Below are 51,649 nucleotides of genomic sequence, written 5' to 3'. Positions count from 1 at the left end.
GAAGTTAACACCGGCTTGAGAAAGTTAACAGACCCTATGGGTAATTTCGCAACAGCTTCTTAGCGCAAACGCGGCACGCGGCCGCCCTGTCGGGCGGCCACGTAACTGCGGTAGGTCTCCAAAGTGATGTTCTGCACGGCGGCGACGCTCTCGGGCGTCGGGTACACCCGCACGCGCTCGCGCCCGTGGCGGCGCTTGCCGTAGTGCTCGAACGCGGTCTTGGTGCTGCGATGGCCGACCGTGGCCGAGATCAGCAGCGGCGTCTCGAAGGTCAGCTTGGCATCGGCAATGAACTGATGCCGGAACGAATACATGGTGACGCTCGATTCCACCTTGCGCGTGCCCGCCACCGCCATCATGCGGCAGGTCTCCAGCTCGTGCTTGAGCGCGAGCTTGGTTTTTTCGGCGGCCTCCCGATCCTCGGCCGCGCAGGCGGCCAAGGCGCGCGCGATCAGGGCACGCTCGTCCTCGCTCAGCTCGTCAATGAAGAGCTCGCGCGTCGGCCCATTGGCGCGGCCGTTCGAGTGCTTGGCATTGGTCACGCGCAGCACCGTCCGTCCGGTGTCCGCATGCGTGGCAATAGTGGAGAACGCCCATTCGATCGGGCGCAAGCCCACCAGCAGGGTGGAACTGAGCACGTCCATGAGCGCTTGCGCATGCCGGTACCCGTCTTGGATGCGGCGCATGATCACATGGCGGATCTCGGCCCACTCCTGTTCGGGCACGTGTTTGCGCTTGCGCCCGGCCGTGTTCGCGCTGTGGCGGGACAGCCCACCCGAGCCGTGGTTGCGCAGCTGCTCCAGCGCTTCGTGGTGTCCCGGGTGATGAGTCTCGATCACGTAGAGCGCGGCCGATTTCTGAAAGCGCCATGTGGCCATGCTCATGGCGGGGCGCCGCAGGACCAGATCGGCGACGATCTCCGACGGGGTCGGGTCCTCGATGCCTTGCTCGCGGGCGAGCCGTTCCGCGTGGCGCCGGAAAAAGCGCTCATAGCTGGCCACGGTGCTGGCGCTGCGAGTCGGTAGCGAAGGGGAGAACTGGGGCGCGCTGTGCATGGAGGAATCGGTCCAGTGGATCGGTGACCCGGCAGGCGTATACGTGGTGCCGCTTTAAACCGGTTTACGTGCACGCATTGGGTCGATGGGTCGCCCAATTTTCCACATTCGATACCGCAATTGCAATATCGGGGCCGGTATCTTGCTGGTGCGTGAACTCGTGCTGTTGTTTTGGTATCTCCCCCCGTTATAGTCAGTCCGCAACGCAGGGCGTAAACGCCCTGCGCACGCTGTCTATAACGGGGGTGCGTAAACGCACCGCGCACGATACCCCGGAGACGTGGACGTTCACGCGCAACGGCCCCAACCGGCCCCACGACCCCCAACCCACGCGATCGCGACCGCGCCCCGTCAGTGGCGCCACAAAACAATGTATTTCAATGTTAACGAATTCATTTAATCGCACGCCATCCACGGGAATGCCTTGATTTCTCGTCGTCTTTTAAAGGCCGTGCGGCGCACCACGTGAATTTCGGGGTGAGATGGCGTGAATTTCAATGTCAAGGAATTCACGGTAATTCGGCAGAAAGGGCGTTCCCGCTGCGGCCGTGGTGGGGGACGGTTTACTGTCGCGAGCCCTGCCGGGCGGCCCGTTGGCCGCGCTGTCGTAAACAGGGGGAGGGGGCGCGTTAACGTGAGGTTTGCGCTCGGTGCGGGCGGCATTCAAGCTACCATGGAGCAATGGCCAGACCGAGGGTCATGTCAACCGGCTCAAGCTCCTCAAACGCCAGATGTATGGCCGCGCGAATATCGAGCTTCTTCGGCTGCGGGTGTTGAATCCGAACAAATTGACCGGCCTGCTTGTACTGCTGGACCCGCTAGTCCGGTCGCTATCGCAGGCGCGTGAGCTCGTGCGGCCAGGACGAGGCTGGCGGGCTCGCCCACGTTAGCCATTAAGAAGAATGGTGGTAGTCGGGCGGGAAAGACGACGGCAAGGTCCTCCACGCGAGTTTGTCGTCGTCACACAAATTGCTTCCGTGCAGCACATCCTCTCGTCACGGTAGATCTGCTGCCGGTGCCGCATTTCGTCAGCCTGACCAAACGCGAGGCCGATCTGGCAATAACCATAGAGCGGCCTGACCGCGGTCCCTATGTCTGCACAAAGCTCTGCGACTATCAGTTGAGGCTCTATGGCTCGCGCGAATACTTGGCGAGCCATCCAGCCATTACGAGCAAGGCAGACCTGTCCGATCACGCCTTTGTTAGCTGCGTGGACGACCTCGCGTTCAGTAGTGAACTGCTTTATCTGGAGCGCACTGTGCCAGGTGCCACTGCCGGGCTGCGTTCCACGAGCGTGATTGCACAATACTTCGCCGCGTTGCAGGGCGGTGGGCTGGCGATCCTCCCATGTTTCATCGCTGCGCAGCAGCCGGCACTGATACCTGTGTTGCCCGATGAGGTGGCGGTGACCCGCTGCTTCTGGTTGTACTGTCGCGAAGATCTGCGCAAGCTGCGTCGCATCCAGGTATTGTGGGACTACCTGCAGGCAGCTGCCGAGGCAAAACGTGCACTGCTGGCCGGGGAGCATGGGAAGTCAGGTTTATCACGGAGATATGAGAGTCGCCGGTACTTTCGCATGCTGGCAACGGTGGCCGTGAATCCCGCTGTCCCGGCGCAGACGCTGCCGCAGCTGATTGCCTACGCCCATGCCCATCCCGGCGCCTTCCAGCAGGACCTGCAGGCGGCGCGCGGGTTTGCGCAGGGTTTGAAGGCCCAGGTGAGGGCGCAGGGCCGGAGCCCGGCGCACTGCCTCCGGGCCTGATGCCCATCATCGGGCGCAGGAGGCGGAAGCGCACGAAAAGCTGGCGCAATTGCAGTCATTTACCGACCAGTCCAATGCGCTGGCCGTCCTGAGCGAACAGCTGGCGATCGACGTATCAGGCTATGACATCGACCAGCCACTGCCGTCGCTGGCGCCGCAGCAGGTGTGCACAGCCGCAGCGTTCTGCTGCGGCAGCTTCCCGCCACGCGCGGGCTGACGCTGCGCCAGCTCTATCACCTCGTGGCCAGCGCCCGCGGCCACCAGATTGTGGTCGGGACCGCGGCGCAGGTTGCGGACCACATGATCGAATGGGTGGCAGCGGGCTCCGCCGACGGGTTCAACATCATGCCGGCGTATTTTCCCGGTGGCTTCGACGACTTCACACGGGAGGTGGTGCCGTTACTGCAGGAGTGGGGCGCCTTCCGGCGCGAGTACGAGGCCGGCACATTGCGCGGCAACCTCGGCTTGCCGGTGCCACGCGAGGGTCGCTGAAACGCGCGTAAGCTTGCCGGTAAATGTGCATAGTATGAAGCCATCTTCAGGCCGCCGCCTCCGTTCGGGTGCGACCGCCCCGGGGCGATTAGGGCCTGCGGAATCGGTCTGGGCTAATCGACGTCGCGCCGTTACGGCGCAGTTGGGCCGCACACTGGCCAGCGCGCAGCGAGCCCGCGAACAGCCAGTTTGATCGGCTGGATCCTCAACGTAGCGCCCGAGTTCCGCCTAGCGTTTGAGACTGTAGTCGATAGCTCGCGCGATGGCCGAATCGTCCGGCACCTGCCGCCTTTGTTCTGCAAGCCAGAAATGGGCGCTGTCACGTTGACGAGGTCGCGTAAGATGAGGCGATGAAGAAGAACTCGCTCTACCATGGCCATCGCTTCCCGGCGGCCGTCATCAGCATGGCCGTGCGCTGGTACTTTCGCTTCCAGCTGAGTCTGCGCGACATCGAGGAGCTGCTGTTCGAGCGCGGCGTGGTCGTGAGCTACGAATCGATCCGCCGCTGGTGCGACAAATTCGGCGCGGGCTTCGCCCATCAGGTCAAGGCCGCGCGGCGCAAGCCGGGCAGTATTTGGCATCTGGACGAGATGTATGTGAGCTTGCGCGGCGAGCCCTGGCTGTTGTGGCGCGCTGTTGACGAGCATGGGGCCGAACTCGATATCCTGCTGCAGAAGCGGCGCGACAAGGCCGCGGCCAAGCGTTTCTTCCAGCGGGTGCTGCGTTCCTGCCCGGCCCCGCGCAAGATCGTCACCGACCAGTTGCGCAGCTACCCGGCGGCCAAGGCCGAGTTGCCCGCGCTGGCCAACACGAAGCACGTGTTCGTCAAGGCTAGCGCCCGCGTGAACAATCGGGCCGAGAACAGTCACCAGCCCACCCGCGAACGGGAGCGGCGCATGCGCGGGTTCCGCGGCCCCAAAAGCACTCAGGCCTTCCTCTCAAGCTTCGGGCCGATCCGTCAGCACTTCGCCCTCAAGCGGCACCTGCTGCGCGCCTGCCTCTATCGCAAACACCTCGCAGCCCGATTCTCGGCCTGGCGTGAATTCACCGAAGTCGCCCAAAATCCGTCTGCTGCGTGAGGCAGCGAGCCGCTCTTACTCCCCTTGCGAACAAACTCCGCCAACGTGACAGTGCCGCTCGCGATGCGATGGGTAAAGTCAAGCTTAGAGCCATCGCTGATCGCGGCTACTTCAGTGCGCAAGAGATCAAAGCGTGCGCCGATACTGGCATCGCTGCCATCTTGCCTAAGCCCACGACATCCAGCGCGAAGGCGGGAGGTCGGTTTGATAGGGCGGACTTCATCTACATTGCCCGAGACGACGAGTATCAATGTCCCGCTGGTGAACGCGCGATATACCGCTTCACCAGAGAAGAACATGGACTGCGGCTACGCCGCTATTGGAGCAGTGCTTGTCCTCAGTGCGCCATGAGATCGCAGTGCACGCCAAGTCCCTACCGGCGCATCTCCAGATGGGAGCATGAGGAAGTGCTGGAGGCCGTCCAGCGCCGGCTCGATAAGACGCCGGATGCAATGACGGTTCGCAGGCGAACGGTCGAGCATGTCTTCGGAACCTTCAAACATTGGATGGGCTACACGCACTTCCTGACGCGCACGCTACCCAATGTAGGTACTGAAATGAGCCTGCATGTTCTGGCGTACAACCTCAAGCGCGTGCTCAGAATTCTAGGATTCTCGAAAACAATGAAGGCGATGCGCCTGGTGGGTGCGTAAGCACCCAATTACGCCCAAAAAAATGGGCTGAAGATCGCCCTCAGGGGCCATTAGCACTATTCGCACCCGTTTCGACGTCATCCCACGACCGGATTAGCCAAGGCAGGCTACGCCCCGGAGGGGGCGCGCATTGGTGCGATTCGAGAGACGTTTCCACACGGCCTCGGAGCAGATCGGTCGCTTGAATGACCGCATGATCGTGAGAGCGAACGGCCGAGAATGGCCGGGAAGAGACCGATTGCCCAGGCTCTCGGAGAACTCCGTGGCGACGGGCTGTAGCCGACCGCAGATTCAACCGGTCGAATGACCCGCTGCAGAGCGCGACCGTCTCTGGCCGATAAAAGCAGCCGCCGGGAAGACTCCGGCGGTCAAACCAACAATGACGCCCGCCGCGAGAGCGGGGCGGGGGGGCGTCAGACACCTGAGCCAGGTGTCGCAAAACCATGCATGATCAGGCGGCGACGGCTTCGTGCTGCTCGGCCACGCACAGCGATCCACCGACGGCGCCGAGCAACATGTCCCGCGCGGCATCGAGGCGATCGGTGGAGCCGGACATTCGCGCCGTGATGATGCCGTTCTGGATCGCGCCATACAGCACCTTCGCCAGCACCTGCGGCGGCATCGGATACGACTGGCCACGTTCAATCTGGACACGGTGCAACAGGCTCGCGATCCAGTCTTCATTCATCTGGAAATGCGCCTGCAACAGTGTGCGGATCGTGTCGGGCAGCACCATCACTTCCGCTGATAACATGCCGGCCAGGCAGATCTGGTTCAGTTCGATGCCGTTGCGCAGCGGATTGACATAGCGCCGCGCCTGTTCGGCCAGCGGAAGGCTGGTATCGATGGCAGCGAGGCGAGCCTGTCCGCGTTCGCGGTAAAGGCGCACTACCTCCAGCACCAGATCGTCCTTCGCCGGGAAGTAGTAGTGAATGCTTGAGGTCTTCACGCCCACCAGTTCCGCCAGGTCCCGATAGCTGAACCCGTTGTAACCGCGTTGCCGGATCAGCACGGAGGCGTGCTCAAGCAATTGGTCGCGTACGGTATGCGTTTTCATGAGAACTGTCTTCGGCTTGGTTGCCGGAGACCCTCCGTTTCGTCGCTTGTCCGCTGAATTGGTTGAATCCGTTCAGATGGACAGCGACTGCGCAACAAGCGAAAGCACTGCTCCGCTAGTCATGCAGAGCACCACCCAGCCGCCCAGGATCAGGGCACTGTCACGCAAATTCATGCTGAAACTCCAGGGAGTCAGGTCGGGTAGGGGCCCGGGATTGCGTTTCGGGCGGCTACCCTCGATTGGACTCAAGCGTTGGCGCCGTCGGTGTACGGGTCAAACGTGCCGATCTTGGCGCCGTCCAGGTACGGGTCAACCTTGCGGGCCGGGCTGGCCGACACGCCGGCGCGGTCCAGGCTGGCAACGATGCGAGCGCCGTCGGTGTACGGGTCGAACGTGCCAATCTTGGCGCCGTCCGTGAACGGGTCGGCCTTGCCGACGCGGGCACCTTCGCTGAACGTGTCGACCTTGCCTTGGCGTGCGCCATCGGTGAAGGCGCTGCGCTGGTCTTGTACGCGATAGCTGTAGCCGTAGACTTCGCCGGCCTTCTGGGCGGCCGGGGCGGCCTGGACCGCACCGGCGACGAAAGCGGTTGCGAGGGCGGCGGCGGTGAGGATGGTCTTGGCGTTCATGGTGCTCTCCTTGGTGGGCCGGGCGATCTCGGTTTGTGAGATGGTTCGCTGGTCCGTGTCTGTGCTGCGAATCAGAGGTCTTCTTCTATGTCACTATCTACTACTAGATAGATGATCGAGCTAAAAAAAAGACCGCTACCGGTACTGACAAACAATCTTGTAAGGCCTGGACCGGCTGCGTTGCTGTTGGCTTCGTGCATCGCGTCGTTCCATGCGCTCAATACTATCTACTACTAGATAGATAAGCAAGGACTTTTCGTAGAGATACGACCTACAGGCTTGAGGTTTTAGTCTAATCGTGCGGATCGATTGATCTAAGTTATTGAGTAATAAAAGAAAAATGGCACTTTAGCTCTGAGGGGGCGCCAACCCCATTGTTCTCCCGTCAGGTGACGATCCAGGGGCTTTTCCATTGAGAAAGCGATCTCACCGACACCTTCGACACCCCAAGTGACGGCCACCGCTCCAAGCACACTGAATGGGGGAAACTGGCCGGTCTCGGTCAAATGCCTCCCGTGAAACTGCGACTTTCTATGACCGACCCAAATCGGTCTTTCGAGGTGTCGTGGGGAACATGCTCGAATACTGTATATCCATACAGTTAACTCAGGCTTTCAAGATGTCGCTGCACGCGCCATATACTGTATATACGTACAGTACTAGAAAGAGGCGCCTCATGCTCCCCGAGCCCGTCAACTGCCCGATTTGCTCAGCCGCCGCAGAGCGCATACGCGCCGCTCCCCGTGGCTATCGCTACACATGTCCAAGCTGCGGCACCTTTTGCATCAGCAATGGCGCGCTGGGCTGCCAGCAGGACATCCCACCCTCGGCACGCGATGACGTGCGCCGACTACGGTCATATGGTCATACACCGCAGATAGAAGTCTCCCGCGATGGTGTCCGCATCGTCCCCGTGCGAGGCTGACCATGGGAAACAGCAAGAATGCCGCCCGCTGTCACGGGCCTTCGGAAACCAGGAACGCTGACGCAGGCAATGGGATCCTGGTCCAGATCCGCGGTGACGACGTCTCGGATGTCATGGGTCTGCTGCCCAAGCCCACGTCGGAAGGCCAGCAACAGGAAGTCGTGACAGAGGTAGAGGAATTCGGACAGGTCCGCTTCTTCGCGCGCGTCAAAAAGGTCCGCCACCACAAGCACTCGTATCTCTACTGGGTAGTCTATTGGGCGGAAACCATCCGGCAACCATGACTGTTACGACCATCTTCCTGGAGGCTCACTACTTCGGCGAGGATCGCGAAGATCTGCAGCTTTCGTGCGAGGCGGTTGCTGCCACAAGCAACTTTCTCATCATCGCCGGTGTCCAGGCGCGGCACCTATACGCGCTGACATGGCGACCGGACCACGTCTCCTACTGGAATAACGGTGAGCTGCTGCGGCTTGCAGTCGGGCAGTGGGTTGCGCTGGACGAAAGAACGCTCCGGTTCACGCTTCGATAGGCTCTCGTCGGACTACCCAGTACACTCGACGGAAGAAGAGGAGGAGAAGGGCATGTGCACCAACTACGCCCCAGTCCAGCACCAGCTTCTGCGCGACGTGTTTGGAGTCGTGCCGCCGGCGACTGAGTGGAAGCCTGAGACTTGGCCGGACTATACCGCGCCGATCGTGCGTGCCGACAACAGCGACCGCCGGGAATGCGTGTTGGCGAATTTTGGCTTTATCCCCCGTGTGCGTATACCGGAGGGCGTCCGCCCGTTCGACACCATGAACGCTAGGTCAGAGACGGTCGGCGAGAAACGCAGCTTCAGCGGGCCGTGGAAGAATGGACAGCTCTGCCTGGTACCGGCCACAGCCATCTATGAGCCCAACTACGAGCACGGACTTAAGTCGGTGCGGTACCGCATCTGGCTCCCCGGCGAGCGGGCCTTCGGTATTGCTGGCCTGTGGCGGGACTGGCCGGACGGAACCTTCTCGTTCACGATGCTAACAGTCAACGCGGACAAACACCCAGTCATGAGGCGGATGCATGCGCCGAATAAGGAAAAGCGGTCGGTCGTGATTGTGCCGCCCTCCCAATGGAGCGACTGGCTTGATTGTCGAGATCCGGAGGTGGCCAGGAGCTTCTTGACCCTCCCGCCTGCTGAATCCATGGCTGCGGAGCCAGCACCATTGCAGCCGCGCGCGAGGAAGGTCGTAGGGTCCACGGATTCCCCGGCCCCACCCGCGGGAAAAACGAAGGTCGCATAGCGACCCACTACGGTCACAGGACCATGCGTTTCGCCAACGGCAGTTTTCTGGGCGAAGCAGTCGTCTGAATGGCACGGTCGGGGCGACATCGCACGTCGCTTCCTGGGCCGGTCTCTGCCCACATGTTGCGCACCTGCGCTTCCTCGAACATCTCTTTCACCACTGCTGCTGGCAACGGCCGCGCTACGCTACAGAACGGCCGTCCGAAGATTGCGCAGTCTTATCCCCGAACCAACCGCATGTACGCCGTCCGCGCGGAGAACTGGAAACCTGTGGGGGGGAGAGTCCACGGGCGGCGTAATTCAATTTTCGGGCTGACGTTCGCTCTCGGCGTCATTGTGGGCAAAACCCTTCTGCGCTGTCTCCCCGATCTTCCTAGATCTCCGCTCGACATCTGCTTTGGCAGCATTGAGTACGTCCTTCACCGCAGACCCCTCCTGCGCCATCGCGCGCACCGCCCCTCACAGGGGCGGCATTGTCCAAGTTTGCCGAACCTTGTGTACAACCCATGACGGCTGCCCAACCGGTATCTGCCGTCTTAAGCTGTTGCACAGGAGCGGCAATGCGCTGTTTCTACATGCCCATTTCAAACTAGAGAGCACAATGCTAGTGCTCAAGGGATTTCATCACCGGACCCTCGGCGTGTATGGCTGCCGCGTTGGTGACCATGTGCACGCTGTCCTGGTGCTATCCTGAGCAGGCTTGAGCGATGCGAGCCAACTGTCCCGTTCTGCCCGAGCCACTGCGAACATCGATAGGAACTAGCGCGTGCCCAATATCGCGAGAGATCAAGCGAGCGCCAACCATCTGAACAAGATTGTTGGTACGGCAATCGTTCTGGCAATTCTGTACTTCGCTCGCGACGTGCTGATTCCAGTCACGTTGGCCTTTATCCTCAGCATCTTCATCCAACCCCTCGTTCGCGGACTCCGCCGCATCGGCCTTGGCCAAGTAAGTTCAGTTGCCCTCGCTGCGCTGGTACTCGCAGTGGGTCTATCCTTCAGTGGCTTGATCATCGGCACGCAGCTCATTCGCCTAGGGAGCAGCTTGCCGCAGTATGAAGACACGATACGCAGCAAGCTCCGGACGCTTGACGAGGTTACCCTCGGCAAGTTGAGCGCGATCACGGATCAGGCCGGCCGCGTGGTCGGCAAGCTCGGGAGCGACACACGACAAGGTAGGACACCCGCGCAGGGTTTGCCGCAGCCAGAGACGAATAATGTTACCCCGCCTATCCCGGTCGAGGTCCATCAACCTGAACCCCGCCCGATAGAGCTCCTCACGCGAATCGTGAATTCAATAGCACGCCCGCTTGGGACGGCCGGCGTGGTGTTTGTTGTGCTGATCTTCCTGTTGCTCGAACATGAGGCGCTTCGGGACCGGTTTATCCGGCTGGTGGGCGGCAGCAATCTGCGTGCTACGACAGCATTCGTCAACGACGCAGGCGAGCGCATCTCCCGCTTTTTCGTCTCGCAATTTCTTGTCAACATCGCAGTGGGTGTAATGATCTGGGTGGGGCTTGCCATCGCCGGCTTGCCCCAGGCGCCGTTGTGGGGAGCGATGGCCGGACTCCTCCGCTTTGTGCCTTACGTCGGGATCTGGATCGCAGCTTTCTTCGCTGTATTGCTGGCCACGGCCATCACGCCGGGCTGGACGTTGGCGCTCATCACACTCGCCCTGTTTTTTGCCATCGAGCTCCTTGTTTCCCAACTCCTTGAACCTCAACTGTATGGTCACGCCACGGGACTGTCACCGCTCTCGGTGGTGATTGCGGCCATCTTTTGGAGTTGGATCTGGGGGGCGGTCGGATTGGTCCTCTCAACGCCACTGACTTTGTGTCTGGTCGTGGCGGGACGCTATATCCGGGCCCTCAGCTTTCTCGAGATCCTGTTGGGAGAAGTCCGCGCCCTTACCCTGGCGGAGAATTTCTATCAGCGTGCCCTCTCGGGCGACGCACAGGAAATCTTGGCCAGCGCGAGGCGATTTCTTCGGAGCAAGCCCCTCAGCGCCTACTGTGACACCGTCCTGATGCCGGCCTTGCATTTGGCCCATGCTGATTTCTCGCAAAGGGAGATTACCCGCACCGAACAACTCAAGGTGAATAGCGCAATCGCCTCGGTGATGGTCAGCCTCGAAAGCAAACGAAGCTGGTGGCGGCCCATTCCCCGAATCTCGGTTCTGGAGGGCACCACGGTCGCGCGGCGGCTGCGAGAGCAGCGAGAACGACAGATGGGGAGATGGCAGGGTCCCCTAGATGTGCCGGCGGGCACAGTCGTACTAGGCATCGGTGCGGGGTCGCTCATTGACGAGCTGGCCGCGGAAGTGCTGGTGCGTGTCCTGCGCGCACAGCATCTTGACGGGCGTCATCTCTCGCTTGAGGATCTGAGGTCGGGGCCTCCAGTGCCCGAGAGTAAGCCCGAGGCGGTCGCGGTGGTTTGTCTGGTCAGCGTGGTCTCAGAACTGACGCAAGACGAGCCGCTGGCCGCTGCGATCGCAGGAATCCGCCGGCGCTTTCCCCATGCAAAGGTTCTTGTGCTGTGCGCGTCGAATCCATTCGATCTGCATGAGAAGAGCCACGCTGTGGTAGCTGAAGCTGATTTTACGGTGCACTCATTTGCCGAAACCACAGAGAGCTGTACCAATCTGCTTCAGGGGCAGGTGTCGGCGACACCCAAACAGAATTAATTGACCTGACCGCCCGATTGTGACCGCGCGGGTTCGACCAGGAAACGAGGCCCAACAGGCGACGACGCCCACCCGTTGAATAATGCGAACCCGAAGCAGGAAACTGAAAATCGATGACAAATTTGTCGTCAACCTGCCAGTCGTTGGTTGGAATCCCCCTCCTAGACCCCGTTCCACGGCGGGACATTTGCCCGCCGGGCAATCGTCAGGACGCCATGAAGCATGCACACCGATTCATCGCCGCGACAGTACTGGCCACAGTGCTGGGTACCGTCGCACAGCTTGCGTCAGCGGTCGCGGATCCTTCCGCAATCGCTGATGACGCGGGCAACGTCGACCAGGTCCACCGCCAGCGCGATCCCTTTACCGATGGCGCCGACAACAACGCGCGCGATCCCTACCTGGATGGCGCACACCTGCCGGCGCAACAAGCCTGACCTGCGGGCTTATTCCGACGCTGGGCGATGCGGGAAGTCCAGACGGAAGCTGGTCATCCCGCCCGGTGTCGATTCGGCCTGCACGGTCCCGCGGTGGAGATCCATGATTGTCTTCACGATCGCCAGGCCGATGCCGGAGGATTCCCCTGAGTTGTCGGCAGGCCGGGTGTTGGGGCGAAGACTGCCATGACCTTGGCGGCTTTTGCCTCCTTCGTCTCGCCGGAGCTAAGGCCGGCAAGACTGGCGTGTGAGGCCAGTCTTGCGGATCACGCGACGCAACATCATGGCGGCGCTGATTTGAACAAATTGTCATAATGACGATAACTACACCATGACAAGAAGGCTACCTCATCGAAGACCGAGGCGGAGCGACAGGAAGTTCACCCGAACGAACATTCAGGTGTCGAAAGTCCGCTGCCGCACGTGGACCACCGCCAGCGCGTCGGCGCCGAACGTCGCGAGCGAATGCGTTGGAGGCTTCTGAACAGTGCACTGAAGCTGGTAGCGAGCAAGGGCCACGCCGCCATGTCGGTCGATGACGTGATCCGGGAGGCGGGTGTGTCACGCGGGACGTTTTACAAGTACTTCGCGTCTCCGGATGTCCTTATCCGGGAATTGGCCACTGAAATTGCTAGCCAAATCGTCCGCACTGATGGCATTTCGGCACCGATCGAGGACCGCATCTGAGAATGACTGCCGCGCCGCTGCTATGACCGACTGGCTCGGGCGTTATGCCGATAGCAGCACCCACTCAAGGGCAACCGCGCATTCCTTGACGTAGCGCAAGGTGGTTCGGCCCGCGTGTGCCAGTCTTTTTCGAGTGCTGTCACGGAGCCCAGTTTGAACAGCACGCGGACAGCGCAAGGAGCCGGGGAAAGGTCATGAGGACTTAGCGATGAAACGGTTGCTATTCGTATGCAAGCGCCTCGTACAGAGCAGAGAAACCACAAGGAGGTAAGGGTGGCGATCCTCTCGGCGATGGAGACCGTGAATCCGAAGGTCCCGTCCACCATCGAAGCTGCGGCGCTGTGCAAGATGGTTGAACGTCACCAGATCACTGGTGCGATCGTCGACGGCCCGCTGGCCCTCGACAACGCCATCAACCTGGAGGCCGCCCGCATCAAGAAGATCGATTCGCCGGTTGCGGGCCGCGCCAACGTGCTGCTGGTGCCCGACCTTGAAGCAGGAGGCAACATGCTCGCCAAGAGCCTGTCCTTTCTCGCCGGTGCTGATGCGGCCGGCATCATGCTCGGCGCGCGGGTACCGATCATCCTCACCAGCAGGGCGGACTCCGTGTCGACCCGGCTGGCATCCTGCGCGGTTGCCGCGCTGGTGGCAAAGGCCCGCCGCGAGTCGGGCAAGGCACTGGGGTGATGCCATGGCCGATGTGATACTGGTACTCAATGCAGGCTCGTCGAGCATCAAGTTCAGCGCCTTCGGTGCCCACGGCGACGAGCCGGATCTTTTGCTGCGCGGCAGTATCGAGGGCATCTACACGTCGCCAGCCTTTCGTGCCGCCAACGCGTCGGGCGCGGAGGTGGAGACGAAGCACTGGGGCGACGGCACGGAACTGGGACATGGCGGCGCCATCGCCTTTCTTGCGGAGTTCCTGCGCGCGCACGGCGAGGGTCACCATCTGGTCGCAGTGGGGCACCGGGTGGTGCACGGAGGCGTACAGTTCACGCAGGCGGTGAAGGCCACTCCCGAGGTCGTCGCTGCGCTGGACGCCCTGAGCCCCCTGGCCCCTTTGCACCAGCCGCACAACCTCAAGCCGATCCGGATTCTCGCGCAGCAACGCCCGGAGCTCCCGCAAATCGTCTGTTTCGACACGGCGTTTCACTGCGGCCAGCCGGAAGCGGCGCAGGCTTTCGCGCTACCTGCCTCGATCACGCAGCGCGGCGTGCGGCGCTACGGCTTTCACGGGCTTTCCTACGAGTACATTGCCAGCGTCCTGCCGGCTGTCGACGCTACCGCCGCCGCGGGTCGCACCGTGGTTGCGCATCTGGGCAATGGCAGCAGCATGTGCGCGCTCGTGGCCGGGCGGAGCGTTGCCAGCACAATGGGATTCACCGCGGTGGACGGGCTGCCCATGGGCACACGCTGCGGCAACCTGGATCCCGGTGTCATCCTGTACATGATGGATGAGCTCGGCATGGATGCGCGCGCAGTCGAAGACCTCATCTACCGCAAGTCCGGGCTGCTCGGCGTATCCGGCATTTCCAGCGACATGCGCACGCTGCTCGCCAGCCAGGATCCTCGCGCCCGCTTCGCCGTGGAGCTCTATACCTACCGGATCGGGCGTGAGCTTGGCTCGCTGGCGGCAGCGGCACAAGGGCTGGATGCGCTCGTATTTACCGCCGGCGTCGGCGAGCATGCCGCGCCGATTCGCGAGCAGGTTTGCCGGCAGGCGGACTGGCTTGGCATTGTGCTTGATGCCGGGGCGAACGCCAGGGGCGAGCCGAGAATCAGCACGCCATCGAGCAAGGTGCCAGTGTGGGTCATCCCGACGAACGAGGAACTGATGATCGCAAGGCACACCAGGTCGGTGATCGGAACGGAGGCGCTATGAAGATCATCTCACTCGAAGGTGCGGTCGCCTTGATCCCTGACGGCGCAACGGTCATGGTCGGCGGCTTCATGGGCGTCGGCACGCCGGAGCGTCTGATGAATGAACTCTTGCGCCAGGGCAAGCGGGACCTCACGGTGATCGCCAACGATACCGCGGTGCCAGGCAGGGGCATAGGCAAGCTGGTTGCGGCGGGCGTCTTGCGCAAGGCGATCGTCAGTCACATCGGCCTCAATCCGGAAACCCAGCGCCAGATGATCGTGGGGGCGCTGGAGGTCGACCTGGTGCCGCAGGGGACCCTGATCGAACGCATACGCGCGGCCGGTTGCGGGCTGGGCGGCATCCTGACGCAGACCGGCGTCGGGACGCTGGTCGAGGCAGGCAAGCGCAAGCTGGAGGTGGAGGGCATCGAGTATCTGCTGGAGACACCGCTGCGCGCCGACTTTGCGCTGGTGGAGGCATTCCTGTCGGACTACCAGGGCAATCTGGTGTATGCGCTGACCGCGCGCAATTTCAACCCAGTCATCGCCATGGCGGCCGCGACGGTCATCGTGGATGCAGCCCACATCGTGCCGATCGGCATGATTCCGCCCGACCATGTGATGACGCCATCGGTCCTGGTGGATTACCTCATCGCGCATCAATGACGCCGGCAGGCGCAGGAACAGGAAAAGCCATGGACGCACAAACGGTGATAGCCAGGCGCGTGGCGCAAGAACTGCGCGACGGCATGTTGGTCAACCTCGGCGTAGGCATCCCCACGCTGGTGGCCAACTATGTGCCGCAAGGCATGCACATCTTTTTCCAGTCCGAGAACGGCCTGATTGGCACCGGCCCAATCCCGGAGGCCGGCATGGCCGAAGGCTTCCTGACCGACGCGGCGGGCCAACCGGTCACCGCGTTGCCCGGGGCCTGTACGTTCGACAGCGCCATGTCCTTTGGCCTGATCCGCGGGCATCACCTCGACATGACGGTGCTGGGCGCACTGGAGGTCGATGAGGCCGGGCACCTTGCAAACTGGACCATTCCCGGCAAGCTTGTGCCGGGAATGGGCGGGGCCATGGACCTGGTGGCTGGCGCCAGGCGCGTTGTGGTAGCCATGCAGCATTGCGCAAAGGGCAAGTCCAAGCTGGTCAGCCAATGCACTTTGCCGCTGACCGGGCTGCGGCCAGTGGACCTTGTCGTTACCGAACTGGCAGTGATTTCATTCGCCACGGGCAAGGCGGTGTTAATGGAGACGGCGCCCGGCGTGTCGGTCGAGCAGGTACAAGAGGCGACTCAGGCCAGGCTTGTGGTGCCCGCGCGGGTGCCGGAGATGTTCTTCGATGGAGCAGCAATATGACAGCGGAAACACTGTGGCCGACCCTGCCGCTGGTCTCGCGCGGGGCCGCTTGCTGAGCCTCCGTTTCGCCCTCGCGCCCGTCGGCGAGGTAGAAGGCGAACAGGTTCGCTCGGAACGACCCGGATCGCTGGCTTGCTGAGGCACCGCGCAAAGAGGGGTCCCGGTGGCCCACATGGCACGAGTGGCTGCGCGCGCACTCCGGCGCTCCGGCCAAGCCACCGCTCATGGGCTTGCCAGCAGAACGGCCTCTCGACGACACGCCGGGGCGCTACGTCCTGGAAAAGTGAGCGCTACGCGAACGCATTAACTACTGGAGATTCAGTCATGACCGATACCCCCATACCGGCCGATCCGCACAAGGCGATCGATCCGCTGGCCACCGTCTGGGACCCGAACTCGCGCGTCGGCGACATGCTGAAAGGCAAGCGCGGCCTCGTGATCGGAGTCGCAAACGCCGATAGCATCGCGTACGGCTGTGCCGTCAAGCTGCGCGCATTCGGCGCGGACGTCGCGCTGACCTACCTGAACGACAAGGCCAAGCAGTACGTCGCGCCGCTCGCCGACCAGATCGACGCTTCGCTGCTGCTGCCGCTCGACGTCACCCAGCCCGGGCAGATGCAGTCGGTGTTCGACCGCATCCGGGCCGACTGGGGGCGGCTCGATTTCGTCATCCACTCGATTGCGTTCGCGCCGCGCGCCGACCTGCACGGCCGCGTCGTCGACTGCTCGCAGGCCGGATTCCTGCAGGCAATGCAGGTGTCCTGCCATTCCTTCCTTGAGATGGCGCGGCTCGCCGAGCCGCTGATGACTCAGGGCGGCACGCTCATCACCATGAGCTATTACGGCGCGGACAAGGTGGTGAACAACTACAACATGATGGGCCCGGTGAAGGCGGCGCTCGAGGCCTCGGTGCGCTATATGGCGAAGGAGCTCGGCGCGCAGGGCATCCGCGTATTCGCCGTTTCGCCCGGCCCGCTGCGCACCCGCGCTGCAAGCGGCATCGCTCAATTCGACGAGCTGATCGACATGGCGGTCACACGCTCCCCGGGCCAGCGCCTGGTCGACATCGCCGAGGTCGGCCGGGTGGTTGCCTTCCTCGCCGGCCCCGCTTCCTCCGGCATGACGGGCGACGTGGTCTACATCGACGCCGGCCTGCACAACATGGCTTGACCGCGGCGGCGCCGTGCTGACCCACGCAGTTCCGAATGAGGCTGCGCAGCAGGGTTACGACTTGGCGTCGGATGCCACCAGGATGTGCGTGGTGCCGCGACGCGCGGGAATGAACTGACGCGTTTTCGATACAAATGGTGCCGGGGCGAACCGTTTGCCGGCACCCAGGAAAGGAAGACCTGATGAGCAATACAGCCAGACAACTCTCCCAGAGCTACGACATCTCCGCGAAGGTCGCGCAGGTACTGCAGACGCGCACGAAGCTTGCGCTGGAGCGCTTCGGCGAGCGGGTACAGAAGGCCTGTGCGGGGCAACCCGCCGGGCTGATGGCGAGCCCCATGATGCCGTGGCAGATGTGGGCGGGCGGTGCGCAATACGCGGTGGATTTCGGCCAGCGCTCCATCCTGCTCTGGGACACGCTGCGCCAGCGCGGCAACAACTTCATCGAGCACGAGCAGCAAGGCTTGCCGCCGGTGCTGCACTTCGACTACGAGACGATCATGGACGGGCGTTCGCTGGAGCGTCCGGTCAACTACGCGCTGGTGCGCATCGTTCCGCCCGAGGGCACGACGGTCGATCCCGGGCGCCGCCCCTACGTGATCATCGACCCGCGTGGCGGCCACGGACCGGGCATAGGCGGATTCAAAGACGATTCCCAGGTCGGCGTGGCGTTGCGCGCAGGCCATCCGGTGTACTTCGTGATGTTCTTCCCCAATCCCGAACCGGGACAGACGCTGCTGGACGTGTGCAATGCCGAGCGCGAGTTCGTGCACCGAGTGCGCTCGCTGCACCCCGACGCCGAGAAGCCCGCGATCATCGGCAACTGTCAGGCCGGCTGGGCGGCGATGATGCTGGCCGCCTCCGACCCCGACGACATCGGTCCGGTGGTGATCGTCGGCGCGCCGATGTCCTACTGGGGCGGCGCCTGGCGCGAGGGCGAGGGCGACAATCCGATGCGCTATGCAGGGGGACTGCTCGGCGGCACCTGGCTCGCCTCCCTCACCTCCGACCTCGGCGCCGGCAAATTCGACGGCGCCTGGCTGGTGCAGAACTTCGAGAACCTCAACCCTGCGAACACCTTCTGGGACAAGTACTACCGGGTGTTCGCCAACGCCGACACCGAGCCGGCACGCTTCCTCGAGTTCGAACGCTGGTGGGGCGGCTATTACCTCTTGAACGGCGGGGAGATCGAATGGATCACGCGGAACCTCTTCGTCGGCAACAAGCTGTGGTCTGGCACGGTGAAAGCCGGCCCGCGCGGCGCGCTCGACCTGCGCGAGGTCAGGGCGCCCATCGTGCTGTTCGCCTCGCTGGGAGACAACATCACGCCGCCGCAACAGGCCTTCAACTGGGTCGCCGACGTCTATGGCAGCACGGACGAGATCAAGGCCAACGGGCAGGTGATCGTCGGTCTGATGCACGAGGAAGTCGGCCACCTCGGCATCTTCGTTTCCGGCCAGGTGGCGAGGAAGGAATACACCCAGATCGTCTCGGTTCTGAAGTCCATCGAAGCGCTGCCGCCCGGCCTGTACGGAATGCGGATCGCGGAGCAGAAGGACGCCGGCGGCAAGCCGGCGTACGAGGTGAGCTTCGAGGAACTGCGTCTGGAGGACGTCGCCGCTCGCCTGAATCGGTTCGAGCGCGCCGATGAACGGCCCTTCGAGGCGGTGAGCGTCGTCTCGGAATTCAACCAGTACGCGTACGAGCTCTTCGGGCGGCCATGGGTCAAGGCGCTAGCAAACGAGTACACCGCCAAGCTGGGGCGCATCTTCCACCCGTTGCGCCTGCAACGCTGGGCGATCTCCGACCTTAACCCCTGGCTGTGGTGGCTGGGGCCGGCCGCCCAGGCCGTGAAGGCCCAGCGCCAGGCGCCGGGGGCCGAGCATCCGGCGCGAGGGATCGAGGAGATGATGTCCGAGCTATCCAGCGCGTCGCTCGACTGCCACCGCGCCCTGCGCGATGCGCTGAGCGAGGCTGCCTTTTTCCTGATCTACGGCAACCTGTTCGCCTTCTACCTCGCCGACGGGCGCGCGGGCGAAACGGAGGCGCAGCAAGCGGCCCCGCGCGAGCTCCCCTTCGTCAAGGAAGCGCTGGCTTCGATCGGGAGCGGCGGCTACGCGGAAGCACTCGCGCGGGTCGCCGTGCTGCTGGCGCGCAAGGGCGAGGCGCTCCCGCTCTCCCGCGTGCAACTCGCGCAGGAGTTGATCGAAGACTATCGCGAGCTGCTGCCGGATCTGCCGCGCGACCAGGTGCGGCGCATCGGCGGCGAGCAGGAAATCATCGCGCGCTACGAGCCGGAAAAAGCAATCGAGACGCTGCCGCTACTGCTGGTCGAGCATGAGGACCGGGATCGGCTACTCACGCTGCTAGAGCGCGTGCTCGCCGACGAGCGGGTGCAGGGCATCCAGCCCACGGCCGCGCAGACGGCGATGCTCGCGCGCATCCGCGGCGTGCTCGGCGAGGCGGGCAGCAGCGGGGCCCTGCGCGCGGTTGGTCGGTGACGGAGCGGTAATCGAACGAAATGCCGGAAGGGTAGACGTCTATGCGAATCGTGATTCAAAACCTGCCCCACGACGTGTCGGAAGACGGAGTCCGTGAGGCCTGAGTGCATACGCACCGGTCGAGAAAATCACACTCATCGTGGAAGGCGACATGCCGACCGCGGTCATCGAGATGGAGATGACGCGCGCGTAGGCCACGGCGCTGGCCCTGAGAATCAGCGGGCATATCTATCACGGCCAGCGCCTGCAAGCCTGGTGCCGCGGTGGACCGGTTAGCGGTGGCACTCTCGAACGGACCCGGCGTTCAGCGGGGCCCACCGCTGAACGCCGGGTGACGAAACCATGGATTCCTGATGCTGGTGGCCGAGCGCGATCACATCGCTGTCACCGATCCGGCGCTAAACGCCTACCAACAGGCATTGGAGGCCGAGCGACTGGTCTTGTAGAAGGGCGGGCATTTCGACCCATACCTGTCAGAGCTGGCAACCGCTTCGCGGGAGGCGGCGTCAACATCATGGCGTAGCGCGCCCCGGCAGCAACTGAGGAGAGTGAATCATCTCCTTGCTATTACTGGAGAATATCGAGAGCGGCACGACCGATGACGAGATCAAGGCATTCCTGGTCAAGTACGGCCTCCCACCGTTCGACGAAATCGAGCATGTTCCGGGGGACGGGTCACGGCCAGCCGTGACGCTGACCTTCTATTCCCTCGATCCGGATGCATTGCGCAAGCTTCAGCCGCGCATCCACAACATGTTCTGGAAAGGCCACAACCTCAGCGCGCTTGTCATGGCGGAGCGCTATAGCTGACCTCGCAGAGCAGGGCGACGCGTGTGAAGGGAGCAGTTGCATGAGTATTCTGAACTGGCTGCGGCGGCGTGAGGCCGGGGCGCACCCGCATGACGAGCAAGAGATCGCCGGGTTGACGGAGCGCGTGCTCGGGTTCAGCCCGCGTCTGCGGCTGGTGCCGCGCTACCAGCAACGGCTCGGCCCCGCGGTCGGCATGGCGCTCGATTATGTGCAGGGCCTCGTAGCCGGCTTGCCGGCGCCGCGGGAAGCCAGCGCGGCAACGTGGGGAACCGATCCCTATATTCATGCTTTTTTTGGCACGGCGCATGACGTGGAGCTCGCCTTCAGCCGCTCATCGGACCTACGCGAGTTTTTCGATGCGTCCACTGGCGCGGACCACGCCTACGCCGTGCTGGGCATGAGGATGACGGAGCGCCGTACGTTAGGCATGACCCTCGAAGAAGATTTGATGCGTGCCGAGGTGCCGCAGACCACGGTCAGCTTCAGTGACCATGAGGTCCGGATTTGCGGCTCGACCGATGCGACGCTGCGCGAGGAGATCGCCCGGCGAATGCTGGATCAGATGGCCCTCCAGAGCCTTGCCAATATTGCTGCCGACACATCGCGGCGCGATGTGCTGGAGCGGGAGCATGGACTGCTGAAGGCGCGCTTGCGCCTGCTGGAACGGCAGAGCACCGGTTTGCGTTCGGTGATGGGGGGCGACGAGCAAGCGGACGCCGGGGAACGGGCCCGGCTGCGCGAGCAGATCGAACAGAACGACAGGGAACTGGGCGAACTGGGCGACAAGTCCGGCGCGCTTGACCGCCAGTTGGAAGGCATGGCGGCGGTGTTCAAGGATGCAAGGTCGTGCTTCTCCATTGAAAGCCGGCGCAGGCGGCTAAGCTTGATGAATGTGCTTTTGCCGGAGGGCAGCACCGTGCCCGGGCATGAACTGGAGTTGCTGACGGCGCGTGTTCCCGGCGATCCGCCGCTGGTCCGGACGTTCGCGCTGGTGCGCTTCGCACGCGCAGCGATGTTGTCGCGCATGAGCCTGCTCGACGAGGCCGAGCGCTTGCTGTAGCGGGGAGCGGGAGAAGGTGGGTGTTTCTGGTGTGTTGAGGTCTCCAAACATGCCTGGGGAATGAATTCGAATCATTTGCGGAAATCCTGCCATTCCTGCGCAGGGTGCATAACGCTCAACGATAGACGTCTACCCCGGGCGAGGGGCCGCCGCACGGCCTTGGCCGCCCGAGCTTCACAGTGCCAGTCTCATGATCTGCGTCAAGGTTTTGGGCTACAGAATGAGTAACGTGATTTTAGGCTGACAGGTAACCGCGGTCGCAGTGCCAGTCGCAATCGTCTGCATAAGAGACCTGGCGTGGTGGACCGGCTGGCGCTGGGTCTGTGCCGCGAACCCGAATCACGCCGGCTTTCCATTACGCCAGTCGCAAGACCAACTCTGCTGGCCCCCGCGCGCAATGCTGCCAACATCTACCATTTTTCACACGACGAGGCGTCCACCGCGCCCTGGTGAAGTACCGGCTCGTTGCAGCGCGGTCGCGTTGACCGTGTCGCTGGCGGTTGTTCTGGCTGGTTGCGCAACACCGGTGATGCAACCCTCGATCGAGGTTCCCGGAAGGTTCGCGGCCAGGTCGGCATCTGTGGAGGAGCCCGAGGCCGCCTGGTGGGATAGCTATGGCGATCCGGTGCTGTCCGATCTGGTTCGTCGCGCGGCGCACGAAAACCGGGACATCCGGATAGCGGCGGAACGCGTGCGCGCCGCGCGAGCCGGAGAAACGATCAGCCGGTCGTCGCTCTTGCCGACCGTGATCGTTGGCGCCAACGGCTTCAATCACACGACGACTTACGATACTGCCCTGAAAAATTTCGTGCCTGAAGCGGCCAATACGCGGGCGGGACAGGTCGGTATCGCCGCCTCGTGGGAAGTCGACCTGTTCGGCCGCCTGCGGGCAGGTGCGAAGGCGGCTGCAGCCGATGCGGCCGCAGTCGAGAATACCGCGCGCGGCGTGCGCCTTCTCGTGTTGACTGACGTTGCAACAAACTACTTTACGCTCGTCGGGGCGTTGCGCCAACTGGAGACCGTGCGCGCGATCTCGGCTGCGCAAGATGAGACGCTGCGCCTGGTGACCGCCCGTGAACGGGTCGGGCTCGCAACGCCGTTCGATGTCGAGCGCGTGAAAACAGAAGCATCCAAAACGCACGCGGCGATACCGCCGCTCGAGACACTTGCTGCGATCTCGCGCCATCACATTGCGGTGCTCGTGGGAGACCAGGCTTTCAACGCCGCGAGCATCGCGCCATCGGGCGTCGAAGCCATCGTCCCGCCCGCGCATCCGGGGCAACCGGCCGCCCTGTTGCAGCGCAGACCGGACCTGCTCGTCGCAAGCGCGCAACTCGATGCGGCCAACGCGCGCAGGCAACAGGCGATGGCGGAATGGTTTCCGCGGCTCATTCTCGGCGCAGTGTTCGGCCGTGAGTCGATTGACCTCAACGGCATTGCGCTCGGTCCTGCGCGATTCAGCAACGTAGCGGGCCTCATTGCAATGCCGATCTTCACTGCGGGGCGGACGCGCGCGATCAACGACATCGCCGAAAGCGGTCAGAAGGAAGCGGTGCTCCACTATGAGGACGCGATCGTGCGATCGCTCGAAGACGTCGAGAACGCGCTGGTCGCGCTCGATGACGAGCGCCAACGGGCGCAACTGCTGCACGACGCCGCGTCGACGGCGGAAGCGGCGCTGGGCCGCGCGCAATCCCTCTACGACCGCGGCCAGATCGATCTGCTGCCGCTGCTCGATGCTCAGCGGACACGGTTGGCCGTCCGTGCGATCGCCAACGACAGCAGCACGCAATTGCTGCTCGCCAGCGTCCAGCTCTACAAGGCGCTCGGTGGAGGCTGGGAGGTTTTCGAGCCCGCGGCCACGCCTGATGTCACGCCGGTTTCGGGCAATTCATTAAGTATGGATCGAGACAAGGGGCCATCGTGAAAACCTCCATACGCGCGCTGTTCGCGGTGTTGCCGAGTGCCGCGATGCTGGTCGCATGCGGATCGAAGCCCGCCCCCGAGGCGCTTCGAGCGGTCCGCACTGCCGAGATCCGCTATGACGATAGCGCGGTGACGGACCGTTACGTTGGCACGGTGCAGTCGCGCCATGAAGTCAACGAGGCGTTCCGTGTCGGCGGCAAGATCGTCAAGCGCAAGGTCGACGTCGGTCAGAAGGTTCGCGAGGGCGATGTACTGGCAGTGCTTGACGACACCGACTATCAGCTTGCCGAGGAAGCGGCGCGGCAGCAGCTCACCGCGGCCGTGTCACAGGCGAGGTTCGCCGAGTCCGATCGGCAGCGGCTCAACTCGCTCAAAACTGACGGCTCCGTCAGCGTCTCCGACGACGAGAAGGCGCAGACCGGTGCGCAGACAACCTCGGCGACGGCAGAAGCCGAGCGGAAGAAACTCGAGCTCGCACGCAACCGGCTGAAGTACACGGTGCTGCGCGCGTCGCAGAGTGGCGTCGTCACCGCCGTGCGTTTCGAGGTGGGAGAAGTTGTCGCCGAAGGACAGCCGATGGTATCGATCGCGAACGAGGGCGAGCCAGAAATAGTCGCCGATCTGCCGGAAGATCGTCTCGCAACGTTTAGGGCGGCGCGATACAAGGCGTGGCTCGCTAGCGCGCCCGAGCAAAGCTTCGAGGTCGAGTTGCGCGAACTCTCGCCACAGGCCGCGGCACAAACCCGGACATACCGCGCCCGCCTGAAGCCGGCAGTACCCAGGCTGCTGCCGCTCGGCGCGACCGCTACGCTGCTGGTCGAACGTTCGGCTGGCGAAGCCCCGGCAGCAGTGATCCCTGCCTCGGCCATCACGCAGAACAAGGGCCAGCCCGCCGTCTGGGTGGTTCGTCGCGAGGGTTCCGGGTCGGTGGGCACCGTCGATCTGATCCGCGTTTCGGTGCACGGCTATCGCAATGACGATGTGCTCGTTTCCGGACTGCCCGCTGGCGAGCTAGTCGTTACTGCGGGAGTGCAGAAGATGGCCCCGGGCCTGAAGGTCGCGCTTGCAGGCGCGGCGGGCGCCTCGCAAACCGGGCATGCTGTGCCATGAAGCCGTTCAATCTCACCGAATGGGCGCTGAGCCACCGCGCCATCGTGCTGTTCCTGATCCTCGTGGTCGGCATTGGCGGTTCGCTCAGCTTCGCAAAGCTCGGCCAGCTCGAGGATCCGAATTTCTCGGTACCGTCGATGACGGCGTTCGTGATCTGGCCGGGCGCCACTGCGCAACAGGTCCAGGACGAGGTGCTCAACCGCATGGAGAAGAAGTTCGAACAGCTCGATCATTTCGAGAAAGTCGTGACCTATGCGCGCCAAGGCTACGGCGGCATGACGATCACCGTGAAGGGCGGCACGTCCCATGCAGAGCAGCGCGACGCCTGGTACCAGGCGCGTAAGAAGTTCACCGACATCAAGCTCGAGCTCCCTGACGGCGTCATCGGCCCGATCTTCAACGACGAATACGGCGACGTGACCGGCCTGCTCTATGCCGTCAAAGGAGATGGCATCAGTCAGTGGGAGCTATCCGACGTATCGGAAAATATCAAGCGGCAGCTACTCAAGGTGCCGATGGTGAAAAAGATCGACATCTATGGCAAGCAGGCCAAGAAGATTTACGTCGAATTCTCGAACCAGCGGCTCGCCGCGCTCGGGATTACGCCGCTGCAGATCGCTGAAAGCCTCAGGAGCCAAGACAGCCTATTGGCCAGCGGACAGGTCGACACACACGGCGATCGCGTGCTCGTACGCGTGAGCGGCCAGTTCAACAACCTGGACGACATCCGCAAGGTTCCGATTGCCGCCGGCGGGCGGTTGCTCAAGCTCGGCGACTTCACATCGATCACACGCGGATACGAGGATCCTCCCATTTACACGGTGCGCCATAACGGGCAGCAGGTGCTGATGCTCGGCATCACGATGACCGACGACGGCAACATTGTTGACCTCGGCAAAGCGATCGAGCAGGCAGTCGCAAAAGTCCAGCTCGAGCTGCCCTATGGCGTTGAACTCGAGCGGGTGGCCGATCAGCCGACCGTCGTCAGCGAATCGATCTGGGAGTTCGAGCGCTCGCTGCTGGAAGCGCTGACCATCGTGCTCGCGGTCTGCCTCATCAGTCTCGGCTGGCGCACGGGAATCGTGGTCGGCATTTCAGTGCCGATCGTGCTCGGCGTCGTTGCCCTGGTCATGCGTGCAATGGGCTGGAATCTCGAGCGCGTCTCGCTCGGGTCCCTGATCATTGCCCTCGGTCTGCTGGTGGATGACGGCATCATCGCGGTCGAGATGATGGTTGTGAAAATGGAGGAAGGGTGGGACCGCGTGAAAGCGGCCGCCTACTCGTACACGGCGACTGCGATGCCGCGGCTGACTGGCGCGCTCATTACGGCTGCCGCCTTCATGCCGATCGGTTTCTCCCAGTCGACCACCGGCGAGTACGCGGGCGGAATTTTCTGGATCGTCGGCACCGCGGTGCTGTTCTCGTGGGTTGTGTCGGGGATCATCACGCCGTATCTGGCCGTCAATATGCTGCCGAAGGACCTCGGAAAGGAGCACCAAGGCGGCGACCCGTATGACACGCCTTTCTACCGCAAGCTGCGGACATGGATCGACCTGGCTCTCGTGCGACGCTGGTGGGTCATCGGGGCGACATTGACCGCGCTCGCCGCTGCGGTTGCCGTGAGCAGGTTCGTACCACAGCAGTTCTTCCCGAGCAGCGCGCGACCCGAGCTGATCGTTGAGCTGCGACTGAAGGAAGGCGCGTCGTTCGCCGCGACTACCCAGCAGGTGAAGAAAATGGAGGCGGTGCTCAAGAAGGACCAGGACGTGCGTTTCTTCACGGCCTATACGGGGGCGGGTCAGCCACGCTTCTATCTCGCCCTCAATCCCGAACTGCCGAACCCGGGCTACGCTGTCTTCGTCGTGATGACGAAAGACACGAAGGCTCGTGAGCGCGTGCGCTCGCGCCTGATGGAAACCGTCAATGAGGAATTCCCGCAAGCGTGGGTTCGAGTCACCCGCCTCGAACTCGGCCCGCCGGTCGGGTTCCCGGTACAGTTCCGCGTCGTCGGCTCCGACACGCAGAAGGTGCGCGAAATCGCCCGCGAGGTCGAAAGAGTGGTGGCGTCGAGCCCCAAAGTGCGCGACGTCCAGCTCGACTGGAACGACCCGGTTCGCACGCTAAAGTTCGACCTCGACCAGGACAAGGCGCGCGCGCTCGGGCTGGCTCCGGCCGATGTCACCTTCGTGACCCAAACATTCACGAACGGCGCGACGCTGTCCCACTTGCGCGAGGGGGAGGATCTGATTGAAATAGTCGCCCGTGCGGTGCCTTCCGAGCGGCTCGATCTCGGAGCGCTGAAGGACGTGAGCCTTTATACCCGCGTGGGAACGGTGGTCCCGCTGGCGCAGGTCGCTCGCGTGCGGTACGAAGTTGAAGAGCCGGTGCTCTGGCGCCGCAACCGCGACATGGCGATCACCGTGCGCGCGGACGTGAAGGATGGTGAGCAGGGCGTGTCAGTGACCCAGGAAATCCGGCCGCTCCTGAAGGATATCGAGGTGAAGCTGCCCTTCGGTTACCGCATCGACGTCGGCGGCGCGGTCGAGGAAAGCGACAAGGCCAATCGCGCGCTGATGGCGGTATTTCCCGTGATGCTGGTCACCATCCTGACGATCCTGATTCTGCAGCTTCAGAGCTTCTCGCGCATGACGATGGTCTTCCTCACCGCCCCGCTGGGGCTCATCGGCGTCGTCGCGGCGCTGCTCATTTTCCAGGCGCCGCTCGGGTTCGTTGCCATTCTTGGCGTTACCGCGTTGAGCGGGATGATCATGCGAAACTCAGTGATTCTTGTCGACCAGGTGCAGGCGGAGATCGCGCAAGGGCGGGACACCTGGACGGCGGTCGTCGATGCCGCCGTGCATCGCACGCGTCCGGTGGCGCTGACGGCAGCGGCCACGGTCCTCGCCATGATTCCGCTGATCCGAAGCATATTTTGGGCGCCTATGGCCATCGCCATCATGGGCGGCCTTACCGTTGCGACCTTGCTGACCATTTTCTTCATGCCGGCTCTGTATGCGGCGTGGTTCAAGGTTCGACGCACGACCGAAGCGCAAGCGCGAAATTCGTCGTCCTCCAACCCTTCCTGAACGGTGGTCGCGCGAACGGAAGACACGATGCCCAAATCGCACGCGCCGCTGTCGACACGTTCAAGTCCCCTCTGCTGCGGCTGCGGCATTGCGGTCTGGAATGCTGAACGAGCAGCCGGCCGGCTCGCTCGACGCATAGCTACCCAAGTGGCCCCTGGCGATCGGGTGATCGCCGCGCCTGCCATGCCGCCACCACGCGATCGAGGTTGAAGTACATCCGGCTGCGCCCCAGAGCGTCGCCGAGCGGCGAGCGCTGCACCATCGCCAGTACGCCCGGGTTGAGACCAACGAGCCAGAGCTCGATGTCCTGCTTGCGCAGTTCCTGCTCGGCTTCCGTCAGCATCTTCAACGCGGTGTACTCGAGATCGGACACGGCGCGCAAATGGAGCGCGACGATTTGCGGCTGATATTGGTTGATCAGCGTGCGAATCTTATGCCCGACGCTTTCGGCGTTCGCAAAGAATATTGGACCCTCCGGCCGCAACAACAGGAGGCCGGCAAAAGCTTCGTCGTCGGGGTGCTCAGCGGACAAAGGGCGAAACACGTTCGTACCCGGCTTGCGGCGCAAGACATGCACCGGTGGATCGGATGTATGGTAAGCAAGCGCCAGAAGTGAGACGACAATGGCGGTCAGTATGCCCGGCAGCGTTCCAAACAGCACAACGCCGAAGACCGCAATCACGGCCCAGAGAAACTCCGTGCGCCGCACAGCGGCAATCGCGCGAAATTCCGAGGGCTCGATCAGTCCGATCGAATAGACGATGACAACTGCCGCCATTGTGGCTTGCGGCATGAGTCCAATGAAAGGCCCAAGGAACAGCATCGTGCCTAGCGTGACGGCGGCGGTGACCAGCTCGGAAAGCTGGCTGCGGGCACCGACGAGCCGGTTGACGGCTGTCTGTGTCGTTCCTCCGCCGGCCGGCATCGAGCCCAACAGCGCGCCGCCCACATTAGCCAGCCCGATCGCCAGCAACTCCCGGCTGGCATTTGGCACGGGTTCCTCGCGCTCAACGAACGCTCGCCCCGATGCGACGGTTTCGGTAAAGCTCATCAAAGCAATGCCCGCAGCAGACGGCCCGAGCGATGCGAGAAGAGAAAGGTTCGGGATGGCGACGGAAGGCAAGCCTGGCGGCACATGGCCTACAATGTCGACCCCGTGAGATTGCAGGTGGAGCAGGCTTACGGCGCCGATCCCGCCCGCCACCGCTAACAGAGGGGCGGGAGCTCGTGGAAAGAAATGTTCGATTGCCACCAGAACACCTGCTGTCATCACTCCCACAGCGACCGTCGCTGCGCTTGCATGTGGAATACCCGTGACGATCGCCAGCATGTTGTGGAAAAACGGCCCTTTTGGGAAGTGAATGCCGAGCAGCTTCGGCAACTGATCCAGCACGATCACAACAGCGAGACCAGCCTTGAACCCCGTCAACACTGGATCGGAGATGAAGCGGGCAACGAAGCCCAACCGCAGGAGCCCTGCGAGCGTGAGGATGGCACCGACCATCAATGTCAACGTTGCAGAGGCGCTTAGCAGGTCTGCCGGGCCCGCGCCCGGGACCGCCCGGACCAGTGCCGCTGCGGTGAGGATCGCGATCGTTGCGGTGGTGCTCACGCTGAGCGGGCGCGATGTGCCGAGGAAGGCGTAGATCACCATCGGGACGAAGGCCGTGTAAAGCCCGACTTGCACGGGCAGCCCAGCGACAGTCGCGTAGGCCATGGCTTTCGGAAGGACGACCGCCGCAGCAGAGACACCGGCGACGATATCGGGCTTGATCCACGTCTTCCGATAGTCGCGGATCCATTCGGGCAGCGGAACGCGAAAACCAACGGTGGAACGTCTTGATGACTCTTGTCCCATGGTCACCGGGCTTCATTTGCGTTGCGTCTCGTGGTGGGCATCGATCTGCACGACCATGGCGCGCGCGACAATGTCGTTCTGGTCGATCACGGTCGACGCGCCTGCCCTTTGCAGCAACATCCTGCGCAAATCGCTCTCGCCTGATACCACGATCTTGAGGTCCGGATTGAGTGTGTGCGCCACCAGCGTGATTTCCAGATTGCTGTTGGGATCGGAACCCGTCAGGAAGAGCGCATGGGCGGTATCCAGTCTGGCACGTTCGAGTACGTCGTCGAACGAATTCTGATCGCCGAGCATGACCATGTATCCGAGTCGGGACGCCTTATCGGCCTGCTTCGCGTCGGAATCGAGAACTAGCACGGTCGATCCCGCATCTCGGAGGCGGGCGGCGACCATCTGGCCAACCGCGCCAAACGGGCAAACCGCGACATGGTTGCCCAGCGTTTCCAGCGTCCGTTCCATGACCTTGTTCTCCCAAATAACCATCACGTCGTCGCCCGACAGCATCCCCGTTAGCTGGCGCAACGCGTAGCCCGCAACCACCATCGTGACGATAATGGCGACCAGCATGAAAACCTTCTGGTCCGCATTGAAGTCCGAGAAGTCGCCAAGTGTCGAGATGAGGTTGATCGCATCCCAAAACGCCGTGAACGTCTTGGTTCTTACCGGTGCATCCGTGTGGTCGAGCAGCGCAATCCCAAGCGTCGATCCCAGCAGCACCAGAAACAACAGCCCGATCGCAAGATGCGTACGGCGGCGCCATTCCTTGATTCGCAAACCACCCAGCCGTGGTTCCTCGATCCGGTACATTCTGATTTTCCTCTTGCGAGATCGGACCACGTAACAGACGTTCAATAATCCTTATTGCCTGCCAGTTGCAATGCGCCTTCAGAACTTCTCGGGCACATACCGGAAATGGTGATCCGATTCGCGATACCCTTCTGCTTTCTGTCGTGGGGGCAACGAAACCTTCTTGCGCGGCAAATCCTCGTACGGAATCTTGCTGAGCAGATGACTGATAACGTTGAGTCGAGTGCTCTTTTTGTTATCAGCGTTTGCGACATACCATGGCGAGTACTCTGTGTCGGTCATGGTGAACATTGCATCTCGCGCTCGTGAGTAGTCGTACCAGCGGCGATAGGATTCGAGATCCATTGGCGAAAGTTTCCAGATTTTGCGCTCGTCGTGAATCCGGGCTTCCAGCCTGCGCGTCTGCTCTTCAGGGCCGATTTCCAGCCAGTACTTGATGAGGATAAGCCCAGAGTCTATGAAGGCACGCTCCACCATCGGTGTGGCCAACATGAACATCTGCACATCCGCCTCCGTACAGAAGCCCATGACCCGTTCGACACCTGCCCGACCGTACCAACTTCGATCAAACACGACGACTTCGCCGGCAGCCGGCAGGTGATAAAGATAGCGTTGGAAGTACATCTGTGTTTTTTCGCGATCTGTCGGCGCTGGTAGCGCGACGACCCGGAAAACGCGCGGATTCACACGCTCGGTAAGCGCTTTGATCACGCCGCCCTTGCCGGCGCCATCACGCCCTTCGAACACGATACAAATCTTCGCACCGGTCCGCACTACCCATTCCTGTAGCTTGACCAGTTCAATGTGAAGCAAAGCCAACTGCTTCTCGTATGCCTTCTTGCTTGGCTTGTTGCCTGCTTTCGCACCGTTCGCCTTCACCTCATTCCGGGACCCGGTCATTGCATTATCTCCTCGGCAACAGATTCATGGCATTCAGGAAGGCGGGTTTCGGCCACCCAGGCGATGCACTCTTGTGGCTGCACCGACCAGAAACTGACGCCTCGTCCCGTTAGCCAAAGACACTCGAAAGGCGTTTGCAGTCCCCTTCGAAAACTGCGTTTCCACCGCCGAAGCGTCCGGGCCCAACAAGGCGGAGCCGTTCCAGCTACGGGTCGAGCCATCTCCGCTCCTTCGGGTGAATCGGGCGTGCCATCGCAACGGTCATGCTAAAAGATTGGGCTAACCGGACCCGGCGATATTGATGCAGATCAACCGTGCCCTTCTGAGTCTGTGCGCAAGAGATGAACCGTCTTCCTGGTCGCCCGATCAGCCTCTTCGCTCGACGAGGTTGGTCGTATCGAGATGATGCGGAAGCTGAACGCGCTTGACTTCGAAGATTGGCGATCGCCCCTGGTTGACCGTTGTCGGCGTAGCGGCGGTCGTGGCACCGATCACACACTCCCTTTGGGGGCAGGCCGGCAGTGCAAGCAGCGCGAGCTAGGCTCAGCAGGCTGCGGCCCAGTTGGCCGTTACTGTCGGCGTTGCATGGTTGTCTGCCTCATTTTGCGCGTGTCTTGCCCGCCGACAGGCGTCCTGTCGGCCACGTACTTGTACGGGTAGGCTCCGCGTAGCCTTCCGGTTTCTGCCGCTTGTGCAGGGACACATGCTCGGGGCAGGCCCTGGTAAGGGACCCTGCCGATCAGGTCGCTGATCAGTTTGAGGCCTGCCCGCTCCTCGTCGTCGGACCTGATCACATACAATGGCGCAATGGCGGTGGTGTCTTACGCGCATTCACCAGCGTCGGTCCTCAGCTCACGCATGACCGGATGTTCTTCACCCTGGGCCTGGAAGCCGCCAGATTTCAGGAGAACCATGTTGGAGACCGTTGACGGACAACGGCCGCTGTATCCAAGCAAGAGGGAATCATGACACACCTGCTTTTGTCGAATCTCGAACCCGGCACCACGGACGACGAAGTCCGCGCGTTCATCCACAAGTATGGGCTTCCGCCCTGCGATGCCATTGAGCGGGTCCCCGGAGATGGTACGCACCCGTCCGTCGTGCTGGATTTCAATGATTTGGATCCGGAGGCGCTGCACAAGTACGCCGAGCGCATCCACCACATGCTCTGGAAGAGCCGCGAACTGACCGCACAGGTCTTGACCGAACGCTTCCTCTGATCCCCGCCGTTAGCCGGTGAAGCAGCGTTCATGAGGGCAAATTGAACAGCCGCTTTTCCTCAGAGCGAACCGACGTTGAATGTCCGAGAGAAGGTGGAGGGGAAGGTCCGCTCGTGGCCGATCTCTGCCCTAGTCGGGCCTGGAGGGAACATGGCCCATCGGCCCCAGCAGCTTGCTAGTGACAAATTTACTTCGCGGCCCGCAAACGCTTATCCAGCAAGGGGATGGCGCAGAATCGACTGCGATCGCCTGAACGTGTTGACAGATTTACTGTCGCAACGGTGACACACTTATCTCGGTCTACGAGAAGGCAGTACCCGATCCCGACGTTCACTTGCCAACTATTAGCGACATATGTAACGTACCACGGTCGCTGGGCAGTCGCCCCGGACCCGATGCAGCGATTGCTATCCGTTCTGCGGTCACGCTGACAAATGTCGATATTGGTTACCGAGGCGGCAACTATGCTTGATCTATTAGGCAGCCCGCGACAACGAAGATTAGCCATGACCATCGGGACTACTGTGTGCGATCCGCCGCCGGACGCGCGGACGCTTTACCCTGCCACCGAGCTTTATGCGCGGATTGATTCCATCGACCTGACCGCCAAGATTGCCTGGGCCAACTGGTCTCCTGATACTGAACTCGCCCGTCGTCTGGAGTGTCCGGTACTAGGGCTCAATCCCCGGGAATACCACTTTTTCGTCGTGCCGCCCGAGGCTAACATCCACGGTCCGAGCCTGGTACGCGCTATACCGAAGTAGCGAGTGGTGCTCCTTGGTCGGTCTGGCGTCAATTCCCTGGCTGTCCCGGTGTCTCGGCCAACACCCGACGTGTCGACCAAGGGGGAGATGTGCGTCGATTGGTAATGTCTTTTTGTTGTAACAAAACAAATACGCCCTAAAGGGAAGCCTCAACTCTAGTGGCACGGATACCGAGAACAAGTCCGGCCTGGGCGCTTCCCCGTTGGGCGCAAGCATTGTCGCGGGGTTTCGAAGCCATCCTAATTGAGGAGGGCTTCTTATTTTGGTGTGGGACTTTTGCGAAATGGGACTCGTGGCGCCTGTGAATCCTCGGCCCCGCTGTAGTCATTCAGACGGCAACATTCGAATGCCACAAAAGGCACGTCTGTCATCGTAATTTGATGTGCCCATCGTAGGCTGAATGCACAGGGCGAGGGCCATTTGCCACTGGCGAATGACAAATTTTTGACGAAATTTGCTCGCGCCCTGTCTCGCATGGAATATGGCGAGTTCTACGCCTGTCCCTCCGGGGCCTCGACGGCACTTCCCTTGTGGGGCTTCAGACGCTGCTATAGTGGCTATATTGCATTGCAACATAGCCAACGCCTGTGCTTCCATGTCGTTTTTGCGATGCCATGTTCGGACAACCGAGACATCGGCCTCCTCATCCCAACCTCGTTCGATGTCCGGTACAAGCGACGCAAGGTGCCACCCGGAGCCTGTTCCGGTATGTCTGTCAGGATTGCGGTTGCACGATTGCGCTGGTCTCCGACGAAGACGGCGGCTTAGACAAATGGCTTCCTGCGGAACGCCTACCGTCTTGAGGTCGTTTCAGCGACAACTGCCCGTCACCGAGCAGGCGGATGAGCGCGTCGATCTTTAGCTGGGCTTGCTCAAGTGCTTCTCGTTGGCTGATGACTGCCGATCCTGCGCGGAACACGGCCTGACGGGCGCCACACAAAAGGTGGTGTCTCACGCGGACAAAGCCCTGGTACTTACCTCCAGAGACGGGTTCCGCGAACGCAAGGAAGTCGTGATAGGCCAGCCGCCGTAGGGGCAGCTCAGAAGATCCGGGCGACTCGGTCATTGGAACTTCACCGGCGCGGCAACTGCCAGGAATTGTCGGTACGCATACTCAATATCTGCGTCCGCATCGGCTTGCGCTTCCAACTCCGTACTCCGACACCTCTCACACTTGAATTGCCAGGGGCCGGCATCGGTCTCGATAACCAGCACGCCTCGATATCGCCCGCTGGCCAGGGTTTCTGCCGTGGAATAGATCGACGCAGCCCCCCGCACAAATGTCGTCATGTCGAGCCTCGCTCGCCGTCGCTGTCATGCTATTGTAATCATTACCACGGCTACCGCAACGGCCTAGTTTGAGGCATGTTTGACATGGCTGGAGCCGCTCTTGATCTGGGGCCTGCTCCGAATCAAGAGGAAGGCGCGCAGAAGGGGGACTCGGACTTATCCCGAACCCATTGGGCGGGTTGCGCGCAGCCGCTGGCATTGCCCGGGGGGCCGCGACTCGGCGCAACCAACGTAGCACCAGGGGATTCGACACCTATGTCCAAGACGGTCAAGAGGCGGTACCTGAAGGCGCTCAACCGGCGTCTGAAGAAGGAGTCGGCAGGTAAGTTCGATACGGTCTTTGTCTTCGATCCACCCGGTGCGAAGCCGAAGGATGCCACGGGCGTGACGGTAAGCGGCCCCACCAATGACCAGATCCTCGCCGTCATGAGCGCGGTGCAGGCTCGCGTCTTCGCAAAGTTCGAGCGCTCCGCAAAGCACGGTTAAATGGAACGCGAACTAAAGCTCGAACTGCTGCAAGACCAGGTCGAGCGGCTGATCGGCTTGCCCCTGGTGTCCTCCTGCTGCGTGGAACCGCCGCACCAGGACAGACTGGTGAGCACATACTTTGATACGCCGGACCTTGCCTTTCGACGGGCTCAAGTGTCCCTGCGTGTGCGCCAGGCGGGAGCGCACTATGTGCAGACGCTGAAGACGTGCGGCACGCAGCGCGGAGCATTCTACGAGCGGGAAGAGTATGAGTCCGCCATTTCCAATAGCACGCCGGATCTTGCTGCACTGCGAAACAAGGTGCCCGAGGGGACGCCGCTTGGCCTGCTGCTGAGCGAAAGCGGCCTGGCTGAGCGTCTGAAGCCGACCTTCGTCACGGATGTCGAGCGTACGGTCATGCTGTTGCGTTTGCCACAGGGCGACGAGGTCGAGATGGCTGTCGACCGCGGGGTGGTCCGGACGGACACGGCCACAGTGCCAATCCGCGAAGTCGAGTTGGAGATCCAGGCCGGCGAGCCAGCCCATCTCTTCGCGTTTGCCCTGGAACTGCTCGACGCGATACCTATGCGGCTGAGTCGTGCCAGCAAAGGTGACCACGGTTACGCGTTGGTGGCCGATGAGCCTGATGCGGGGGTTCGGGCCGGGCCCCTCAGGCTCACCGACAGTGATTCGGCAGAGGCCGCATTCCTGCACATTGCCTGGAACTGCCTGGCGCAGATTTCGGGGAACGAACGCAGCGTGGTTGATGGCACCAACCCGGAAGGCGTGCACCAGATGCGCGTCGGCTTGCGCCGGCTGCGCTCTGCGCTTGACAGCTTCCGGCCGCTGCTTGCCTGCCCGCCGGCACTTCAGGCGGAGCTCAAGTGGATTGCCGATGAACTGGGGCCGGCGCGCGACTGGGAGGTCCTCGCCGACACCACCTTGGGCGACGCTTTCGATGGCGCGCCGCAGGACGTGGGCGCGAATGCGGTCGTGGCGGCAGCAAAGGCGGTCGCAGCCGAGAGCCGGCAACGCGCCGCCCAAGCCGTAATATCCGAGCGCTACACACGCATGATTCTGACGCTGGGCCACTGGTTGGGCAGCAAGGCTTGGCGGGATAGTGCCAGCGAGGGACAGCGTGCCAAATTAGCCGGCCCGGTCAAAGACTTTGCCCTGACGACATTGTGCAAGCGACAACGCCGGCTGCGCAAGCGTGGGCGAGGTATGGCCAAGCTTGACGAGCAGCAACGCCACCGTGCGCGCATCGCAGCCAAGAAACTCCGCTATGCGACCGAGTTTTTTGAATCCTTGCTCCCCACGAATAAGGTGCGCTCCTATCGTGAGCGACTGTCGCGCCTGCAGGATGACCTAGGATGGCGCAATGATATGGCAGTGGCAGAGTTGCTGCTATGCCGTCTGGGCGCCGAGCAACAGCACTTGGCCATTGGCTGCGCCTATGCGCGGGGCAATATCACACGGCGGGTAAGCGCTGATAAGGCGGCGCTGCGACGTCTTTGGAAGCGATTCCAAACGGCAAGCCTGCCCGCGTAGTGCAGGCGGGCCATTTCAAGAGCGCCGGAAATTCGTTTTCGTCTTTTATCAAGAAGTATCCGCAGAGCCCGTACCTGCCGCTGGCGCAGCACTGGCTCGGCAACTCGCTCTACGCGCAGCGCGACTATAAGGGGCACCCCTTTCAAGGTGATCATTCGACACGTCCAGCCTTGACGACACGGGCGGTAGAAACATGCCGTCGCGCCACGCATCCGGCAACATGCCCCTTCTTCTTGGGCGCCTTCGGTCCCCGCGCATGTTTGCGCATCGCGCGGGGATCAACGTGCGTCGCGATCTTGAGCAACTCGCGGCTGAGTTGGGTTGTGGTGAGATGGTCATAGCCTTCCCATATCTCGGGCGGTACCGCGATCATCATGCCGGCATACGTTGCCCGAATTTCGCTGGCGAGGTAATACGGTGAGAGCTCGATGTCGCCGGTATCCAGTTCATGCTGGATTCTCACGGCAGTCCCAATCACGCTCAGTACGTTATACGCGAGCGCCGTCACGCCAAAGGCCAAGAGCGCTGCGCGCGGTTGGCTCAGCGAACGAATCTCGCTGTTGAGCACCGAGTCGAGTCGCTGAAATAGATTCTCAATGCTCCAGCGCTTCCGGTATAGCTGGGCGACAGCCTCGGCCGTCAGGTGGGCGGCCGGAACATTGGTCAGCAGGCGGATGACGGTGTCACCGTCCTCGGTGGCACGATCCAGACGCAACTCAATGCGCCGCAGCGGCAGCGGCGTGTTCGATTCATCCAGGATGCTGACGGCCTGTTCGTACACGAGACCGGTCTCGACCCGCCCCATTTCGCGTGCCGGCGCCAACTCGCTGGGGTTCGGATTGCGGCCGTGCTCCCGCACGAGGAGGGCGCTACCGCGGCGCTGCCAGCCGGCAAGGATCGTCCGGGTGCTGAAGTTGCGATCGGCGATCCACAATTCGCCAGGTTGGGCCGATTCGAGCAGGGTTTCCATGATGGCGCGCTCCGCCGCATGCGCATCTTCACAGGGCACCAGATCGACGATCATCGCCATATCCGGGTCATAAACCACCAACGACTGCCCTGGCAAGGCCGCGCCCCGAAACCCACGCAATGGTTTCAAGCGCTTTTCGCTCGCCAGCAAATGGCTGCCATCCACGATGCGCAGGCAATAGCCGTCCACCGAACGTGGCTGCTTGCGCAACATCGGTTGCACGACCGCCCCAAGCCGCCGCGCACTGCCTTGTACCAGGGCACGAACCAGTCCCGGTTCGGTCCGGCTGATCTTGTCGTACAGCGCGGTGATGGAAGCCGGCAGCGCTGGACTGGCCTTGGCTGCCGCATGCACCGAGGGACGCAGGCCCACGGCCACCAGCGACATGATTTCCACTGTCGTCGAGAAGAGTAGCTCCCGCGTGTACTGCGCTTCTCGCACAACTCATCGATCCACGCCGAATCGAGGGCGCGTTGCAACCCCAGGCGCGCCATCACGCTGATCGGGCTGTGTTCGATAAAGCGTTCCACCACTGCGTCCAGTACCACGCCACTGACTCCGTCTTCGGTTCGACGACACGGAGCTTGCCCTATTCTTCATCACCTTGAAAGGGGTGGCTCTTAGAACAGCCTTACAGGCGGATCTTGTCGCGCCCCTTCAGGCCCAGCATCTCGCGTGCCTCCGCCGGCGTGGCAATCTCGAAACCGAGGCGCAGCAGCACGTCGCGGATCAGTTCGACCTGCTCCGCGTTCGACGTGGCGAGCCGGCCCGGACCGATCGACAGCGAGTCTTCCAGGCCTACCCGCACATTGCCGCCCATCAGCGCCGCCTGCGTGATCAGGGAAAGCTGGTGTTTGCCCGCGCCGAGCACCGACCATTGGTAGGAATCGCCAAATAGCTTGTCGGCGATGCGCTTCATATGCACGAGGTTCTCGGGGTCGGGACCGATGCCGCCGAGAATGCCCATTACGAACTGCAGAAAGATCGGCCCCTTGACCAGTCCGCGATCGACGAAGTGCTTCAGGTTGTACAGGTGGCCGACGTCGTAGCACTCGAACTCGAAGCGCGTGCCGTGCCCCCGACCCAGCCGCTCGAACACTTCCTCGATATCCGCGAACGTGTTGCGGAAGATCGAGCGGCGCGAGCCTTCGATGAAGTCGCGTTCCCAATCATGCTTGAATTCCTTCATCTTTTCGAGGATCGGGAAGATGCCGAAGTTCATCGAGCCCATGTTGCACGAGGCCATTTCCGCCGAGACGTCGAGCGCGCCGGCGAGGCGCTCGTCCAGCGTCATGTTGACCGCGCCGCCGGTGGTGATGTTGATGACGGCGTCGGTCGCCTCGTGGATGCGCGGCAGGAACCGGCGGTAGGTGGCCGCGTCGAAGGCGGGCCGGCCGTCTTCGGCATGGCGTGCGTGCAGGTGCAGGATCGCGGCGCCGGCCTTCGCGGCGGCAATGGCCTCGCGCGCTATGTCGTCGGGCGTGGCGGGGAGATACGGCGACATACTCGGCGTGTGGATCGAGCCCGTCACCGCGCAGGTAATGATGACTTTGCGTGCCATGGTGCTTGTTCTCCGTGTTTCCGTGTATGAGTCAGGCCGGTTCGGCGACGACGGTGTTCTCGATGTGGCCGATGCCGTCGATCTCCACGCGCATCACGTCGCCGAGCTTGAGGAAGCGCGGCGGCTTCTGCGCGCCGCCGACGCCGGACGGCGTGCCGGTGGCGAGCACGTCGCCTGGCTCGAGCGTCATCACGGTGGACAGGTAGGCGATCTGCTGCCAGATGTCGTAGATCATTTCGCCGGTGTTGACCTCCTGCCGGCATTCGCCGTTGACGAGCATGCGCATCCGCAGGTCGTGCGGGTTCTTGACTTCGTCGACGGTGACGAGCCACGGGCCGAACGGGCCGTGCGTGTTAAAGGACTTGCCGAGCATCATGGTCGGCGAGCGCAGTTGCCAGTCGCGCACGGAAACGTCATTGCAGACCGTGTAGCCCGCGACCACCGATGCGGCCTCTTCCGCCGACACATGCCGGCAGCGTCGGCCGATCACGACGGCGAGTTCGGCTTCGTAGTCGAGCTTGTCCGACACCTTCGGCATGTGAACCGGATCGAACGGCCCCGTCACGCACGACACCTGCTTGTTGAACCACACCTGGCTGTCGGGTACCTGGATGCCAGCGGCAACGGCCTCTGCCACATGGCGCCGATAGTTCATGCCGATAGCGAGGAACTTCGACGGATTGGGGACGGGCGCGTCGAGGCGCACGTCCGCGAGCGGCCACGTCACCGCGTCTTCGAGGCGCACGTTGCGGGCGCGCTGCATTAGCGCGGGGCCGCCCTGCAGCAGTTCGAGCATGGTGGACGGCAGCGTGCGGTCGCTGGCGGGCAGGTCGATGATCTGCTGGCCTTCGACCTTGCCGATCGAACGATGGCCGCGACATTGAAAAGTGACGAGCTTCATATTGATCCTTGTATGACTGGATTTGGAGGAGGGTGACGGGCGATCAGGCGCCGATTTCCGAGTTCTCGACGAAGATGGTGGGCAGGTCCGGGCCCCAGAGATACATGCTGTCCTCGGGCGCGTGGTCGGCGGCAACCCAGTCGACCGACGCGGGGATGTAGTCCATCGTGGCGCTGTATTCCGAGAAGCTGCCCCACGGGTCCTGCACGTAGTAGAAATAGTTGGAGCCCAGCACGTGGCGACCGACGCCCCAGCCATTGCGGTAGCCTGCGGCGGCCATCTGCATGTATCCGAGCCCGACTTCCTCGACGGTCGGTACGTCCCAGCTCAGGTGGTGCAGGGCCGGCGCGGGACTCGCGGCGAAGGCGAGCAGATGGTGATCGCCGCCGTGCGGCGCGTGGATGAAGGCGACGCCGTCGCCGGAGCGGTCCGACAGGCGCAGGCCGAGCACGCGCTCGCAGAAGTCGATCTGCGCGGGCACGCTGGTGGTGGCCAGCGCGATGTGCGACAGCCGCGACGGTTCCACGCGCGGCGTGTTGCGCCGGTACGGTGCGCAGCGCGTGCCGTCCAGCGGGAGCGGTGGGTTCGCATGTGCCGCTTCGTCGAGCGTGGTTTTCACGCCGGCGCGGATCTGCAGCGGCAGGCCGTCGGGGTTGCGGATCCAGAAGCCCGAAGCATCGGCGCCCGCGGGCGGGTCGATCAGCGCGACACCCGCATCCAGCGCACGCTCGCGCAGCGCCTCCAACTCGTCCTCGAAGCCATGCAGCGTGAGCCACTCGAACTTCTTGCGCGCGCCCTGGCGCAGCCGGCCCCACACGTGGGGCGAGCCGAAGGTCCGGATCAGCAGGCCGGTGTCGCCGTCCGGCTGCACGTCGAGGCCGAATGCGGAGTAGAAGCGTCGCGCGTCGTCGAGCGACGGCACGGTCATGCGGAACTCGCCGATCGAGTGAATGCCCAGGCGATCGTGCCTGCGTTGTTGCGTCATGGTGTCTCCTTGTTGTGGGATGGGATTCAGGCGCGTTGCAATGCCTGACGCCACGCATCGACGAGCGCGTCAAGTTCGCCCGCGCTGCGCGCCGCGCCAAAGCTGTAGAAATCGGGCCGCGCGAGCACGGCGTCCACGCCATGCCGGTCGAAGTAGTCGGCGTACACGCCTTGCAGGTCGGCGAAGCCGCCGGCACCGAAATGCGCGACGATCGCGTCCTGTCCGTCGAGTCCGGCGCGGTTGGCGGGACTGAGGCGGTCGAGCACGTCGCGGTTCCTGGCGATCAGCGCGAAGCCGTTGCCGAACACGTCGTCGAAGAGGCCGCGGCGGCCGTCGAACTCGACCATGCCCTGCGGCGTCAGCCAGCCGCTGCCCGGTGCCTGCGGGGCGTAGAGGCCGGCGCCGAGGCGCGGCTGCGGTGACTCGGGCGGCCGGAAGCCCGGCGTGGCCTGTGCGGCGAGCATGTCGCGGTCGCGCGCGGCGGCCGCTTCGGGATCGGTGATGCAGATGACCTTGCCCAGCGCGATCGAGAAGTCGATCATTTGGCGCACGTGGTTCAGCCGCTCCGGGCCGTAGCTGTCGAGCAGCGTGTCGTCGGCCTTGCCGTCGAGGATCGCATTCAGCCGCCAGGCGAGCGTGCCGGCATCGCGCAGGCCGCTGCACATGCCCTGGCCGGCGAACGGCGGCATCAGGTGCGCCGCATCTCCCGCCAGCAGCGCGCGGCCTTTGCGCCACGACTTCGCCCAGCGGCCGCGGAAGGTGTAGACGGCGTGGCGTTCGAGGATCGCGTTGTCGGGCGTGATGTCCCACGGGGCGAGCAAGTCCCAGGCCATCGTGTTCCGATTCATCTGCTCCGGGGTCTCGCCGGGCAATAGCATGAATTCCCAGCGGCGACGGCCGGGACCGCCGGAGACGATCGTCGTAGGCCGCGCCGGATCGCACAATTGCCAGCTTCTCGGCTTCCACTCGCGCTGCTGCAGCGGCTTGACATCGACCACCAGCCAGTCGAACGCGAAGCCGAGGTCCTCGAAGTCGATGTCGAGTGCGTTGCGTACCATCGAGTTGGCGCCGTCCGCGCCGACGAGATAGCGCGCGCGGATCGTCCCGGTCTCGCCGTTGCCGATCCATTTTCCATCGACTAGCCCGCCCGCCTCGATATCGAGTTCGACGCCCTCGGCGTCCTGGCGCAGCGCGGTCGCCGACCAGCCCTGACGCACCGTGACATTCGGCAGCCGCTTGACGTGACGGTCAATCACGGCTTCGAGTTCCGGCTGCGAGAACGTGCTGGCAACGGGCCAGCCGCTCGGGCCCTGGCCCTCCCAGCGGAAGTCCATCAGCACCTCGTGATTGGCGTTGCACCACTGGTAGCGGTCGCAGGCCTCGGCAATGCGCTTGATATCATCGATGACACCCGAAGCCTGGAAGAGGCGGGCAATCTCGTGGTCGTAATGGACTGCGCGCGGCAGCGGATAGAGATTGGGCCAACGCTCGACGACGGCCACGCTGCGCCCCGCGCGCCCGAGCATCAGCGAGAGCAACTGCGCCGTCGGCCCATAGCCCACGATTGCCACGTCCACAAACTGGTCTGCCTCCATGTCTTCTCCCGAACCAAGCAATGTCTTAAAATGACGAATCAGTACAATTCATACTTAATTGTCAACTTGATGGAGTTGTGCACGCAATGGGGGAAACCCGAGGTGTCACGATGAGCGCGACAGGGGATAGCGCGGTTTTGAACGCGAGGAAAGTGGTGAAAGAGGATCACCGTGTACGGACCGGCGCGGCCCGGCGGGAGTCCACTCGCCGCAAATTGATGAGCGCAGCGGTGGAAGTGTTCGCGGCGAAGGGGCCGGATGCGGCGTCGATCGACGACTTCCTCGCCGCGGCGGGTGTCGCGCGCGGCACCTTCTACAACTACTTCAAGACCACCAGCGAAGTGCTCTCCGCCGTAACATCGGAATTGAGCGACGCGGTTATCGCCCGCATCGAGGACTGTGTGCGGCAGTTCGACAATCCGGTCGAGCGGATCTGGGTGGGGTGTCAGATATACATGGAAGTCGCCGTGTGCCATCCGGCCTGGGGCAGGTTCATCACGCGGGCGGGGATTCGCAGCGAGGCGATGGGGCGGCTGACTGACATCTACCTGCCGCGCGATCTCGTCAGCGCGCGCGAACGAGGTATCGCACATTTCACGCACGACCGCGCGGCCAGGGATCTGGTGATGGGCGCGATCTACCAGAGCATCGAGACGGTGTTATCCGGCGCGGCGGAGCGCCAGCACCTGCGAGACATGATGAGTCTCGTACTGGGCGCACTTGGCATTGCGCAATCGACCATCGAGCGGCTCAACGACATGCCGCTGCCTGAGATCAAGTTGCCGGACAGTCTGAAATCGTTGGAAGCGGCGGCGAAACGGTAGTGCTGAACTTCTCTCCAGCGCTCGCGGACGTGATGCCGCCGACCCCGCTCGTCAATGCTGCTACGCCAGTTTCTGTTCCGCAGCGGGCGGCGTTGGTTCTAAGGAGTCGCAATCCGCTCGTGGGTCCGTTGCCAGAGGGACGGTAACATTCGGTTGGCAGCGTGAGGAAAGAGCGCATCGGCCGTTGATGGCCGGACATGGCCCCTGCGAGCAAGTCGCCGGCTGGCCACTGGTCGCTCGACTTTAGGCGGCGGCGACCAGCCACCCTCATGCGACTCGCCTGAGCAATTCGGGCAGACAATCGGCCTATTCTGTCTGAATCCCTTATCTCCCGTGGCACTTCTTGAACTTCTTGCCGCTGCCGCAAGGACACGGGTCGTTGCGGCCGGGCTGGTCGCCCCTCACCACGGCCTCCACGCGCGGGCCCAGGCTCTTCCAGATCTGGCGCAGGTCGTAGACAGCCCAGATCGCCTCGCCGAAGGTTTCAACGCGCGCCTGGCTGGTGCTGGGCGGGCCATCCTCGCTGTACATGCAGACCTCGGGCTGGCCGGTGTCGTCCTCGGTCAGGGCGACAATGGCGTCGAGCGCGTCGTCCAGCCACTCGGCGGCTTCCTTGTCGCGTGGGGCGGCCCATTCCTCGGGCCAGTTCTCCACCGCGAACATGAAGCCCAGCGCCCACACCTGGCCAAACGACGGGATTTCCCGCCCGTCCATCTCCGCGCGCTCTTCCTGGGGCAGGCTCAAGATGGCGCCGCGCATGTCCATGGCCTCGGGATGGAAGGTGCGTTCGTCCTCCAGCGTCTCCACGGGCAGGTCGAGCTGATGCTCCACCTCGTTCCATCGACGCTGCCACACCGGGTCTGCTGAGCCGCTTCATGGAACGCGGGCAGCAATGGCAGCGGGCTGGCCGTTCGCCGGAGCGACGGCCGCTCCCGAGTGGCTCCCTATTGGCCGGTCTCGGCCCTCCGCCGATCCAGGTGTGGGCTTCTTAGCGCCAAGGGCAACTACAGCAGAGATTTTTTTGATTACCGATCGCGGGCAGGCCCCGACCGGCCTGTTCACGCGTCAGTAGCCGCGATCGCCAACCAAAAAAATCTCTGCTCTATGTAAACCTCTCCATAGCGACCCGAAGCGGACGTACGCGCTGCTCGAAAGCGATCGTTGAAATCGTCGTAGCGATGCGATGGAGCGCTATCGCGGAGCCTGGCAGCGAGCACGATGACGCTGCTGCCGGTGACGCCCGTGGCCTTTCGATGTCAGCAGCAGCGCGGCGAGAAGCGTCAACTGCTCGACGAGCGCCTTCTCCGCGAGGAGTTCATGCTCGCGGCGCAAGCTCTCCGCTACAGCGATCTTTACGAGAGATAACCGGCGCGCTGATACGCGGGACTGGGATAAGTATAGAAACCTTGACCTGTCTTCACTCCCAGCCAACCCTTGTCCACATATCCCTTTAAAAACCTCGCATAGCTCTGCGCTTGCCGGTCGGATGGCGACTGCGTCGCCCAAAACGTTGCCGCGTGCCACAAGGTGTCGATTCCGATCATGTCCATAATGCCAAAAGGTCCGATGGGCATTTTGGTCACACCCATCCAGGCGCGGTCGACGTCCTCTATCGATACAACGCCATTGACTACCAACGTCATTGCCGCGCCCATGAGAGCATTGAGCATGCTATTGAATACATAGCTCGAACTCTCTTTCTTTTCGATGATCGGAATTCCGCCGATACTCCGAGCAAATTCGCCCAGCAGCGTGACCACATTCGGGTCCGTGCCGGCATGCGGCATGATGTCCACGATGTTGGCGTCCCAGACCGGGGGGTGGAAATGCATTGCCGCGAATTGCGCCGGACGCCCGGTGTCTTGCGCGAACATGGACGGCAGCAGCGTCGAGGTGTTGGTGGTAAAGATGGTGCGCGGTGGGCAGAGTCGGTGGAATTGAGCAAACACCTGACCCTTGATCTTCGGGTCCTCGACGACTGACTCACTAATCAGGTCTGCGTCCGCGGCGGCCTCCTGCGGATCGTCCGTCGTCGTGATCCGGGCCAGCGCTTCCTTGGCTGCTGCCGATGTCAGGCGTCCGGCAGCGACCAACTGGTCCGCAAAGTTTTCGATGTGCCGCTGCGCGGCTTCCAGCATCCGGGGCTCGAGGTCGTACAAGACGACTTGATAACCATGCATTGCGCATTGCAGCCCGATCTGCTGTCCCATTATCCCGGCGCCGACGATAACGACCAGGCGCATTTCTTCAATCTTCATCTGATCGTGTACCTCCGTAATCGATTCTAGACGCTCTTGGTCAGCGTCGGCCCGTTGGTTCCTTGAAGGATAGGAATTTCCTTGGCGCTCGTGCCACGAAGAGCGAATGCGTAGCGCCGTTTCGGGGTCGTGAGCACGTCTTGGTCACAAGGGGTTCATGCTTACGGCGCAACCTTGCCATATCCCCATGCGTAGAGTTGCCTCTCCTCAGCGGTCTTCTGGCAAATACTGCGCCCCTCAGCAGCTTTGAGCAAGTATGACCGCGTCGTTTGATTATCCCGTCACCGTGTCTCAACCCACGGCCCGTGGGGCATTCGCCCTTATCCAGGTCCGCCGTGGGCCGAGCATCCCTTGACAAATGTCGGCTTCTGGCCGTGCACGGCCATGGGATGGAGGGCATTCACAACGAATCGCCGGCTCTCGTCACCGAAATTTAGGACTGAACGCGGATGTGGGGCCGGGGGAAGCGTCGGCTTCCGAGAGGGTCGGATGGGATACCGAATGAGTTTTGGCTATCGCTGGAGCTAATTGGATAGCCCTTATGGATATACAGTGTAGGCTAGGTCGGGAATCGACGAGACGGTGATCGTCTCCGGAGACGGAATGGCTTCTTGCTGAAACGAAGCGGACGTGTGAATGTCCGCACAGCATTACGACTGGATGTCGCATCTTGGCCGGGAAGTGCCGTAGCTGCGTCTAGCGTAAACGCCATCGAGCCCCTCGCAGAGTGAGCCTGATCCCCGATACTTCAAGTCGACTGAGATGATTCAACACGCCCGCTGGCAACATCACCGCGACCACGCCGTTCAGGCGTGGGGGCTCTCAGGATCTTGCTACCGCTCGGGCGCGTCAGTCCGCCTTCACCAGATCAAGTAGTGAGCCGGTCTGCTTGAGCGTCGCCAGCACGATGTTCGAATTGGTGGACATGACCCCAGGCGCCTTGTGCAGGCGGTTGACGACGAAGTCAGAGTAGTGCTCCAGATTGCGCGCGCGTACCGTCAGTACGTAGTTGCACGGCCCGGACACGATGCGTGCGGTGACGACTTCAGGCCAATCGTTCAGGGCTTGCACGAAGTTCTCGTGCCAGCGTTCAACGTCGGTGCGCATCGACACTTGCACGAGCGCTTCGAACTCCACGCCTAGCGCCTTTGGCGCAAGCTCGCAGCGGTATCCGACGATGACCCCGGCTTCTTCCAGCAGTTTTACGCGTCGGAAGCAGGCAGACGTCGACAGGTTCACGGCTTCCGCAAGTTCCTGATTCGTCATTTTTCCGTTTTGGCTCAGGTGACGCAAGAGGCGGATATCGGTTAGGTCAAGTTGCATGTGTAAATTTCACCGGCTTTCTGATATTTGATCGAATAATTATATCGTGATGATCGTATTTGTAGAAATATATCGAATAAAATTCACGAATTCGTTTGATAATATTCAGCTCTCGAAGCAACGCCGCCCACACGAGAGCCCAGATGTTTACACACGTTCCCGCCTACCCCGGCGACCCGATCCTGTCCCTGCTCGAAGCGTTCCAGGCCGACTCCCGCGAGGCGCGGGCCAACCTGAGCATCGGTCTCTACTACGATGACGACAACACCATCCCGGTGCTCGCCAGCGTGCGTGAAGCCAGCGCGCTGGTGGCGGGGGCCGGCGAGCCACATACCTACCTGCCGATGGAAGGCATGGCGCAATACCGCCGGGCATTGCAGGAAGTCGTCTTCGGCAAGGACTGCGCTGCGCTGCGCGAAGGCCGCGTGGCGACCATCCAGTCTGTCGGCGGCTCCGGGGCGCTGCGAGTCGGCGCCGAATTCCTCAGGGCCTATTTCCCGGGCAGTGCGGTCTGGGTCAGTGATCCCACCTGGGATAACCACCCGGTGCTGTTTGCCGGCGCTGGCCTGCAAGTGCATACGTACCCCTACTACGATGCGCAGACCAACGGCCTCAGGTTCGGCGCGATGCTGGAGACCATCGACGCTCTGCCGCCGCGAAGCGGCGTCCTTCTGCAGCCGTGTTGCCATAACCCGACCGGGATCGATCTCTCGCGCGCACAGTGGAAGGAGCTGATCGCCGTGCTGCAGCGTCGCGAGCTGATTCCGTTCATGGACATGGCCTATCAGGGATTCGGCGACGGGCTTGACGAAGACGCGTGGGCGATCCGGGCCATGGCAGAGGCCGGCCTGTCATTCATCGTCAGCAATTCGTTCTCGAAGAACTTTTCGCTCTACGGCGAGCGTTGCGGTGGCCTGTCCTTCGTCGCGCAGAACCCCGAACAGGCCAGCCTGGTGCTGGGCCAGTTGAAGGCAACCGTGCGGCGCATGTACTCCAGTCCGCCGTTGCATGGCGCCCGCATGGTATCCGCCGTCCTCAACACGCCGCATCTGCAGGCACTCTGGGAGACGGAGGTTGCCAGCATGCGAGGACGCATCGCACGCATGCGCGCCTCGCTGAGGCAGCGCCTCGAGGCGCTTCTGCCCGGCGTCGGGGCAGGGTACCTGACGACACAGCGCGGCATGTTCAGCTACACAGGCCTGCATGCCGGGGAAGTGAACGTGCTGCGCGAGCGCCACGGTGTCTATCTGCTCAGTTCCGGGCGGATGTGCGTGGCGGGACTCAACGACGCTAACCTGGAACACGTCGCGCAGGCGATTGCCTCGGTGATGCGCGAGCGCGCGCGCTGAAGCCCGGGCCCGCGCCCCTTTCCCCTTTATACCCCCAGACACGCCAGATTCCCTCCCGCCTGACGGCGGGCGGGTGGCCACCCTCCCGCCGAGACATCATATGCCCGACTTGATCCGGACCGGCTTGCCCGAGCCATCGCAACCGTTTTCCTGGGCGACACACGCCGGTTCCCTGATGTTCACGGCCCACGGTGCAGTCGACAGTACCGGCAGGATCGCCGGAGACGATGTCGCAGCGCAGGCGCGGCTGACTTTCGGCAACCTTGCCGCCACCGTCGCGGCGGCGGGCGCCAGCATGGCCGACGTGGTCCAGGTACTGATCTACATGCGCGATGCGCGCGACATGACCACGATCGACGACGTCTACCGCGAGTTCTTCAGCGCGCCATATCCAAACCGGGCCTCGGTGGCGGTCCAGGGCTTTGTTCATCCGGACATGCAGATCGAAATCGTCGCCTACGTCCGCATTCCACCGCAGTCCGCAGCCTGAGAGGGCCGGCAGAAACCACCATCGGCAACCGGGTGAGAAACCCATCTGTTCAGAACGATAAATACCAGGAGGAAGACAAAGATGAGGAAGTTCAGATGTCCATTGCTGCTAGGCGCACTCGCCGCGGGCAGCGTGCATGCGCAGAGCGCTGTCACGCTCTACGGCATCGTCGACCAGAGCATCCGCTTCACGACGAATGCCAATGCCAGCAACAACAGCAAGGGAGAACTGACCAACGGTGCCGTGACCAACAGCCGTTTCGGTTTGCGGGGAGAGGAATCGCTGGGTGGCGACCTCAAGGCGGTCTTCCGCCTGGAAAACGGCTTTGATCCGGACACCGGCAAGGCAAACCAGAACGGCCGGCTGTTCGGTCGATATGCCTACGTCGGGCTGTCGGGAAGCTACGGCACGATTCGCCTCGGCCGCCAGTCAACCGAGGGCTTCAACCTGTTCGGCGAGTTCGATCCACTCACGATCGGCAACTACACCGCCAATTTCTGGCCGTATTTTATCACCGTGGGCCGCATCGACAACGCGGTCAGCTATGACGGCACATTCGGTGGCCTCAATGTTGGCGCCAGCTACGGCTTCGGCGAGCAGCCCGGCAGCATGCGCAGCAGCAACTACTGGGGGGCGCGCGCCGCCTACACCTGGGGTGCGTTCAGCCTCGGTGGCGTATACCAGGAAACGCGGGATCCCGCTGGCAATGCGCAGCGGATGTGGGGCGGCGGCGCTCGCTACGCCCTGGGCAATGTCAGGCTCTACGCGGGCTACCTGGGCGGGCGGGACGCGACCGGTTCGCTCGACGGCGCGCTGAACGACGCGTCGCGTAGCGTCACATACGGCAACTTCACCGCGAATCCGCGCAAGGACAATACGTTCTACGTCGGCGCGACATGGCAGGCGACGCCGGCACTATCCCTGACAGGTGTCTTCTACGACGACGACATCCGCAACACCAACGGTATCGCCGGTAACGGGGGCAAGCGCCTGACCGGGGTCCTGCTCGCCGAATATGCGCTGTCGCGACGAACGCAGCTCTATGGAACCGTCGACTACAACACGGTCAGCGGCGGCGCCTTCACCGAGCTGCCGGGCCGTGGCAACCAGACCGGTGCATCGGTCGGCATCCGCCACGTCTTCTGATCCGGGGTCATCCCATCCGCTACGCGCGGCCTCCGGCGTGGAGACCGCACGCGGTGAACCGGTCAGGCACGCCTGCCTCGGCGCCACCGCGTATCCAAAGGAGTCGTTCATGAAAAATCCTCCGAAGCAGTTCCTGGACATCGTCGAGCGCGAGAAAGGCCTGCGACGCACCCTCAGTGCCGGCCAGATGACGATGATCGCCATTGGCGGCGCAATCGGCACCGGCCTGTTCCTTGGCAGTGGCTTCGCCATCGGCTTCGCTGGTCCCAGCGTGCTGGTGAGCTACGCCATCGGCGCGTTTATCGCGTTGATCCTGATGGGCTGCCTCGCCGAGATGACGGTCGCACATCCGACGTCGGGCTCGTTCGGCGCCTACGCCGAACACTATGTGAGCCCGCTTGCCGGATTTCTGGTGCGCTATGCGTACTGGGCGTGCATCGTGCTGGCAGTGGGCGCCGAGGTGACGGCCACCGCCCTCTACATGAAGTACTGGTTCCCCGCCGTACCCGGCTGGTTCTGGATCCTTTCGTTCTCGGGCGCGCTGGTCCTGGTCAATGCGCTGAGTGTCAACATCTTCGGCATCGTCGAGTACTGGTTCTCGGTCATCAAGATCGCAGCGATTGTCGGGTTCATCCTGCTGGGTGCCTACGTCGTGTTCGGGGCGCCGGAACTGGCCGGTGGTGGTGCAGGAGCCGGGCAGGGGGCCGGCTTCCATCACTACACCGCGCACGGCGGCTTCTTCCCGAAAGGCGTCTGGGGCATGTGGGAGGCCGTCATCGTCTCCATCTTCAGCTATCTGAGCATCGAAATGATCGCCGTGGCCGCTGGCGAAGCCCAGGATCCCGAGCGTGCCGTCACACGCGCCTTCCGCTCGACCATGATCCGCCTGGTCCTGTTCTACTTGCTCACGCTCGCACTGATGCTGGCGGTCGTCCCCTGGACGGACGCCGGCCAGGACAAGAGCCCGTTCGTCAAGGTGATGGAAGCGATCCGGATCCCCGGCGCCGCTGGCGTCATCAACTTTGTGGTGCTGGTCGCGGCGCTGTCGTCAATGAACAGCCAGCTCTACATCACGACGCGCATGATGTTCAGCCTCTCACGCGCCGGCTATGCACCTGAGCGCATGGGACGAGTCAGCGCGCGTGGCGTGCCGCTGTCCGCACTGTTAGTCTCCACTGCGGGGATCGCCGTCGCCACGTTGATGAGCATCGTGTATCCCGATGCGTCATTCTCGATCATGATGGCCATCTCGATGTTCGGGGCGCTTTTCACGTGGATGATGATCTTCGTGACGCACTACTTCTTCCGGCGCGCGTGGCAGGCGAAGGCCGATGCACCACTGCGCTTTCGCATGTGGGGCTTCCCCGTGCTCACGCTGCTGGGGGCAGGCCTGATCTTTGCCGTGATGCTGACGACCCTGTTCACCCAGGAATTCCGCATGACCATGATGTTCGGACTGCCATTCCTGGCGTTCCTCGTCGTAGTCTACTTTGGCTGGTACAGGGCACAATCCCTGGCGCCGGCCGAGCAAGGCTGACGGGCGGGGGGGCCAGGTAGTCTGCTTTGTCGCGCGCCTGCCGGCAGTGGCTCTGGGCGACGCCTTCCGCGTGGCTCAAGAGCCGGTCGTAGCATTAATCTGCGCTGCGGCAAGCGGCGCAGCCACTCCAGCCGACAGGATATCGTTCGTCGCCTCTCGACCCCAAGCCGCCGGTCGATTTTTGAACGCATCAGGGGCCGCTATCTAGGTCCAACGGTCATCCG

At 62.7% G+C, this 51,649-nt stretch carries 42 protein-coding genes and 9 pseudogenes; 34 read left to right on the top strand and 17 right to left on the bottom strand.

The features are described from left to right. Positions 1 to 59: 59 nt before the first annotated feature. Entirely contained in the window at positions 60 to 1,001 is a 942-nt protein-coding gene (locus tag AC3FNH_RS28560; protein WP_488722467.1) for a hypothetical protein, read from the bottom strand. Positions 1,002 to 1,702: 701 nt separating this feature from the next. Here AC3FNH_RS28560 and AC3FNH_RS28555 point away from each other — a divergent pair. The 4 genes and pseudogenes from AC3FNH_RS28555 to AC3FNH_RS28540 form a co-directional block, all read left to right on the top strand. Then, positions 1,703 to 1,831: pseudogene (locus AC3FNH_RS28555) on the top strand (transposase); the annotation flags it as partial. Between the two features lie 197 nt (positions 1,832 to 2,028). Beyond that, positions 2,029 to 2,586 (top strand): annotated as a pseudogene (locus AC3FNH_RS28550) (LysR substrate-binding domain-containing protein); the annotation flags it as partial. 280 nt (positions 2,587 to 2,866) lie between these two features. Further along, positions 2,867 to 3,034 carry a hypothetical protein gene (locus tag AC3FNH_RS28545; RefSeq protein WP_488722466.1) on the top strand — a complete coding sequence of 56 codons (168 nt, stop codon included), beginning with the start codon at positions 2,867 to 2,869 and terminating at the stop codon, positions 3,032 to 3,034. Next, the gene (locus AC3FNH_RS28540; RefSeq protein ID WP_488722465.1) at positions 2,983 to 3,309 is read left to right on the top strand and encodes a hypothetical protein; all 327 of its coding nucleotides are present in this window, start codon (positions 2,983 to 2,985) and stop codon (positions 3,307 to 3,309) included. The genes AC3FNH_RS28545 and AC3FNH_RS28540 overlap by 52 nt, the downstream gene beginning before the upstream one ends. Positions 3,310 to 3,448: 139 nt before the next feature. Here the strand turns inward: AC3FNH_RS28540 and AC3FNH_RS28535 are convergent. Then, positions 3,449 to 3,621 (bottom strand): annotated as a pseudogene (locus tag AC3FNH_RS28535) (IS66 family transposase); the annotation flags it as partial. A 38-nt stretch (positions 3,622 to 3,659) separates the two neighbouring features. Here AC3FNH_RS28535 and AC3FNH_RS28530 point away from each other — a divergent pair. Continuing rightward, on the top strand, positions 3,660 to 4,388 hold the full coding sequence (locus AC3FNH_RS28530; RefSeq protein ID WP_488722464.1) for an IS6 family transposase: 729 nt from the start codon (positions 3,660 to 3,662) through the stop codon (positions 4,386 to 4,388). Between the two features lie 32 nt (positions 4,389 to 4,420). After that, positions 4,421 to 5,041 (top strand): annotated as a pseudogene (locus tag AC3FNH_RS28525) (transposase); the annotation flags it as partial. A 451-nt stretch (positions 5,042 to 5,492) separates the two neighbouring features. On the opposite strand, the gene AC3FNH_RS28520 reads toward AC3FNH_RS28525, so the two are convergent. Both AC3FNH_RS28520 and AC3FNH_RS28515 read right to left on the bottom strand, forming a co-directional pair. Continuing rightward, positions 5,493 to 6,098, bottom strand: a complete 606-nt coding sequence (locus AC3FNH_RS28520; RefSeq protein ID WP_488722463.1) for a TetR/AcrR family transcriptional regulator — start codon at positions 6,096 to 6,098, stop codon at positions 5,493 to 5,495. Between the two features lie 245 nt (positions 6,099 to 6,343). Continuing rightward, positions 6,344 to 6,727, bottom strand: a complete 384-nt coding sequence (locus AC3FNH_RS28515; protein WP_488722462.1) for a copper resistance protein CopQ — start codon at positions 6,725 to 6,727, stop codon at positions 6,344 to 6,346. 927 nt (positions 6,728 to 7,654) lie between these two features. On the opposite strand from AC3FNH_RS28515, the gene AC3FNH_RS28510 reads away from it, so the two are divergent. The 5 genes from AC3FNH_RS28510 to AC3FNH_RS28490 all read left to right on the top strand — a co-directional run bounded on the left by AC3FNH_RS28510 (position 7,655) and on the right by AC3FNH_RS28490 (position 12,054). Further along, complete coding sequence (locus tag AC3FNH_RS28510; RefSeq protein WP_488722461.1) at positions 7,655 to 7,936, top strand: hypothetical protein; 282 nt, start codon at positions 7,655 to 7,657, stop codon at positions 7,934 to 7,936. Then, on the top strand, positions 7,933 to 8,184 hold the full coding sequence (locus AC3FNH_RS28505) for a hypothetical protein (protein ID WP_488722460.1): 252 nt from the start codon (positions 7,933 to 7,935) through the stop codon (positions 8,182 to 8,184). The genes AC3FNH_RS28510 and AC3FNH_RS28505 overlap by 4 nt, the downstream gene beginning before the upstream one ends. Before the next feature lie 52 nt (positions 8,185 to 8,236). Then, positions 8,237 to 8,932 (top strand): SOS response-associated peptidase, encoded by a 696-nt coding sequence (locus tag AC3FNH_RS28500; RefSeq protein ID WP_488722459.1) that lies wholly within the window; start codon positions 8,237 to 8,239, stop codon positions 8,930 to 8,932. A 768-nt stretch (positions 8,933 to 9,700) separates the two neighbouring features. Next, the gene (locus tag AC3FNH_RS28495; protein ID WP_488722458.1) at positions 9,701 to 11,617 is read left to right on the top strand and encodes an AI-2E family transporter; all 1,917 of its coding nucleotides are present in this window, start codon (positions 9,701 to 9,703) and stop codon (positions 11,615 to 11,617) included. Positions 11,618 to 11,832: 215 nt separating this feature from the next. Further along, positions 11,833 to 12,054 (top strand): hypothetical protein, encoded by a 222-nt coding sequence (locus tag AC3FNH_RS28490; protein ID WP_488722457.1) that lies wholly within the window; start codon positions 11,833 to 11,835, stop codon positions 12,052 to 12,054. Between the two features lie 9 nt (positions 12,055 to 12,063). On the opposite strand, the pseudogene AC3FNH_RS28485 reads toward AC3FNH_RS28490, so the two are convergent. Next, positions 12,064 to 12,207: pseudogene (locus AC3FNH_RS28485) on the bottom strand (ATP-binding protein); the annotation flags it as partial. Between the two features lie 270 nt (positions 12,208 to 12,477). On the opposite strand from AC3FNH_RS28485, the gene AC3FNH_RS28480 reads away from it, so the two are divergent. From AC3FNH_RS28480 to AC3FNH_RS28425, 12 genes and pseudogenes are all read left to right on the top strand, one after another. Next, positions 12,478 to 12,741: a TetR/AcrR family transcriptional regulator gene (locus tag AC3FNH_RS28480; protein WP_488722456.1), complete on the top strand. Its 264-nt coding sequence runs from the start codon at positions 12,478 to 12,480 to the stop codon at positions 12,739 to 12,741. A 264-nt stretch (positions 12,742 to 13,005) separates the two neighbouring features. Continuing rightward, a pseudogene (locus tag AC3FNH_RS28475) lies at positions 13,006 to 13,428 on the top strand (phosphate acyltransferase); the annotation flags it as partial. Positions 13,429 to 13,432: 4 nt separating this feature from the next. Further along, complete coding sequence (locus AC3FNH_RS28470; protein ID WP_488722455.1) at positions 13,433 to 14,623, top strand: acetate/propionate family kinase; 1,191 nt, start codon at positions 13,433 to 13,435, stop codon at positions 14,621 to 14,623. Beyond that, positions 14,620 to 15,267 (top strand): 3-oxoacid CoA-transferase subunit A, encoded by a 648-nt coding sequence (locus AC3FNH_RS28465; protein ID WP_488722454.1) that lies wholly within the window; start codon positions 14,620 to 14,622, stop codon positions 15,265 to 15,267. The genes AC3FNH_RS28470 and AC3FNH_RS28465 overlap by 4 nt, the downstream gene beginning before the upstream one ends. Before the next feature lie 29 nt (positions 15,268 to 15,296). Then, on the top strand, positions 15,297 to 15,962 hold the full coding sequence (locus AC3FNH_RS28460) for a 3-oxoacid CoA-transferase subunit B (protein ID WP_276103492.1): 666 nt from the start codon (positions 15,297 to 15,299) through the stop codon (positions 15,960 to 15,962). A gap of 411 nt (positions 15,963 to 16,373) precedes the next feature. Beyond that, entirely contained in the window at positions 16,374 to 17,132 is a 759-nt protein-coding gene (gene fabI, locus AC3FNH_RS28455) for an enoyl-ACP reductase FabI (RefSeq protein ID WP_276104096.1), read from the top strand. 182 nt (positions 17,133 to 17,314) lie between these two features. After that, a complete protein-coding gene (locus tag AC3FNH_RS28450; RefSeq protein ID WP_488722453.1) occupies positions 17,315 to 19,633 on the top strand; it encodes a DUF3141 domain-containing protein in 2,319 nt (772 codons plus the stop codon). 555 nt (positions 19,634 to 20,188) lie between these two features. After that, positions 20,189 to 20,443, top strand: coding sequence for an RNA-binding protein (locus AC3FNH_RS28445; RefSeq protein WP_276104097.1), 255 nt, complete (start codon positions 20,189 to 20,191; stop codon positions 20,441 to 20,443). Positions 20,444 to 20,483: 40 nt separating this feature from the next. Continuing rightward, positions 20,484 to 21,503 carry a hypothetical protein gene (locus tag AC3FNH_RS28440; protein ID WP_276103497.1) on the top strand — a complete coding sequence of 340 codons (1,020 nt, stop codon included), beginning with the start codon at positions 20,484 to 20,486 and terminating at the stop codon, positions 21,501 to 21,503. Between the two features lie 529 nt (positions 21,504 to 22,032). Then, on the top strand, positions 22,033 to 23,430 hold the full coding sequence (locus AC3FNH_RS28435; protein WP_488722452.1) for an efflux transporter outer membrane subunit: 1,398 nt from the start codon (positions 22,033 to 22,035) through the stop codon (positions 23,428 to 23,430). Further along, entirely contained in the window at positions 23,427 to 24,539 is a 1,113-nt protein-coding gene (locus AC3FNH_RS28430; protein ID WP_488722451.1) for an efflux RND transporter periplasmic adaptor subunit, read from the top strand. Before AC3FNH_RS28435 ends, AC3FNH_RS28430 begins: the two co-directional genes overlap by 4 nt. Then, positions 24,536 to 27,625, top strand: a complete 3,090-nt coding sequence (locus tag AC3FNH_RS28425; RefSeq protein WP_488722450.1) for an efflux RND transporter permease subunit — start codon at positions 24,536 to 24,538, stop codon at positions 27,623 to 27,625. The genes AC3FNH_RS28430 and AC3FNH_RS28425 overlap by 4 nt, the downstream gene beginning before the upstream one ends. 139 nt (positions 27,626 to 27,764) lie before the next feature. On the opposite strand, the gene AC3FNH_RS28420 is transcribed toward AC3FNH_RS28425, so the two are convergent. From AC3FNH_RS28420 to ppk2, 3 genes are all read right to left on the bottom strand, one after another. Then, positions 27,765 to 29,483, bottom strand: coding sequence for a SulP family inorganic anion transporter (locus AC3FNH_RS28420; RefSeq protein ID WP_488722449.1), 1,719 nt, complete (start codon positions 29,481 to 29,483; stop codon positions 27,765 to 27,767). A gap of 12 nt (positions 29,484 to 29,495) precedes the next feature. Continuing rightward, positions 29,496 to 30,293, bottom strand: coding sequence for an NAD-binding protein (locus tag AC3FNH_RS28415; protein ID WP_488722448.1), 798 nt, complete (start codon positions 30,291 to 30,293; stop codon positions 29,496 to 29,498). Positions 30,294 to 30,371: 78 nt separating this feature from the next. Further along, a complete protein-coding gene (ppk2, locus tag AC3FNH_RS28410; protein WP_488722447.1) occupies positions 30,372 to 31,193 on the bottom strand; it encodes a polyphosphate kinase 2 in 822 nt (273 codons plus the stop codon). A 965-nt stretch (positions 31,194 to 32,158) separates the two neighbouring features. Here ppk2 and AC3FNH_RS28405 point away from each other — a divergent pair. Then, entirely contained in the window at positions 32,159 to 32,413 is a 255-nt protein-coding gene (locus AC3FNH_RS28405) for an RNA-binding protein (RefSeq protein WP_276103504.1), read from the top strand. A 506-nt stretch (positions 32,414 to 32,919) separates the two neighbouring features. Further along, the gene (locus AC3FNH_RS28400; protein WP_488722446.1) at positions 32,920 to 33,177 is read left to right on the top strand and encodes a hypothetical protein; all 258 of its coding nucleotides are present in this window, start codon (positions 32,920 to 32,922) and stop codon (positions 33,175 to 33,177) included. 1,062 nt (positions 33,178 to 34,239) lie between these two features. On the opposite strand, the gene AC3FNH_RS28395 is transcribed toward AC3FNH_RS28400, so the two are convergent. Then, positions 34,240 to 34,467 (bottom strand): hypothetical protein, encoded by a 228-nt coding sequence (locus AC3FNH_RS28395; RefSeq protein WP_488722445.1) that lies wholly within the window; start codon positions 34,465 to 34,467, stop codon positions 34,240 to 34,242. A 255-nt stretch (positions 34,468 to 34,722) separates the two neighbouring features. Between AC3FNH_RS28395 and AC3FNH_RS28390 the strand changes: the two genes are divergently transcribed. From AC3FNH_RS28390 to AC3FNH_RS28380, 3 genes and pseudogenes are all read left to right on the top strand, one after another. Continuing rightward, complete coding sequence (locus AC3FNH_RS28390) at positions 34,723 to 34,953, top strand: hypothetical protein (protein ID WP_488722444.1); 231 nt, start codon at positions 34,723 to 34,725, stop codon at positions 34,951 to 34,953. Further along, positions 34,954 to 36,486 (top strand): CYTH and CHAD domain-containing protein, encoded by a 1,533-nt coding sequence (locus AC3FNH_RS28385; protein WP_488722443.1) that lies wholly within the window; start codon positions 34,954 to 34,956, stop codon positions 36,484 to 36,486. A gap of 2 nt (positions 36,487 to 36,488) precedes the next feature. After that, positions 36,489 to 36,620, top strand: a pseudogene (locus tag AC3FNH_RS28380) (tol-pal system YbgF family protein); the annotation flags it as partial. A gap of 17 nt (positions 36,621 to 36,637) precedes the next feature. Here the strand turns inward: AC3FNH_RS28380 and AC3FNH_RS28375 are convergent. The 5 genes and pseudogenes from AC3FNH_RS28375 to mhpA form a co-directional block, all read right to left on the bottom strand. Further along, a pseudogene (locus AC3FNH_RS28375) lies at positions 36,638 to 37,950 on the bottom strand (IS4 family transposase). A gap of 137 nt (positions 37,951 to 38,087) precedes the next feature. Further along, positions 38,088 to 39,017, bottom strand: a complete 930-nt coding sequence (gene kce / locus AC3FNH_RS28370) for a 3,5-dioxohexanoate:acetyl-CoA acetone transferase (RefSeq protein ID WP_488722442.1) — start codon at positions 39,015 to 39,017, stop codon at positions 38,088 to 38,090. A gap of 31 nt (positions 39,018 to 39,048) precedes the next feature. Then, the gene (locus AC3FNH_RS28365) at positions 39,049 to 39,918 is read right to left on the bottom strand and encodes a fumarylacetoacetate hydrolase family protein (RefSeq protein WP_488722441.1); all 870 of its coding nucleotides are present in this window, start codon (positions 39,916 to 39,918) and stop codon (positions 39,049 to 39,051) included. A 43-nt stretch (positions 39,919 to 39,961) separates the two neighbouring features. Further along, positions 39,962 to 40,903 (bottom strand): VOC family protein, encoded by a 942-nt coding sequence (locus AC3FNH_RS28360; RefSeq protein WP_488722440.1) that lies wholly within the window; start codon positions 40,901 to 40,903, stop codon positions 39,962 to 39,964. Positions 40,904 to 40,929: 26 nt separating this feature from the next. Further along, positions 40,930 to 42,498: a bifunctional 3-(3-hydroxy-phenyl)propionate/3-hydroxycinnamic acid hydroxylase MhpA gene (gene mhpA / locus AC3FNH_RS28355; protein ID WP_488722439.1), complete on the bottom strand. Its 1,569-nt coding sequence runs from the start codon at positions 42,496 to 42,498 to the stop codon at positions 40,930 to 40,932. 155 nt (positions 42,499 to 42,653) lie between these two features. Here mhpA and AC3FNH_RS28350 point away from each other — a divergent pair, with 155 nt between their 5' ends. After that, positions 42,654 to 43,322: a TetR/AcrR family transcriptional regulator gene (locus AC3FNH_RS28350; protein WP_488722438.1), complete on the top strand. Its 669-nt coding sequence runs from the start codon at positions 42,654 to 42,656 to the stop codon at positions 43,320 to 43,322. 324 nt (positions 43,323 to 43,646) lie between these two features. On the opposite strand, the pseudogene AC3FNH_RS28345 reads toward AC3FNH_RS28350, so the two are convergent. Continuing rightward, positions 43,647 to 44,224: pseudogene (locus AC3FNH_RS28345) on the bottom strand (UPF0149 family protein); the annotation flags it as partial. Between the two features lie 316 nt (positions 44,225 to 44,540). Here AC3FNH_RS28345 and AC3FNH_RS28340 point away from each other — a divergent pair. Beyond that, positions 44,541 to 44,687 (top strand): hypothetical protein, encoded by a 147-nt coding sequence (locus AC3FNH_RS28340; RefSeq protein ID WP_488722437.1) that lies wholly within the window; start codon positions 44,541 to 44,543, stop codon positions 44,685 to 44,687. On the opposite strand, the gene AC3FNH_RS28335 is transcribed toward AC3FNH_RS28340, so the two are convergent. Both AC3FNH_RS28335 and AC3FNH_RS28330 read right to left on the bottom strand, forming a co-directional pair. Next, positions 44,675 to 45,580, bottom strand: a complete 906-nt coding sequence (locus AC3FNH_RS28335) for a 3-hydroxyacyl-CoA dehydrogenase (protein ID WP_488722436.1) — start codon at positions 45,578 to 45,580, stop codon at positions 44,675 to 44,677. The two genes, AC3FNH_RS28340 and AC3FNH_RS28335, sit on opposite strands and share 13 nt — an antisense overlap. An 849-nt stretch (positions 45,581 to 46,429) precedes the next feature. Further along, positions 46,430 to 46,903 carry an Lrp/AsnC family transcriptional regulator gene (locus AC3FNH_RS28330; protein ID WP_488722435.1) on the bottom strand — a complete coding sequence of 158 codons (474 nt, stop codon included), beginning with the start codon at positions 46,901 to 46,903 and terminating at the stop codon, positions 46,430 to 46,432. Positions 46,904 to 47,046: 143 nt separating this feature from the next. On the opposite strand from AC3FNH_RS28330, the gene AC3FNH_RS28325 reads away from it, so the two are divergent. From AC3FNH_RS28325 to AC3FNH_RS28310, 4 genes are all read left to right on the top strand, one after another. Beyond that, positions 47,047 to 48,252: an amino acid aminotransferase gene (locus AC3FNH_RS28325; protein WP_488722434.1), complete on the top strand. Its 1,206-nt coding sequence runs from the start codon at positions 47,047 to 47,049 to the stop codon at positions 48,250 to 48,252. Between the two features lie 100 nt (positions 48,253 to 48,352). Beyond that, on the top strand, positions 48,353 to 48,742 hold the full coding sequence (locus tag AC3FNH_RS28320; RefSeq protein WP_488722433.1) for a RidA family protein: 390 nt from the start codon (positions 48,353 to 48,355) through the stop codon (positions 48,740 to 48,742). An 81-nt stretch (positions 48,743 to 48,823) separates the two neighbouring features. Then, the gene (locus tag AC3FNH_RS28315) at positions 48,824 to 49,888 is read left to right on the top strand and encodes a porin (protein WP_488722432.1); all 1,065 of its coding nucleotides are present in this window, start codon (positions 48,824 to 48,826) and stop codon (positions 49,886 to 49,888) included. 109 nt (positions 49,889 to 49,997) lie between these two features. Continuing rightward, the gene (locus tag AC3FNH_RS28310; RefSeq protein WP_488722431.1) at positions 49,998 to 51,425 is read left to right on the top strand and encodes an amino acid permease; all 1,428 of its coding nucleotides are present in this window, start codon (positions 49,998 to 50,000) and stop codon (positions 51,423 to 51,425) included. Positions 51,426 to 51,649 lie beyond the last annotated feature (224 nt).

The sequence above is a fragment of the Cupriavidus sp. 22TCCZM01-5 genome, assembly GCF_057798915.1.
This window is presented reverse-complemented; position numbering and strand designations above follow the sequence as displayed.

Excerpts from the sequence above, each read along its gene's own strand:
- AC3FNH_RS28470 (WP_488722455.1), top strand. The coding sequence starts at position 13,433 with ATGGCCGATGTGATACTGGTACTCAATGCAGGCTCGTCGAGCATCAAG.
- AC3FNH_RS28515 (WP_488722462.1), bottom strand. The coding sequence starts at position 6,727 with ATGAACGCCAAGACCATCCTCACCGCCGCCGCCCTCGCAACCGCTTTC.
- AC3FNH_RS28325 (WP_488722434.1), top strand. The coding sequence starts at position 47,047 with ATGTTTACACACGTTCCCGCCTACCCCGGCGACCCGATCCTGTCCCTG.
- AC3FNH_RS28400 (WP_488722446.1), top strand. The coding sequence starts at position 32,920 with ATGACCATCGGGACTACTGTGTGCGATCCGCCGCCGGACGCGCGGACG.
- AC3FNH_RS28420 (WP_488722449.1), bottom strand. The coding sequence starts at position 29,483 with ATGGGACAAGAGTCATCAAGACGTTCCACCGTTGGTTTTCGCGTTCCG.
- AC3FNH_RS28315 (WP_488722432.1), top strand. The coding sequence starts at position 48,824 with ATGAGGAAGTTCAGATGTCCATTGCTGCTAGGCGCACTCGCCGCGGGC.
- AC3FNH_RS28335 (WP_488722436.1), bottom strand. The coding sequence starts at position 45,580 with ATGAAGATTGAAGAAATGCGCCTGGTCGTTATCGTCGGCGCCGGGATA.
- AC3FNH_RS28435 (WP_488722452.1), top strand. The coding sequence starts at position 22,033 with ATGCAACCCTCGATCGAGGTTCCCGGAAGGTTCGCGGCCAGGTCGGCA.
- AC3FNH_RS28460 (WP_276103492.1), top strand. The coding sequence starts at position 15,297 with ATGGACGCACAAACGGTGATAGCCAGGCGCGTGGCGCAAGAACTGCGC.
- AC3FNH_RS28340 (WP_488722437.1), top strand. The coding sequence starts at position 44,541 with ATGACGCTGCTGCCGGTGACGCCCGTGGCCTTTCGATGTCAGCAGCAG.
- AC3FNH_RS28360 (WP_488722440.1), bottom strand. The coding sequence starts at position 40,903 with ATGACGCAACAACGCAGGCACGATCGCCTGGGCATTCACTCGATCGGC.
- AC3FNH_RS28365 (WP_488722441.1), bottom strand. The coding sequence starts at position 39,918 with ATGAAGCTCGTCACTTTTCAATGTCGCGGCCATCGTTCGATCGGCAAG.
- AC3FNH_RS28490 (WP_488722457.1), top strand. The coding sequence starts at position 11,833 with ATGAAGCATGCACACCGATTCATCGCCGCGACAGTACTGGCCACAGTG.
- AC3FNH_RS28505 (WP_488722460.1), top strand. The coding sequence starts at position 7,933 with ATGACTGTTACGACCATCTTCCTGGAGGCTCACTACTTCGGCGAGGAT.
- AC3FNH_RS28530 (WP_488722464.1), top strand. The coding sequence starts at position 3,660 with ATGAAGAAGAACTCGCTCTACCATGGCCATCGCTTCCCGGCGGCCGTC.
- AC3FNH_RS28500 (WP_488722459.1), top strand. The coding sequence starts at position 8,237 with ATGTGCACCAACTACGCCCCAGTCCAGCACCAGCTTCTGCGCGACGTG.
- ppk2 (WP_488722447.1), bottom strand. The coding sequence starts at position 31,193 with ATGACCGGGTCCCGGAATGAGGTGAAGGCGAACGGTGCGAAAGCAGGC.
- AC3FNH_RS28385 (WP_488722443.1), top strand. The coding sequence starts at position 34,954 with ATGGAACGCGAACTAAAGCTCGAACTGCTGCAAGACCAGGTCGAGCGG.
- AC3FNH_RS28520 (WP_488722463.1), bottom strand. The coding sequence starts at position 6,098 with ATGAAAACGCATACCGTACGCGACCAATTGCTTGAGCACGCCTCCGTG.
- AC3FNH_RS28425 (WP_488722450.1), top strand. The coding sequence starts at position 24,536 with ATGAAGCCGTTCAATCTCACCGAATGGGCGCTGAGCCACCGCGCCATC.
- AC3FNH_RS28450 (WP_488722453.1), top strand. The coding sequence starts at position 17,315 with ATGAGCAATACAGCCAGACAACTCTCCCAGAGCTACGACATCTCCGCG.
- AC3FNH_RS28310 (WP_488722431.1), top strand. The coding sequence starts at position 49,998 with ATGAAAAATCCTCCGAAGCAGTTCCTGGACATCGTCGAGCGCGAGAAA.
- AC3FNH_RS28510 (WP_488722461.1), top strand. The coding sequence starts at position 7,655 with ATGGGAAACAGCAAGAATGCCGCCCGCTGTCACGGGCCTTCGGAAACC.
- mhpA (WP_488722439.1), bottom strand. The coding sequence starts at position 42,498 with ATGGAGGCAGACCAGTTTGTGGACGTGGCAATCGTGGGCTATGGGCCG.
- AC3FNH_RS28415 (WP_488722448.1), bottom strand. The coding sequence starts at position 30,293 with ATGTACCGGATCGAGGAACCACGGCTGGGTGGTTTGCGAATCAAGGAA.
- AC3FNH_RS28440 (WP_276103497.1), top strand. The coding sequence starts at position 20,484 with ATGAGTATTCTGAACTGGCTGCGGCGGCGTGAGGCCGGGGCGCACCCG.
- kce (WP_488722442.1), bottom strand. The coding sequence starts at position 39,017 with ATGGCACGCAAAGTCATCATTACCTGCGCGGTGACGGGCTCGATCCAC.
- AC3FNH_RS28405 (WP_276103504.1), top strand. The coding sequence starts at position 32,159 with ATGACACACCTGCTTTTGTCGAATCTCGAACCCGGCACCACGGACGAC.
- AC3FNH_RS28330 (WP_488722435.1), bottom strand. The coding sequence starts at position 46,903 with ATGCAACTTGACCTAACCGATATCCGCCTCTTGCGTCACCTGAGCCAA.
- AC3FNH_RS28390 (WP_488722444.1), top strand. The coding sequence starts at position 34,723 with ATGTCCAAGACGGTCAAGAGGCGGTACCTGAAGGCGCTCAACCGGCGT.
- AC3FNH_RS28465 (WP_488722454.1), top strand. The coding sequence starts at position 14,620 with ATGAAGATCATCTCACTCGAAGGTGCGGTCGCCTTGATCCCTGACGGC.
- AC3FNH_RS28320 (WP_488722433.1), top strand. The coding sequence starts at position 48,353 with ATGCCCGACTTGATCCGGACCGGCTTGCCCGAGCCATCGCAACCGTTT.
- AC3FNH_RS28395 (WP_488722445.1), bottom strand. The coding sequence starts at position 34,467 with ATGACGACATTTGTGCGGGGGGCTGCGTCGATCTATTCCACGGCAGAA.
- fabI (WP_276104096.1), top strand. The coding sequence starts at position 16,374 with ATGCTGAAAGGCAAGCGCGGCCTCGTGATCGGAGTCGCAAACGCCGAT.